The sequence below is a fragment of the Chromatiales bacterium genome (assembly GCA_014762505.1).
Classification (GTDB): Bacteria; Pseudomonadota; Gammaproteobacteria; order SpSt-1174; family SpSt-1174; genus SpSt-1174.
Window position 1 is genome coordinate 1 of record JABURS010000018.1, and the last position, 55,035, is coordinate 55,035.

The window sequence follows — 55,035 nt, forward strand, 5'->3', positions numbered from 1 at the left end:
AACTCGCGACCCCAACCTTGGCAAGGTTGTGCTCTACCAACTGAGCTATTCCCGCTGCGTCAGTGGGGCGGAATGATACTGGCCACCCCGGACTTCGTCAACACTTTTGCAACATCACTGTGCAACCCGTCGAGGCTACTTCGCCTCGAAGCTGCGGACGGCCGCGCGCAGGTAGCTCAGCATGGACCACAGCGTGAGTGCGGCGGCAACGAACAGCGCCGCCAGGCCGATCTCGTAGACCGGGATACCCCACAGCGGGTACTCGAACAGCAGCAGGGTCAGGGCGATCATCTGCGCCGTGGTCTTCACCTTGCCGATGTAGGAGACGGCCACCCGGGCCCGCTGGCCGATCTCGGCCATCCATTCACGCAGGGCCGAGATGGCGATCTCGCGCCCGATGATGATGATGGCGGCCACCGCCAGCCAGACCGACCAGTTGCCATGCACCGCGTGGCTATGCTCCGTCACCATCACCAGCACCGCCGCCACGGTGAGCTTGTCGGCCACCGGATCGAGAAAGGCGCCAAAGTGGGACTCCTGGCCGAGGCGACGGGCCAGGTAGCCATCCAGCCAGTCCGTCACCCCGCCCAGGGCGAAGATCAGCGCGCTGGCCGGACCCGACCATTCCCAGGGCAAGTAGAATACCACCACGATCAGCGGGATCAGGGCGATGCGCAGATAGGTCAGTGCATTCGGGATGTTCATGCGGGCCATGGCGGCGTGGTGTCCGGGTCAGTCCTGTGAATGAAAGGTCTCGTAGATACGTCGTGCCAGCTCATGGCTGATACCCGGCACCTTGGCCAGTTCCTCGGCGCTGGCGGCGCTCACGCCACGCTGCCCACCGAAGTGCTTGAGCAGCGTCTGGCGACGCTTCGGCCCCAGCCCCGGGATGCCTTCCAGCGGCGAGGTCGTTCGCGCCTTCGCGCGACGCTGGCGGTGGCCCGTGATGGCGAAGCGATGCGCCTCGTCGCGGATCTGCTGCACGAGATGCAGTGCCGGGGAGTTCGCCGGCAGTATAGTGGGCACCGCGGAGTCGCTCAATACGAGGGTCTCGAGACCGGGTTTGCGGCCCTCCCCCTTCGCCACGCCGATGATGCTCACGCCCGTGATCTGCAGCTCCTCCAGCACCTCCCGCGCCTGGCGCACCTGGCCCTTGCCGCCGTCGATGAAGAGGATGTCCGGCAGGGGCGCCTCCCCTTCCTTCAGACGGCGATAGCGCCGGGTGAGCGCCTGGCGCATGGCGGCATAGTCGTCGCCGGGCTCGATGCCCTCGATATTGAAGCGGCGGTAGTCCGACTTCTTCGGCCCCTCGCCATCGAACACCACGCAGGATGCCACGGTGGCCTCGCCCTGGGTGTGACTGATATCGAAACACTCCAGTCGCGACGGGATGCCATCCAGGTCCAGCTCCTCCTGCAGGGCCTCGAAGCGCTGCTGCATGCCCGCCCGCGAGGCCAGGCGCGAATCCAGGGCATGTGCGACGTTGCGCCGGGCGAGTGCCACCCAGCGCGCGCGATCACCGCGCAGGCTGTGCGAGATCGTGACCTTGCGCCCCCGGCGCAGGGCCAGCATCTCCTCCAGCACGACCCCATCCTCCGGGGCATGCGAGACCAGGATCTCGCCCGGCACCTCGCGCGTGAGGTAGTACTGGCCGATGAAGGCCGCCAGCACCTGCCCCTCGTCCAGCTCGTCCGTGGCGCTGGGGAAGAAGCTCTTGTTGCCGAGGTTGTGCCCGCCACGCACGGAAAAGGCCTGCACGCAGGCCAGCCCGCTGCGGATCTCGCAGGCCAGGATGTCGAAGTCCCCCTGCCCGCCCGATACGTACTGCTTCTCCGAGATCTGGCGCAGGGCCTCGATCTGGTCGCGATACTGCGCCGCCTGTTCATAGTCCAGGCGCGCGGCGGCCTCCTCCATGTGGCGCACCAGGTCACCAATGACCTTCTCGCTCTTGCCCTCCAGGAACTGGATGGCGTGCTCGATATCTTCGTGATACCGCGCTTCGCTGATGTAGCCGACGCAGGGCGCGGTGCAACGCTTGATCTGGTATTGCAGGCAGGGACGGGAGCGGTTGCGGAAGAAGCTGTCCTCGCACTGGCGCACGCGGAACAGCTTCTGCAGCAGGTTCAGCGTCTCGCGCACCGCCCCGGCACTGGGATAGGGACCGAAGTAGCGCCCGGGCTGGCGCCGCGCGCCACGGTGGAACCCAAGCCGCGGAAAGGCATCCTGGGTGGCCACGAAGATATAGGGATAGCTCTTGTCGTCGCGCAGCAGCACGTTGTAGCGCGGGCGATGCTCCTTGATCAGGTTGTTCTCGAGCAGCAGCGCCTCGGCCTCGGTATTGGTGACCGTGACCTCGATGTTGCAGACCTGGCGCACCATGGAGGCGATGCGCGGGCTCAGCTGGGCCGACTCGCGAAAATAGGAAGACACCCGCTTGCGCAGGTCCTTGGCCTTGCCCACGTAAAGCACCTGACCCGCCTCGCCCATCATGCGGTAGACGCCGGGGCGATGGGTCAGGTGGCGCAGAAAGGCCTGGGGATCGAAGGCGGCCGGGGCGCTCATCGGCGTGCGGGCAGTAGCTCGCGGATACGCGCAAACACAGCGTGGAACATGTCCTCGGTGAGACGCCGGGTCTGGGTGTTGTAGCGACTGCAGTGGTAGGAATCGACGAGCTGCAGACCGTTTGGCAGCACATGCTCCGCCCCATGCCCGAAGCGGTAACCGCCCTGCTTCAGCCCCAGTGCGCGCAGCACGGCATTGTGGGCGATGGTGCCCAGGGCCAGCACCACCGACCCGGTTGCCAGCGTATCCAGCTCCGCAGCGAGGTAGTCGTTGCAGCTGCGGATCTCGGCGGTGGTGGGCTTGTTCTCGGGAGGGAGGCACTTCACCGCGTTGGTGATGCGGCAATCGATGAGCCGCAGGCCGTCGTCCGCTGCGCGCGACTCGGGGGCCGAACCGAAGCCGAAGCGGTGCAGGGTGTCGTAGAGCAGGATGCCGGCGTAGTCACCGGTAAAGGGGCGGCCGGTCGCGTTGGCGCCGTGCATGCCCGGGGCCAGGCCGACGATGAGCAGGCGCGCACGCCCGTCGCCGAAGGGGGCAACCGGGGCGCAGTGGTAGTCGGGGTGCCTGGCCTGAACCTCACGCAGAAAGCCGGCGAGCCGCGGACAGCGCCGGCAGGATGGATCGAAGCTGGATGTCATGGGGCGATTCTATCCCAAGCGGGCGCGGCGCTCACCTGCGAGCGCCCGAGAAAACAGATGAGGTTTCGATTTTAACTATCTGATTAAAAAAGATCAGACATCGTGCTCGATGAGCCCGTGCTGGATGGCCAGTCGAATCATCTCGATGTCGCTCTTCACGTTGAGCTTGTCGTGCAGGCGGCTCTTGTAGGTGCTCACCGTCTTGGGGCTAAGGCAGAGCTTGTCGGAAATCACCTGCGGGCGATGCCCCTGGGTGATCATGAGCAGGATCTGCATCTCCCGCTGGGAGAGCCGGTCGAAGGGAGAATCGTCCGCCCCGGGCAGCATGGACAGGGCCAGCTGCTGGGCGATCTCGGGGCTGATGTGCTTGCCGCCACCATGGACGCTCTTGATGGCCTTGATCATCTCGTCGATGTGGCAGCCCTTGGTGAGATAGCCCGATGCCCCCGCCTCCAGCAGGCGGCGCGGAAACGGGCCCTCGGCATGGACGGTGACGACGATGATCCGCGGCGCGCCCTCGTGCAGCAGGATGCGCCGGATCGCCTCCAGCCCGCCGATGCCCGGCATGTTCACGTCCATGAGCAAGACGTCGGGCTTGAGCGCTCGCACCGCCTCGATGGCCGCCTCGCCACTGTCGGCCTCGCCGACGACCTCGATCCCGTCGGAGTCCCTGCGATCCTCCAGCAGCCGACGGATACCGGTGCGCACGAGATCATGATCGTCCACGATGAGGACGCCAATCATAACCTACTCCCTGAGACCTGCCTTTGGCGTTATGTATGAAAAACCATGTCCGCCACACGATACCACGATTCAAGCGTGGCGCCCGGCAAACCACCCGATACGGCGCAAGCCCATCGGGCCGTTCTCATTTTACATGCCGGACGGGTTTCAGGTAGCCGTCGGGAGGAAACCCGTCCACCCGGCAGCCTCCTGCACAATGCAGGCCGGCGGCATTCTCAGGACACCCGACACCCCGGGGCCTGCTCACCCGCCGACTTGAGCCAGCCCGGCAGGACGCATCAACAAAAAAGGGCGGGGTATCGGCCGATACCCCGCCCCCGTCGTGGCTGGCGACAGACGCGCTGTGGCTTACTTGCGCACGCCCTCGATCGACAGAATGATCTCGGCCTCGCGCGACTTCGGGCCCAGCTCATAGTCGATGTTGAAGTCCTTCAGCGCGATGCTGGTGTTGCCCTGGAAGCCGGTGCGATAGCCGCCCCAGGGGTCCTCGCCCTCGCCGACGTGAGTGACGTCGATGCGAACTTCGCGGGTCACGTCCTTCAGCGTCAGGTCGCCGGTCAGCACACCGGTGCCGTCGCCGTTGTCCTTGTAGGCGGTGCTGACGAAGCGCGCGGTCGGGTACTTGCTCACGTCGAAGAAGTCCTTGCCGCGCAGGTGCTTGTCGCGCTCGGCATGGTTGGAGTCGATGCTGGCCACGTCGATGGTCACGTCGATCTTCGACGCCTCGGGCCTCGAAGGGTCATAGGAGAACTCGCCCTCGAAGTCGTTGAAGCGGCCATACAGCCAGCTGTAGCCCAGGTGCTGGATACGGAACTGGATGAAGGCATGCGCGCCCTTGGTGTCGATCACGTAGTCGGCGGCCGTGGCCAGGCCCGGCACGGACACCGCGAGGGCAAGAACAGCGCCAATCAGGGATTTACGTATCATGCGTCTACTCCTTGGTGTTGTGAATGAAGCCGCTGTGAAGCTCAGGGCCGCAGCATGCGTCGCAGGGTGCGGTCCCTGTTGAAAAAGTGATGCTTGAGCGCCGCCAGGGCATGCAGCACGACCAGACCGATGAGTACCCAGGCCAGCCACAGGTGTACGACCCCCGCCACGTCCTCCTGGTTCTCGATGCCCGTGATCGTGGCCGGGACCTCGAACCAGCCAAACACCTCGATCGGCCGGCCATCGGCCGTGGAGATCAGGTAGCCCGCGAACATGATGGCGAACAGCAGGCTGTACAACGCCAGGTGCACCACGTGGGCGAGCCGGCGCTCCAGCGGCTTGCCGATCGGGGTCGGGTGGGGATTGACGAGGCGCCAGACCAGCCGCAGGAACACGGCGAGGAACAGCAGGATGCCCACCGACTTGTGGATGAAGGGCGCCGTCCGATACCAGTCGTCGTAGTAGGTCAGTTCCACCATCCACAGCCCCAGGGCGAACAGGCCGATCACGGCCAGCGCCACCAGCCAGTGCAGCAGGATGGCCACCAGGCCATAGCCGTCTGTCGAGTTGCGCCATTGCATACGGACCTCCCTTCGGGGCGACTCCCCAGTCTTCAATGGCCCCAGTATCTCTGTTGCGAATTGATATATAAATACCTAGTATTTGAAAAGTCTGTTGCTTTATAGAGAACAATTATGGATCGGCTCGAGGCGATGCGCAGCTTCGTCAAGGTGGTGGAGGCCGGCAGCGTCTCCGGGGCGGCCGACCGGCTGGGGGTGGCAAAATCCGCGGTCAGCCGGCGGCTGCGGGATCTCGAGGCCCACCTGGGGGCGGAGCTGGTCCGGCGCACCACCCGGCGACTGGCACTCACCGACAGTGGCCGCGCCTATTACGAGCGCTGCCGGCGCATCCTCGAGGACGTCAACGAGGCCGAGGAGGCCGTCTCCATCCAGCAGGGGCGTCTGGCCGGCCGGCTACGGGTCGCCGCCCCCCTCTCCTTCGGCCTGCAGCACCTGCAGCCCGCCATCATCGAGTTCATGCGCAGGCATCCGGACGTGCAGTTCGATCTCGACCTCAACGACCGCCAGGTCGACCTCATGACCGAGGGGCTGGACGTGGGGGTGCGCATCGCCGACCTGGCCGACTCCAGCCTGATGGCCCGCCGGCTGGCCCCGGTCCGCTCCCTGGTCTGCGCCAGCCCGGGCTACCTGGCCGAACGCGGCACGCCCGCCACGCCGGACGCGCTCGCCGATCACGACTGCCTGGTCTACACCAACCAGCCGGACCCCTTCCTGTGGCGTTACCAGGATGAAACGGGCAGGCCTGGCCACGTGGGCATCCATCCACGGCTGGCCGCGAACAACGGCGACCTCCTCTGCGAGGCCGCAGCAGCCGGCCAGGGCATCCTGCTCACCCCCACCTTCATCGCCTACCGCGACATCGCCGCAGGGCGCCTGCAGCCCATCCTCACCGGGCTGCGCTGGCCACGGATCAATGCCTACGCGCTCTACCCGCAGACCCGCCACCTCTCGGCACGTGTGCGCGCCTTCGTCGACTTCCTCGCCGAGCGCTTCGCGGGCGAACCCTACTGGGATACGGAAATCGGCCAGGCGGAAGATGGCCACGGGGACTAGCAGGCCTCCCGCTCGCCGCTCGGGCTAGAGGTGCGCCAGTGCCTTCTCGGCGCGCTCGTAACCGAGATCGATCATCTCGCGCGCACGATGAAAATCGAAGATGCCGCAGGCATTCACCGGGATCTCGATCAGCCCCTGCGGATCGTAGGCCGCCATGCGGAAACGGGTGATGCCGTTCTGCATGGTCTCGAGCGAGCGCGAGATGAGATCGAACATGTCATAGGACGGCTGCTGCTTGCCCTCGAAGCCGAGCTTCTGCTGAATGCCCTCGATAAACTCACCGATGGCCTTCTGGTAGGGGCCGGGCCGGGTGTCGTCCGAGAAACTGGCCGTGCTGTCCTCATCCATTCCCTCCTCCTCGCGACCGCTGAGACTGACCGCGATGGTGAGGTCGCCGCGCTCACGCAGCGTGGGCGCGATGGGCACGGGATTCACCAGGCCGCCATCGACCAGCGTGCGCCCATCGATCACCACCGGGGTGAAGACGGTGGGGATGGCCATGGAGGCGCGTATCGCATCGAACAATGACCCGCGGCTGAGCCAGACCTCCCGCCCCTTCTCCAGGTCGGTGGCAATGGCCGTGAAGGCGATCGGCAGGTCCTCGATGTTTGCCTCGCCGAGCATCTCGCGCAGCTCCTTCATCAGGCGGTCGCCGCTGAACAGGCCCGACCAGCTGAAGGCGAAGTCCAGCAGCTTGAACACGTCGCGCCGGGTCAGGGAGCAGACCCAGTCCTCGTAGAGATCGAGCTTGCCGGCCGCATAGATGCCGCCGACCACCGCCCCCATCGAACAGCCGGCGATGGAGGTGATGTCGAAGTCGCGGTTCTCCTCCAGCCAGCGGATCACGCCGATCTGCGCGAGCCCGCGGGCCCCGCCGCTGCCAAGTGCCAGGGCGACGTGTCTGGTCTTTCGCTTGCTCATGGGTTGGTCCCGCTGTCGGCACATGCCGCGCAACAGACTAGCGCAGACCCGCACACGAATAACAGGCCCGAAGGCGTCGGCTGTTTTCCGGGCAAAAAAAAGCCGAACCAGTTGGCTCGGCTTTTTGAGTATGGCGTCCCCACGGGGATGACGGGGTGCGTCCCTGCACCCCGCCCTGCGGGCTGCCGCTTCGCGGCGTGCCCGGCGGCTCCCGGCCGCCGGGTCGAACCCTGGGGTTCGCATCCCCGTGGTTCTGCTTTCTTTCGGGCAAAGAAAAAGCCGAACCAGTTGGCTCGGCTTTTTGAGTATGGCGTCCCCACGGGGATGACGGGGTGCGTCCCTGCACCCCGCCCTGCGGGCTGCCGCTTCGCGGCGTGCCCGGCGGCTCCCGGCCGCCGGGTCGAACCCTGGGGTTCGCATCCCCGTGGTTCTGCTTTCTTTCGGGCAAAGAAAAAGCCGAACCAGTTGGCTCGGCTTTTTGAGTATGGCGTCCCCACGGGGATTCGAACCCCGGTTACCGCCGTGAAAGGGCGGTGTCCTAGGCCTCTAGACGATGGGGACGCTGTCCTGCTTGTATCCCGCGCAGGCCTATTTGCGCGGTGTACCTATCAACAGTGTGGTGGTGAGCCCTGCGAAGGTCAGCAGGAACCCGACCGGGATGGTGGCGAGAAAGGGTTTTGCCAGTTCACTGGATCCGGTGAACATGAAGCCGAATCCAACGACAATACCCAGTACTGTGATGATGATTCCGGCTATCACGGCGAAACGCCCGAAGCGTAACATCATCGACCACCATCAAAACCAAAAAGTTGGTGGAGCTAGGCGGGATCGAACCGCCGACCTCTTGCATGCCATGCAAGCGCTCTCCCAGCTGAGCTATAGCCCCACACGGGAGCGCGCACTTTAAGGCAGTGCGCAGACCTTGTCAAGCACCCGACTGGCCATCCGTTACAGAATTTTTCTCAACGTATTCAATCGCCTTGGCGAGGCGCGCCAGGGTGCGTTCGCGACCCAGCAATTCCAGGGTGATGTCGATCGGCGGCGACACGCCGCCACCGCTCACCGCCACGCGCAGGGGCTGTGCAACCTTGCCCAGTTTCAGGTCGAGCTGCTCGCCGGTGGCGATCACCACCCCGTGGATCGGCTCGGCCCGCCACTCGCCCAGGGCCTCGAAACCGGCCCTGAGGGACTGCAGCACCGCCAGGGCCTCGCCCTTGAAGTTCTTCTGCGCCGCCTTCTCGTCGTAGGCATCGAAATCCGCCCAGAAGAAGCGGCTGGTCTCGGCCATCTCCACCAGGGTCTTCGAGCGTTCGGCCTGGCACTTCACCACCTCGGCCAGCGGCGGCTCACCGGCGGGGTCCACCCCCAGGTTGCCGACGTGCCAGCTGAGATGGCGGGCGACATGCTCGGGGTCGCTGTTCTTCAGATACTGCTGGTTGAGCCACAGCAGCTTTTCCGGATTGAAGGTGGAAGCCGAGCGGTTCACGTCCTTCAGATCGAAGAGCTCGATCATCTCGTCCAGCGTGAACACCTCCTGGTCGCCATGGGACCAGCCCAGACGCACCAGGTAGTTGATCAGCGCCTCGGGCAGAAAGCCCTCGTCGCGATACTGCATCACGCTCACCGCGCCATGCCGCTTGGACAGGCGCTTGCCGTCGGGGCCGAGGATCATCGGCACGTGGGCATAGTGCGGCAGCTCGGCGCCCAGGGCCTTGAGGATGTTGATCTGGCGCGGGGTGTTGTTGATGTGGTCGTCGCCGCGGATCACGTGGGTGATCTCCATGTCCCAGTCGTCGACCACCACGGTGAGGTTGTAGGTGGGCGTGCCGTCGCCGCGGGCGATGATGAGATCGTCCAGCTCCCTGTTCTGGAAGGCGATGCGCCCGCGGATCAGGTCGTCGAAGGCCACCTCCCCGTCCTGCGGGTTGCGGAAGCGCACCACCGGCTCCACGCCTTCGCGCGGCGTCTGACGGTCACGGCAGCGGCCGTCGTAGCGCGGCTTTTCCTTGCGCGCCATCTGCTCGGTGCGCATCTGCTCCAGCTCTTCCTTGCTGCAGTAGCAGTAATAGGCGTCCCCCTGGTCCAGCAGCTGCTGGATGACCTCCTTGTACCGGTCGAAGCGCTTGGTCTGGTAGAACGGACCCTCGTCGTACTCCAGGCCCATCCAGGTCATGCCCTCGAGAATGGCATTCACCGACTCCTGGGTGGAACGTTCGAGATCGGTGTCCTCGATGCGCAGGACGAAATCACCACCGTGCTTGCGGGCGAACAGCCAGGAGAACAGCGCGGTGCGGGCGCCGCCGATGTGCAGGTAGCCGGTGGGGCTGGGGGCGAAACGGGTACGTACTTTCATGGTCTCGGGATCAGGGTTTGCAGGGAAGCAGCAGTTTAGCAGAGGGGCGCACCCCGGTGCACCGCAACAGTGGCAAGCGGGGGCAGATGCTTTATCATTTCGCCATTCCCGGCGATGATGACGACATGAACTCAACCCAACGCATGGTCTGGCGCTCCTCCGCCTTCACCGACCCCGGCCGCAAACGGGCGCTCAACGAAGATGCCCTGTTCGAGAACGCCGAGCTGGGCGTCTGGGCGGTGGCCGACGGCATGGGCGGGCACAAGGCCGGCGACGTGGCCAGCCAGACCATCGTCGATTCCCTGCGCCGCTTTCGCGCCACCGACAGCCTGGCGGCACGCATCGACGCCCTGGAATCGCTGATCCTGGAGGCGAACGCCGATCTGCTGCATCACGTCGACCGCCCCTCGAGCAAGGACATCATGGGCTCCACCGTGGCCCTGCTGACCGTGTTCCCGCCACTGGGCATCCTGATGTGGGCCGGCGACAGTCGCATCTACCGCCTGCACCGGGACCGGCTGGAACGGCTCACCGAGGACCACACCATGGTCCACGAACTGGTCAAGCGCGGGCATCTCAGCGAAGAGGAGGCAGAGACACACCCCTCGGCCAATATCGTGCTGCGCGCAGTGGGGGGCGACGCCAATCTCAAGCTCGACCTGGAACAGGTGGAGATCGCCAGCGGCGACCGCTTCCTGCTGTGCTCGGACGGGCTCTACAAGGACGTCAGCGAGAAAAGGATCGAGTCACTCATGCGCATTCCGGATATCCACGAGTGCAATCACCGCCTGCGACAGGCCGCACTGGATGGCGGCGGCAGCGACAACATCACCTGCATCCTGGTCGACTTTCATCGCCGTGACGAGGCAGCCGGGGCATGAATGCGCCGCTCGTCATTCGTCGCCGGCAGACACCCCTGCGGGCGCTGGCCACCCGTTATGCCAACGAAGAAATCAGCCGGGAAGACTACCTGGTCGAGCGTCGGCGCCTGCTCAACTGCATCGAGCGCGAGCTACGCGCGTCCGCCGCTCCGGGGCGCGTCGGCCGGTCCTGCCAGCCCGAGGTCACCCCGGGCCAGGGCAACCGCTGGGTGGTGCTGCTCATCGCCGGCGTGATACTGATCTCGCTGCTACTGCTCTTGCGCTGAACGCCCTGCCCGGCTCAGGCCTCGCAGACGAATCCGATCTGCCCCTCCGGGCCCGCCTTGCGCTCACCGAGATAGACGGTGCCACTGCCCCAGAGATCCAGCTCCTGATGCTTGAGGAACACCTCCTTGCCGTTCTGGAAGCGCACGTAGCTGCCATTGCGGCTCTGATCGACCAGCACGAACTTTCCCTGGCGGTATTCGAAGCGCGCATGGAAGCGGGAGACGAGATTTCCCTCGGCGATGATGTCGGACTGGGGGCTGCGCCCGGCGATCATGGCGCTGGTCTTGGCCGAGACACGCCAGTCGCGGTCGCGATACGTCAGGCGCAACACCCCGCTGGCCAGCCCGCCCTGCTCGTGCGTATCGGCCAGGCTGCCGAAATCGTTCTGGTCGCAGACCAGCTCGTAGACCGCCTGGTCGTCCTGCGGGGACAGGCGTTCGGGCAGCTCATAGACCATCTGCCGAAAGACGGGCGACAGGTGCTCGGCCGTGTCCTCGGTGAGCAATATCTGCTTGCGACCAGCCAGCGCGGCGATCTGTGCGGCGCCGGTGAACACGGGGGCGCCAAAGGGGTCGTCCCCCAGGGGGATGACGCCAAAGTGCATCCCCATGCGGTACATCACCTGTGTCTGACCGATGCCCAGCGAGGTCTCGAACAGGCCCTGTATGTCGCAGGCGGCACGCACCGCTTCGTCCGGTGTGGGAAAACGCATCAAGAGGGTGTTGCCGCCCATGCGCAAGGGCTGACCGCCGTGGTGGCGACCGGTCTGCATCACGCGTTCCACGCAGGGGTCGTCCTGCGCGCCGACATTGGCAAGGTCCACGCCCGAATCGTTGACGCTGATCCGCTCACGCAGATCGATGGACATCACAACCCCTTCCAGCTGATCGACGGTCATGCGTTGGCCGGCTCCGGTCAGTACTTTCGTTCGAGTTCCATGACGGTATCGGACTTGCTCCAGTGCAGCCGGTCCAGGAAGGACAGCCCCAGCAGCACCTCGGAGGGGCTGCCGCCCTCGAGCACGATGGCGTCGACATTGGTCAGTTCGATGTCGCCCACCTTCACCCGGTCGAGTTTGACCTGGTAACCGGTCGTCACGCCGTTGGCCGTGGAGACACCGATCTGGCGGCCCGACTTGTAGTTCAGCCCGATGCTGCGGGCATGGCCGGAATTCATGGCCACCGAACTCGCCCCGGTGTCCACCAGGAAGTGGACCATGGTGCCGTTGATGAAGCCGTTCGTCTCGAACATGTTGCGCGTCGAACGGTAGATCTGATGTTTCTTGCCCGGTCCCGGTGCCGTGTAATTGGCACCGATATGGGTACCGAGCCGGTATTCCACCTGTTTGCCGTCGATCTCGAACACCGCCTTCTCACTGTCGGCATCGACGAGCATCACGCCCTGCGGACTGGTCTCGCCCCGGGACAGCACCATGCGCTCACCATCGATCTTGACCACGGCCTTGCCCGGGAACAGGCCCACCACCGTGATGTCGGCCGCCATCAGCGGCAGCACCAGGATCATGCCGACAAACAGGACCAACAGACGTTTCATGCCCCTCTCCTCACAGCTTCGCGCGGCATCCCGCCACCATCAGCCCGCAGCATAACTTGCCCAGCCCCAGGCGGCCAGTTGCAGGCCGGCCAGGGAGAAGAGTCCCGCGATCACGTCGTCGAGCATGATGCCGAGCCCGCCGTGCACGTGCCGGTCGAACCAGCGTATGGGCCAGGGCTTGACCGCGTCGAAGAACCGGAACAGGACAAAGCCCAGCAGCAGCCATGTCCACCCGGCCGGCGCGGCCAGCAGGGTGATCCACAGGCCGACGAACTCGTCCCAGACGATGCCCGGGTGATCGTGCACGCCCAGGCGCCGCGCCGATTCGCCGCACAACCACAACCCCAGCAGCGTCGCCAGCAACACCACCGCGAGATAGCCCCACCACGGCAGCGGCTCCATGAGCAGGTAGAGCGGGACGGCCGCGAGCGTCCCCCAGGTACCGGGGGCGGGCCGGATCAGGCCACTGCCGAAGCCGAAGGCGAGAAGATGCACCGGGTCGCGGAATATCTCGCGCGGCGTGACGGGGGGATAGCGCTTCATGGGCGGGGGTTCCCAAAGTGATCGTAACCGCGTCGCTCCGGCAGCCAGGGCTGCCCGTCGGCGCCCAGCACGCGGGTACCGGTCCCGGGCGTGATCCGGCCGATGCGGGTAATGGGGCAGCCGGCCGCGGAGGCCAGCCGCGCAATCGCCGCCTCCTGGCCGGAGGGGGCCGTGAACAGTAGCTCGTAGTCGTCGCCGGCCGCCAGGGGCAGGCGCCAGTCGGCCTGGCCGGCGGTCATGGCCGCGCGCATGGCGGACGACAGCGGCAGCTCATCGCGCTGCAGTTCGGCCCCCACCCCACTGCGTTCGAGCACGTGGCCGAGGTCGGCAAGCAGCCCGTCGGAGACATCGATGGCCGCCGTGGCAATACCCTGCAGCCCCTGCCCCACGGACAGGCGCGGCGTGGGCCGATGCAGGCGTCCGCGGCAATAGGCGGCATCGGCCGGCGGCAGCGCCAGCCCCTCGAGCTCGCAGGCAAGCCCCAGGCCGGCGTCGCCGAGGGTGCCGGTGACGTAGATCCCGTCGCCGGCGCGCGCGCCCTCCCGTCGCAGGGCCTGGCCCGCCGCCACCTCGCCGAGCAGCTGCAGGCTGAGGGTCAGCGGGCCGCGGGTGGTGTCCCCGCCCACCAGGCTCACGTCGTAGACGCTGCAGGCCTCGGCGAGCCCCCGGGCAAAGGCGGCCAGCCAGGCCTCGTCCGCCGACGGCAGGGTCAGGGCCAGGGTGGCCCAGCGCGGGGTGCCGCCCATGGCGGCGATGTCACTGAGGCTGACCGCGAGGGTCTTGTAGCCGATGTCGAGGGGGGTTGCGCTGTCGGGAAAGTGCACGCCCGCCACCAGGGTGTCCACGGTGACGAGCAGCTGGCAGCCGGGGCCGGGGTCGAGGATGGCGGTGTCGTCGCCGATGCCGAGCGAGACGCCCGCCCCCTGCCCCAGGGGGCGGAAGTAACGGTCGATGAGGTCGAATTCGGAGGCCATGACGCCGGCCCTAGCGACCGATCGAGACCTCGGTCTTGCGCAGTTCCTGGGCCAGCCGGTCGAGCACGCCGTTGACGAAGCGATGCGCCTGGTCGGCGCCGAACTTCTTGGTGAGCTCGATGGCCTCGTTGACCACCACGCGATACGGCACGTCCAGGCGATGCGCGAGCTCGTAGACGGCGATGCGCAGGATGGCCCGCTCCACCGGGTCCACCTCGGCCATGGTCTTGCGATCGATATAGGGCTCGACCGCCGCATCCAGCTCGGGCTGGCGCCCGGTGACCTCCAGCAGCAGTTCGCGGAAGTAGTCCGGATCGGCGCTTTCGATCTCCTCCTCGTCCTGGAACTGGGCGAGGATGTCCTTGGGGAGCTGGTCGGTGAGCTGCCACTGGTACAGGGCCTGCATCGCCAGGCGGCGCGACTTGCGCCGCGCGTGGATCAGCTTGTTGAGGTCCGGGTTGCTCAAGCTCAGCTACCCAGCTTCTTCAGCAGGCTGATCATCTCGATGGCGCCCATCGCACCCTCGGCGCCCTTGTTGCCGGCCTTGGTGCCGGCGCGCTCGATGGCCTGCTCGATGGTGTCGGTGGTGAGTACGGCGTTGATCACCGGGATGCCGGTGGCGAGCGCGACGGCGGACAGGCCCTTGGCGCTCTCGCCGGCGACGATGTCGAAATGCGGGGTGGCGCCGCGGATCACCGCACCCAGGGCGATGATGGCATCGTACTGGCCCTGCTTCGCCATGGCCTGCACGGCCAGCGGCAGTTCGAAGGCGCCGGGCACGCGCACCACGTCGATGGCGGTCTCATTGATGCCGTGACGCACCAGGGCATCGACGGCGCCGGCCAGCAGGCTCTCGACGATGAAACCGTTGAAGCGGGAGACGGCGATGCCGATGCGGGCCTGGCCGATGTTGAAGTCGCCTTCGATGGTCTTGTAACTGCTCATGAGCCTGTCCTGTTGGGTCTGTCCTGTTGATTCGGTTTTGGCGAGTTTACAACAACTTAGCCAAACTTATTAAGGTGATTTTCAATCAGGCCGCGTCAGTCGTGCACGTAGTCCACGATCTCCAGGCCGAAACCGCCCAGGCCGTGGAAGCGCTTGGGCGCGCTCAGGAGCCGCATCCTGCCCACGCCCAGGTCGGCGAGGATCTGCGCGCCGATGCCGTGGGTGCGCAGCTCCTGCGGCGAGCCCTCGCGCGCAGGCGCCTCCGGCTCGCGCAGCTTGCCCGCGGCCCGCAGCGCCATGTCGCGCACACGACGCACCAGCAGGCGCGGGTCGTCCTTCTGCCGCAGGATCACGGCCACGCCCTGCCCCTCCTCGCCGATGCGGCGAATGGCGTCGCGCAGCGGCCAGCCGCAGTCGCGGCTGCCGGAGGGCAGCACGTCGCACAGCGTGTTCTCCAGGTGCACGCGCACCATGGTCGGGCTGTCGTGATCGATCTGGCCCTTCACCAGGGCGAGGTGCACCAGGTGATCGATGGCGTCCTCGTAGGCCACCAGGCGGAACTCGCCGTACTCGGTGGGGAACGGGCACTCGGCTACCCGCTCCACCGTGTGCTCGTTCTCGATGCGGTAGCGGATCAGGTCCTCGATGGTACCCATCTTGAGGCCGTGTTCACGGGCGAAGACCTCCAGGTCGTCGCGCCGTGCCATGGTGCCGTCCTCGTTGAGGATCTCGACGATCACGGCGGCCGGCTCGAAGCCCGCCAGGCGCGCGAAGTCGCAGCCGGCCTCGGTATGCCCGGCGCGGGTGAGCACACCGCCCGGCTGGGCCATCAGGGGGAAGATGTGGCCGGGCTGGACCAGGTCTGCGGGGGCGGCGTCCGGGGCCACGGCGGTGCGCACGGTGTGGGCGCGGTCGTAGGCGGAGATGCCCGTGGTCACGCCCTCGGCCGCCTCGATGGAGACGGTGAAGTTGGTGCCGTGCTGGTCGGCGGTGCGCCCCACCATCAGCGGCAGGTCGAGCTGGCGGCAGCGCTCGCGGGTGAGCGTGAGGCAGATCAGGCCACGGCCGTAGCGCGCCATGAAGTTGATGTCCTCCGGGCGCACCATGGAGGCGACCATGAGCAGATCGCCCTCGTTCTCGCGATCCTCGTCATCGAGGATGATGACCATCTTGCCCTGGCGTAGGTCGTCCAGGATCTCTTCAACCGTATTGAATGGCATGTGTCACCAGTAAAGGCCGGCGCGAGCCGGCGTGTCGTCATCCGCGAGACAGGAAGCCGTGTTCGGCCAGGAGTTCCAGCGTGACCCCCTGGCCGGGCGTGGCGGCCCGCTCGCCGAGCAGCAGGCGCTCAAGGTAGCGGGCAATAATGTCCACTTCAAGGTTTACCCGGGTGCCCGTGCGGTAATGACGGAGCGTGGTCTCGGCCAGGGTATGCGGCACGATGTTGAGATCGAACACCGCCCCGTCCACCGCATTCACCGTGAGGCTCACGCCATCCACGCAGATCGAGCCCTTGGTGGCGATGTAGCGCGCCAGTGCATCCGGGGCCTGGATGCGAAAGCGCACCGAGCGGCCGTCGTCGCTGCGCTCGACCACCTGGCCGACGCCGTCGACGTGACCGCTCACCAGGTGCCCGCCAAGGCGCGTGTCGGGGGTGAGCGCCTTTTCCAGGTTCACCTCGCCGCCCACGGCCAGGTCGCCCAGCGTGGTGCGCGACAGCGTCTCGCCCGAGACGTCCGCCCAGAAGCCGTCCCCCGTCAGTTCCACGGCGGTGAGGCACACGCCATTGGTGGCGATGCTGTCGCCGATGACCACGTCACCCAGGTCCAGCTTGCCGGTACCGATGTGCATGCGCGCGTCGGTGCCGCGTGCGTCGATGCGGCGGATGGTGCCGACGGCCTCGATGATCCCCGTGAACATGTCGCCTCTCAGTCCGTCTTGAGCGTGACGCTGTAGCTCGTCATGGGCAGCGCCGTCGCGTTGTTGAACTCGGCCCCCGCCTCCACGCCGATACGGGCGATGGTCTCGGGGTCCTCGTGCTGGTCGTACCCCGCATACATGGCACCCAGCGCGAACTCCGCGCCCGAGCCGATGGCCCAGAAGCGCGTGTACTCGAAGACCTCGCGCAGGGCGAACACGCCGAACACCCCGTGCGGGTTGATCAGCAGGGCATCCATGCGCGAGGACTCGTAGGGGTCCTCATCCTCGTCCTTGGGATTGAGGTAGTACTTCTCCTTCAGCACCGGGTGCAGCTCGCGAAAGGTCTCGAAGATCGCCATACGGCTGTCGAAACGATGCGCGGTGTCGTCATCCAGCAGGCTCTGCATCACGATGTGATGCGCGGCGCTGCCTACCAGGCCGATGTGGTTGTCGGCAAAGCGGTGGATCTTGTCATAGCTCGATTCATAGCCACAGGCCTGCTTGGTGTCGCCGAAGGTCGTGAGACTGTCGGCGGCGATGCAGGCGCGGTTGCCCTTGCGGACGGCGACGATGGTGGACATCAGTATTCCCGGTTGTGCAGGTAAAAATCCCGGCCACAGGCGGCCGGTGAAAAAGGTTCAGTCTTGCGGCAGCGCCGTGATGCGCCAGTCCTCGCCCACGGCACGGACGTCGGCGATCTTCAGCCGGACGCGTTCGGCCATGCGGACAATGCCCGGCAGATGGAACAGGCCGTGGGCCTCGCTGCCCATCAGGCACGGGGCCATGTAGATGACGAGCTCGTCGACCAGGCCCGCCGCCAGCAGGGCGCCGCTGAGTACGCTGCCGGCCTCCACGTGCAGGTCGTTGACCTCGCGGCGGGCCAGCTCCGCCATCACGGCATGCAGGTCCAGCGCCACGGCATCGCCCGGCATGGCCATCACCTCCGCCCCGGCGGCCGCGAGTTCGGCCTGGCGGACGCCATCCTCGCTGGCGGTGAGGATCAGGGTCTGCCCCGCCAGCCCCAGCATGGGCAGGTCTGCCGGCGTGAGCAGCCCGGGATCGAGGATCACGCGCAGCGGCTGGCGCACGGGGCCGTCGATGCCGAGCGCCACCGTATCCAGGCGCACGTTGAGCGAGGGTCGGTCCTTCAGCACGGTACCGATGCCGGTGAGCACCGCCGAACTCGCGGCCCGCAGGCGCTGCACGTCGGCACGTGCCGCCTCGCCGGTGATCCACTGGCTCTCGCCGGAGGCCATGGCGGTGCGCCCGTCCAGGCTCATGGCGAGCTTCACCCGCACCCGGGGCCGGCCGCGCGTCATGCGCGAGACGAAGCCGGCATTGAGGGCCCGGGCCTCGGCCTCGAGCACCCCGACACGGGTCTCGATACCGGCGGCGGCGAGTCGCGCCAGACCCTGACCGGCCACCTGCGGGTTCGGGTCGGTCATGGCCGCGACCACACGGCTGACGCCCGCCGCGATCAGGGCGTCGGCGCAGGGCGGCGTGCGGCCGTGGTGACTGCAGGGTTCGAGGGTGACATAGACCGTCCCCCCGCGTGCCCGTTCGCCCGCCGCCCGCAGGGCCAGCACCTCGGCATGGGGCTCGCCGGCACGGTGGTGCCAGCCCTCGCCCACCACCTCGCCGTCGCGCACCACCACGCTGCCCACCCGCGGGTTGGGGTGCGTGGTATAGCGGCCGCGCCGGGCGAGCGCCAGCGCGCGGACCATGTATGACGTGTCGTCCAGCGGCATCATCGAGCCGTCGCGCAGCCGTCGGGGCAGGAATCGGACAGGTGGCGGCTCAAGCCGGCTCCTCACCCTCGCCGAGCAGGGGGATCTGGTTCTTGCGCATCTCGGGGGTGAGGTCCTTCTCCAGGCGCTCGATCACCTCGCGGAAGGCATCCACGTCCTCGAAGCTCAGATAGACGGAGGCGAAGCGGATATAGGCCACCTGGTCCAGGCCGCGCAGCTCCTCCATCACCCACTCGCCCACGCGGCTGGAGGGGATCTCGCGCTCGCCCGCGCCCATGAGCCGGCGCTTGATGCGGTTGATCGCGTCCTCGACGCGCTCGGTCTCCACCGGCCGCTTTTCCAGCGCGTGCATCATGCCGCCGCGCAGCTTTTCCTCGGCGAAGGGTTCGCGGCTGCCGTCACGCTTGACGATACGGGGCAGGCTGAGCTCGGCGGTCTCGTAGGTGGTGAAGCGTTCGTTGCAGCTCATGCACTCGCGCCGACGACGAATCTGGTCACCCTCGCCCGCCAGGCGCGAGTCGATCACCCGGGTATCCGGCGAACCGCAGAACGGACAGCGCATCGCGAGACCCCGGTCCGTCCGCTACTGGCCGTAGACCGGCAGACGGCGACAGACGTCCAGCACCTGCCCCTTCACGCGCTCGATCACGTCGGCCGCGCCGCGCGCATCGATCACGTCGCAGATCCAGCCGGCCAGGTCGGTGGCCTCCTGCTTGCCGAAGCCGCGGGTGGTGATGGCCGGGGTGCCGATGCGGATGCCGGAGGTGACGAAGGGCGACTGCGGGTCGTTCGGCACGGCGTTCTTGTTGACGGTGATGTTGGCGCTGCCCAGCCAGGCATCCACGTCCTTGCCGGTCAGCTCCTGACGGATGAAGCTCACCAGGAAGAGGTGGTTGTCGGTGCCACCGGAGACGACGTCGAAGCCGCGCTCGATGAACACCTGCGCCATGGCGCGGGCGTTCTCCACCACCTGCTGCTGGTAGGTCTTGAACTCGGGCTCCAGCGCCTCCTTGAAGGCGACGGCCTTGGCCGCGATCACGTGCATCAGCGGACCACCCTGGGTGCCAGGGAAGACCAGCGAGTTGAGCTTCTTCTCGATCTCGGGGTTGGCCTTGGCGAGGATGATGCCGCCGCGCGGACCGCGCAGGGTCTTGTGCGTGGTGGAGGTGGTCACGTCGGCGATGTTCACCGGGCTCGGGTAGACGCCGGCGGCGATCAGGCCGGCCACATGGGCCATGTCCACCATCAGGTAGGCGCCGACCTTGTCGGCGATGTCGCGGAAGCGCTGCCAGTCGACCACGCGCGAGTAGGCGGAGAAGCCGGCCACCACCATCTTCGGCCGGTGCTCCAGGGCCAGGCGCTCGACCTCGTCGTAGTCGATATAGCCCTGCTCGTCGATGCCGTACTGCACCGCGTTGTAGATCTTGCCGGAGAAGTTGACCTTGGCGCCGTGGGTGAGATGGCCGCCGTGGGCCAGGCTCATGCCCAGCACGGTGTCGCCCGGCTCCAGCAGGGCCATGTAGACGGCGGCGTTGGCCTGCGAACCGGAGTGCGGCTGCACGTTGGCGTAATCGGCGTCGAACAGCTGCTTCACGCGGTCGATGGCCAGCTGCTCGGCGATATCCACGTATTCGCAGCCGCCATAATAGCGCTTGCCAGGATAGCCCTCGGCGTACTTGTTGGTCAGCACCGAGCCCTGCGCCTCCATCACGCGCGGGCTGGCGTAGTTCTCCGAGGCGATCAGCTCGATGTGTTCCTCCTGACGACGCGCCTCGGATTCGATGGCGTTCCAGAGCTCGTCGTCGAAACCGGCAATGCCCATGTCTAGGATCGAAAACATCGTGCTGATTCTCCCGTGAGTGCAAGTGCGTCAAGATCGCGTAAGGCCGCGAATTATACCGGATTTGGTTGGACCCGACACGGTCGGCAACCAGATTTTGTGGCTGCGCCCCCTCCTCCTATGCATCGACCCCGTCATGGAACCGCCCCCGCTTCCCTGCGATAATCGCGACACGACCCGCAAGGAGCCCCACATGCTGCGCCCACGCCTCGCCCTGCCCCTGCTCGCCACGGTACTCGCCACCCCCGCCATGGCCGCCGGCAACGTGCGGCTCGGCATGGGGCTGGACCCGGTGATCTCGAGCTTCACGCTCTATTACGAGCGCTACGAGACCGACCTGGCCATGACCGGCAACGCCGTGGAGACCCGCATCGAGCGGCTCGGCTTCAGCTTCAGCCAGCCGCTGGGGCGTCACCTCTACGGTGATGTCGACCTCGGCTACCTCGCCACCTTCCAGGACGATCACCCGGTCATCGGCGACAACGACCTGGACGGCGGCTATCTCGGCGTCACGCTGCAGGGCAGCTACCCCCTCGGCGAGGCCTTCGCCCTGGGCAGCAGCCTCGGCTACAGCTATAACTGGGCCGACGGCGACGTGAACGGCGTGGAGACCGATATCAGCTGGGGCGAGGCGCGGGCGCGGGCCTGGACGGAGCTGCGCCTTCCGGCGGCGCGTCTGCGCGTCGGCGTCCAGGGCCAGCACCTGGACGGCGAGATGACCTACGAGACCATGCCCTCGCAGACCTTCACCTTCGACGCCGGGAACAGCACCGGCGCCTTTGCCGGCATCGACCTCTACACCAGTGGCGCGGGCCGGATCAGCCTCTACGGCCAGACGGGCGACCGCGAGGGCTTCACGCTGGGCTTTGCCGCCGACTACTGACGCGCACCCGGCCCAAAAAAAACGGCGCCCGAAGGCGCCGTCAGCTCGATCAAGATAGGACGGCCTACCAGCCCAGATAGCCCTCGATGATGTCGGCCACGTCCTCTGCGTAGAGGTCGCGGAAGAAGTGGTCGGCGCCGTCGATGACCTCGAAGCGGATGGTCTCACCATCGGCGATCGGCGCCATCTTCTCCGGCAGATCGGCCACGGTGGTGTCTTCCGAACCGGCGAACACCAGCACCGGACGCTTCATCTCTGCCAGCAGTGCCGGGGTGTCGCGATCGGTGGCGTCGTAATAGGAGACCACGGACGCCGCAGAGGCGGTGGCATCCTCGCAGTAGACGAAGCCGATGCCCTTCAGCAGCTCGTCACCCTTGCCGGCCTTGACCATGCCTTCTGCGCGTTTCACCACGGACTCCAGCGGCTTGCCATACCGCTCCTTGTAGGACTTCGCTTCCTTGTCTGCATCATGCGTCGCCGGGGCGATGAGGATCATCGGCACATCGTTCATGTCCGGATGGGCCTTGGCATACATGGCGATCTGGTTGCCGCCGCGCGAGTGGCCCAGCAGCGCCAACTGCCCGGCGCCCTCGGACTTCAGCCAGTCGACCCACAGGCCCACCTCGCGCACCGCGTCCTCGTGAAGATGGGTGTGGGTGGCGGCGCAGTCCATCATCCCCTCGCGGTTGCTGATGTCGTAGCCGAGGTTGACGGCCAGCGAGCTGTAGCCGCGCGCGGCCATCACGTTCTGCATGGCCTGCATTATCTCCATGCGGCTGTGCGCCAGCGTACCGTGCAGCATCACGATCACGCCGTCTTCCAGGGACTTGCCATCGGCCAGCTTCAGCTCCGCGGTCAGGGTGGTGTCGCCATCCTTGAGCGTGAGCTGCTCGGCCGCTGCGGCAAGCGGCAGCAGCAACAACAGACCGAGCGCCAGGCGGCGCAGCATTACGGGTAGGCTCATGTCGGTTCTCCTCCGGGGATGTTATTGTCTGTTACGCTTCTTTGTCCCTGCCTCGCTGGCAGAGGTTCACGGAATCTTAGATAATTCCACCCCTGAACTCCAACCTCTATCGGATCGACATGGCGCAATACGTCTTTACCATGAACGGCCTCGGCAAGGTCGTGCCGCCCAAGAAGGAAATCCTTCGCGACATCTCCCTCAATTTCTTCCCCGGCGCCAAGATCGGCGTGCTCGGCTACAACGGCGCCGGCAAGTCCACCCTGCTGCGCATCATGGCCGGCGTCGACACGGACTTCATCGGCGAGGCCCGCCCGCAGCCCGGCATCAACATCGGCTACCTGCCGCAGGAACCGCAGCTCGACCCGGCTAAGGACGTGCGCGGCAACGTCGAGGACGGCCTGAAGGAGGTGAAGGAGGCCCAGCAGAAGCTCGAGGCCGTCTACGCCGCCTACGCCGAGCCCGACGCCGACTTCGATGCCCTGGCCGCCGAACAGGCCCGCCTGGAGAACATCATCCAGGCCGCGGACGCCCACAATCTCGATCACAAGCTGGAAGTCGCCGCAGAGGCCCTGCGCCTGCCGCCCTGGGATGCCGACGTGACCAAGCTCTCCGGCGGCGAGCGCCGCCGCGTGGCCCTGTGCCGCCTGCTGCTGTCGGCGCCCGACATGCTGATCCTCGACGAACCCACCAACCACCTGGACGCCGAGTCCGTCGCCTGGCTGGAGCGCTTCCTGCACGACTTCCCGGGCACCGTGGTGGCCGTCACCCATGACCGCTACTTCCTCGACAACGTGGCCGGCTGGATCCTCGAACTCGACCGCGGCCACGGCATCCCCTGGGAGGGCAACTATTCCTCCTGGCTGGAGCAGAAGGAACGCCGGCTGGAGATCGAACAGAAGCAGGAGGCGGCCCGCGTCAAGGCCATGAAGCACGAGCTCGAGTGGGTGCGCACCAATCCCAAGGGACGTCACGCCAAGAGCAAGGCGCGCCTGGCGCGCTTCGAGGAGCTCTCCTCCTCCGATTACCAGAAACGCTCGGAGACCAACGAGATCTACATCCCGCCGGGCCCGCGCCTGGGCGACAAGGTCATCGAGGCCCGCGGCATCAGCAAGGCCTTCGGCGACCGCGTGCTGTACCAGGACCTGTCCTTCAGCCTGCCGCGCGGCGGCATCGTCGGCGTGATCGGCCCCAACGGCGCGGGCAAGACCACCCTGTTCCGCATGATCGTGGGGCAGGAAAACCCGGATGCCGGCGAGTTCGAGGTCGGCGAATCGGTCGAGATCGGCTATGTCGACCAGTCGCGCGACGCGCTGGATGCCAGGAAGAGCGTCTGGGAAGAGATCTCCGACGGACAGGACATCATCACCGTCGGCAACTTCGAGATGCCCTCGCGCGCCTATGTCAGCCGCTTCAACTTCAAGGGCACCGACCAGCAGAAGCGCGTCGGCGAGCTCTCGGGCGGCGAGCGCAACCGCGTGCACCTGGCCAAGCTGCTGCGCTCGGGCGGCAACCTGCTGCTGCTCGACGAGCCCACCAACGATCTGGACGTCGAGACCCTGCGCGCCCTGGAAGAGGCCCTGCTCGAGTTCCCGGGCTCGGCCGTGGTGATCTCGCATGATCGCTGGTTCCTCGACCGCATCGCCACCCACATCCTCGCCTTCGAGGACGACGGCTCGGTGACCTGGTTCGAGGGCAACTACACCGACTACGAGGAAGACCGGCGCACCCGTCTCGGCGCGGAGGCCGATCAACCGCACCGGATGAAGTACCGGAAACTGGCCGACTGATACGCGCCCCGGAGGCGCACGGGCAATGAGCGAACTCTTTGCGGGGCGGACCGAGGTCCTGGCCCGCGCGGTACTGGTCGGCGAGCGTATCGAGGTACGCGCGCTGGAGAATGCCGAGCGCCTGGCCTCCTCCCCGTCCACCGTGGCGGTGGGCACCAGCGGCTGTGCCGTGCTGTTCCGCTATGGCGTGGTGGTGTTCTTCGGGGTGGAGGCCATGGAAGAGGCCACCTTCCTCGACCAGCTGCAGCGGCTGGTCACGGCACCCTGCAGCGGGCGCGCCGAAACCGAGAGCCTGCGCCTGCACATCGCGGCCGACGGGCGCGACCAGGTCGCCAACGGCGAGCTGCGCACGGGTGACGCCCGCATCGAGCGTCTGCAGGTGATCGCCGACATCCTCGCCAAGAGCGTGGTGCTGGCCGAGTACGAGGCCCGCGTCGGCAAGGCCTTCGACGAGGCCGAGCCACAGGCCGCCGCCATGGCGCAGAAGGGCACATCGGCCCATCGCGGCCGCCAGCTCATCCGTGACATCGGCAGTGGACTGCACAGCCTGCATCGCATGGTCGGGCGCGTCGAGGTCGGCGAGAAGCCGGAGATCCTCTGGGAAAAACCCGAACTCGAACTGCTCTACGTGCGGCTGGAGGACGAATACGAACTCAAGGAGCGCCAGCTCGCACTGGAACGCAAGCTCGACGTCATCAGCCGCACGGCCGAGACCCAGCTCGAACTGCTGCAGGCCAGGCGCACGCTGCGGGTCGAGTGGTACATCACCATACTCATCGTGATCGAGATCATGCTTACGCTGTACGAGATGTTCATCCGCGGGGGGACGCACTAGCCGATGCCGGGACTGGAAGGCCTGATCGAGCGCGGCGAGCGCCTGCTGGCCCGCCTGGAGCAATGGAGCGGCACCAGCGCCGAGCCCGACTGGACGGCGCTGGCCTTCCAGTGGCAACACGCCGCCGGCCCCTGGCCGGCGGGCGGCCGCGGGCACCTGGCCCCCATCCACCACCCCCAGGCCGTGCAGCTGGATGACCTCCTGAACATCGAACGCCAGAAGCAGGCCCTGGTGCAGAACACCCGCCAGTTCCTCGCCGGGCTGCCGGCCAACAACGCCCTGCTCTCCGGCGCACGCGGTACCGGCAAGTCCTCGCTGGTCAAGGCCCTGCTCACCGCCTTCGCCGCCGAGGGGCTGCGCGTCATCGAGGTGGACAAGGCCCACCTGGTCGAGCTGCCGGCCATCGTCGCACCGCTGCGCGAGCGCCCCGAGCGCTTCCTCATCTACACCGACGACCTCTCCTTCGAGGCCGACGATGCGGCCTACAAGGCCCTCAAGGCGATACTCGACGGCTCGCTGCAGGCCCCGCCGGACAACGTGCTCATCTATGCCACCTCCAATCGCCGGCACCTGATGCCCGAATTCATGGCGGAAAACCAGGCGGCGCGGATGATCGACGGCGAGCTGCACCCGGGCGAGGCCATCGAGGAGAAGGTGTCGCTCTCCGAACGCTTCGGGCTATGGCTGTCCTTCTACCCGTTCTCGCAGGGCGATTACCTGGCCGTGGTACGGCACTGGGTCGCGAAGCTGGATGCACGCGGGGATGCGTTGAAGGGACTGGATGAAAAGGCGGCGGTGCAGTTCGCCACCCAGCGCGGCTCGCGCAGCGGCCGGGTGGCGCGACAGTTCGCCGCGGACTGGGTGGGAAGCCGGGGGCTGGCGGGGCGCTGAGGCGCTACTGCATGGTCCCGCCGGTCACGCTGTTGTAGTACTCCAGGGCCTTCTGGATGGCGAACAGCGGGGCCTCCTCCACGGACTCCGGCTCGGTGTGCAGGCGCACATCGGAGTAGTATTTGCGGAAGGCCAGCACGTGGATCGGCAGCTCCTTGGCAAAGAGCTCGTTGTGGTCGACGAAATGCTGCGCCAGGGCGATCACGGCCTGCGCCCGTTCCCGGGCCGACATCCCCGCCGAACAGGCCACCGCCACCTTCGGCATCTCCTGGGCACTGCCGGTGACCTCCACCGTCATCGCGTTGCCCGGCTGCTCCGGCTCACCCAGCTGCAGGTCCTTGTGGATGATGGTGTGACCCTTGGCACGGATGTGCTCGTAGGGCTGGTGTATCTTGCTCGACATGTTCACCGCCCAGAGATCCACGATCTCCTTGAGCTCCTCCGCGGCCACGTCGTTGCCCAGCTCGAACAGCGTCTGGGCAAGCAGCATGTCCCATACCCAGACCTGCCCGTACTCCGGCAGATCACCCTCCTGTGCCACCGCGATCACGGGGCTGTCGGACGGTTTGGCAGGCAGGGTCAGCTTGAACGTCACCACGGAATGGCCTCCTGGGTCTGAATTTGGCGTCGGGGCAGTATACCACCCGCAATCCAGGTACCGGGAAATTTGCCCATGCCCGCAGAAACTGTGAGTGCTCTCACGTTTCCCCCGGGCCCGACCCGCCACAATACCCTCCAGACAGCCACACACCTGAAACAGGGCAAACCCGTCGGAAGGCGGGGACGCAAAGCCACCGGTCCACTGGGATAGCGGGGTTGCCAGGATGAACATGACGAACCGACTCAAACAGGCACTCATCACCACCCTACTGCTCGCAGCGGCGTCCGCGTCGGTCCACGCGGCAGAGGGCACCGGGACCTTCCCGGCCATCTCCCCCGATTACCACGAGAGCCCCTCGTTCTTCAGCGACGTGGGCGGGCGTGCCCTGCAGCTGGTCGGCTCGACCGCGCAGGTCTTCAACCGCAAGCTCGCGCATTCCATCAGCACCAGCAGCTTCCGCATGACCCCGGCCGACCTGCCGGCCCCGGAGAACTGGGACTACGAATACTGGGACTACGTGAAGGAACCCAAGAGCTACGTCATGCCCACCATGGAAGGCGGGCTGATGTTCGAGGTCCAGATCAAGTACTGATCCCGGCGCGGGCGCGCGCCGCCGCGCCCCGCCGCCACCACCCCGCCAGACGCACCCCCAGCAGGACCGCCAGGATCAGCGCGTAGACCAGCGGCTCGCGCACGTCCGCCTTCACCAGCCACCAGAAGTGAAGCACGCCCAGGATCGCCACCGGGTACACCAGCCGGTGCAGCGTCTTCCAGCGCCGGCCCAGGCGCCGCTGCATGCCCCGCGTCGAGGTCAGCGCCAGCGGCACCAAGCCGAGGAAGGCCAGCATGCCCAACGTGATGAACGGCCGCTCGATCACATCCTCCACAATCCTTCCCCAGGCGAAGAACTGGTCCAGCCAGAGATAGGTGAGCAGGTGCAGGCAGGCATAAAAGAAGGCAAACAGGCCCACCATGCGCCGCAGCCGCAACGGCCAGGCCCAGCCGGATAAACGCCGCAACGGTGTCAGGGCCAGCGTTGCCAGCAGCAGCCGCAGGGTCCAGTCCCCCGTGTGGTGCGTGACCATCTCGATCGGGTTCACCCCGAGCCCACCCGTGAAGCCGTCATAGACCAGCAAGGCCAGCGGCAGCAGGCAGAGACTGAAGATGGCGGGTTTTAGTAGCGCCTTTGGCTGCATGATGGGTTTTGCGTTTTGGACGTCAGGCGAAAAGTCTGGGCGCCACCGAGGGCACAGCGTACACAGAGGCAACCCGGGCTAGTTCTTCCTCTGTGATCTCTGTGCCCTCGGCGGCTAAACCGTCTTCACGTCACACACGCGCCCCTCCTCACGCCTCTCTCTCCCCGCGCCCCACTCAGAAGTTCCTGCGCAGGTCCATCCCGGCATACAGCGACGCCACCTGCTCGCCATAGCCGTTGAACAGCAGCGTGTCGCGCTTGCGGAACTCGCCGATGCGCCGTTCGGTAGCCTGGCTCCAGCGCGGGTGATCGACCTCGGGGTTCACGTTGGAATAAAAACCGTATTCGCGCGGGGCGGCCTTCATCCAGCTGCTGACCGGCTGCTCCTCGACGAAGCGGATACTCACGATGGACTTGATGCTCTTGAAGCCGTATTTCCACGGCACCACCAGCCGCAGCGGCGCGCCGTTCTGGTTCGGGAGCACGTCGCCATAGAGCCCGACCGCCAGGATGGTGAGCGGATGCATGGCCTCGTCCATGCGCAGCCCCTCCACGTAGGGCCAGTCCAGCACCTTTACGCGCTGGCCCGGCAGCATCTTCGGGTCATGCAGGGTCGTGAATTCGACATACTTCGCACGCGAGGTCGGCCGGGCCCGACGGATCACCTCGGCCAGAGGGAAGCCCACCCAGGGGATGACCATGGACCAGCCCTCCACGCAGCGCAGGCGATAGATGCGCTCCTCCAGGGCATGCGGGCGGATGAAGTCGTCGATGTCATAGACGGCCGGTTTCTCGCACTCGCCCGCCACCGCCACCGACCAGGGACGCGGTTTCAGGTGCCCCGCAAAGCGCGCCGGGTCACGCTTGCCGGTGCCAAGCTCGTAGAAATTGTTGTAGTGCGTGACATCATGCAGTGAATTGGGCTTCTCGTCGGTGGAGAGCGGGCTGGCCGGTACGCCACCGAAGGCGGAGGCACGGGCCGTCACCACACTGCCCAACCCCGCCAGGGCCAGCCCGGCGCCCAGCGCGGACTTGAGGAAATCGCGGCGCTTCAGATACAGCGAGCGGGGCGTGATTTCGGAGGAAGGGATGTCCGTCGGGGGTCGAATCAGCATGGCTTGCCTCGTTGTCGGGTATACGGTGGTGGCAGGGTCTATTCCAGTTGGACGCAGCCACCCCGCCGTGGTTCCCCCTATCCAGCAGATGGTATTGCACGAAATCATATGCCGGAAAATCCATAAAATTTATTGCGGGCTGATAAAAATATTTTGGTGTTCGACAACCGGCAATATCGGTATATATCCGCGCAATTGAGACCCCAACACAGGCGAGGATCCTTTCATGGCCAACGTGAATGAATCGATGCTCCTGGATGACATGGACGACACCGCGAGCACGCTGGAAGCCGTCAATGACGACAAGTCGAAGGACCGGTCGCGTGCCCGCCGCTCGCTCGAGGAATACCTCGAGAAAAAGGCGCTGAAGTCCCGTCTGCGCGACACCTATCGCGATGACAACCTGGACCTGAGCGAGCTGGGCTGGTAACAGCCCCCTGAACGGCACGGAACTGCACGGCTGACAAAAAGGCCCCCGACTCGCGTCGGGGGCCTTTTTCGTATCGGCGACACATCCGGTCACTAGCCGACCCACACCCGCGCATTGCGGAACATGCGCAGCCAGGGGCCCTCCTCGCCCCAGTCCCCCGGGTGCCAGGAATACTGCACGGCGCGGAACACGCGCTCGGGGTGCGGCATCATGATCGTGAAGCGCCCGTCCTCGGTGGTGAGACCGGTGATGCCCGCCGGCGAGCCGTTGGGGTTTTCCGGATAGTGCTCGGTGGCCTGGCCGTGGTTGTCCACGTAGCGCAGCGCCACCAGCCCCGCATCCTGCGCGGCGGCCGGCGAACCGGCATCGAACACCGCGCGACCCTCGCCGTGTGCCACCGCGATGGGCAGCCGCGAGCCCTGCATGCCCTGGAGGAAGATGGAGGGGCTCTCCAGCACCTCCACCAGGCTCAGGCGCGCCTCGAACTGTTCGGAGCGGTTGCGCATGAAGCGCGGCCAGTGGCCGGCGCCCGGGATCAGCTCGCGCAGCTGGGAGAAGGCCTGGCAGCCGTTGCACACGCCCAGTCCGAAGCTGTCATCGCGCCGGAAGAAGGCCTCGAAGGCATCGCGTGCCTGCGGATTGAAGAGGATGGACTTGGCCCAGCCACCACCGGCCCCCAGCACGTCGCCGTAGGAGAAACCGCCGCAGGCCACCAGGCCCTTGTACTCGGCCAGGTCCACCGCACCGGCGATGACGTCCGACATGTGCACGTCCACCGGGGCGAAGCCCGCGCGGTGGAAGGCTGCCGCCATCTCCACCTGCCCGTTCACCCCCTGCTCGCGCAGGATCGCCACCTGGGGCCGCACACCGGTGTTGATGTATGGCGCGGCCACGTCCTCGGTGAGTTCGAAGCCGAGCACGGGGGACAGGCCCGGATCGTCCTGCGCGATGCGCTCGAACTCCTGGGCCGCACAGTCGGCGTTGTCGCGCAGGGCCTGCAGGCGGTAACTGGTCTCGCTCCAGGCCTGCTGCAGGGCAACGCGCGTGTTCTCGTAGATCACCTTTCCGCCGTGGCTGATCACCAGTGCATCCCGGCTGTTCAGACCGCCGATCACGTGGGTGTAATGCGCAAGGCCGTTCTGGTGCAGCGCCTCCAGCACGGCGTCGAGATCGGCGTGGCGCACCTGGAGCACGGCGCCCAGCTCCTCGTTGAAGAGCGCGGCCACCGGGTCGTCGCCCAGGTCGTCGAGCTGCAGGTCCACCCCCGTGTGGCCGGCAAAGGCCATCTCGCAGACCGTCGCCAGCAGGCCGCCGTCGGAGCGGTCGTGGTAGGCCAGCAGCAGGCCATCGCGATTGAGGTCCTGGATGGCGCGGAAGAAGGCACGCATGGCCTCGGGACTGTCGAGATCCGGGGCGTGGTGACCCACCTGCTTGTAGACCTGCGCCAGGGCGGAGCCCGCCATGCGCTGCGAGCCGCGACCGAGATCGATGAGGATCAGGTCGCTGTCGCCGACGTCGGTGCGCAGCTGCGGGGTGAGGGTGCGGCGCACGTCGGTCACCGGGGCAAAGGCCGAGATGATGAGCGACAGCGGTCCGGTGACGGCCCGCTGCTCGCCGCCCTCCTCCCAGACGGTCTTCATGGACAAGGAGTCCTTGCCCACCGGTATGGCCAGGCCCAGGGCCGGGCACAATTCCTCGCCGATGGTCTTCACCGTATCGAACAGGGCGGCATCCTCGCCCGGATGGCCGGCGGCGGCCATCCAGTTGGCCGACAGGCGCACGTCGGCGAGCTCGCCGATGGCGGCGGCCGCGATGTTGGTAAGCGCCTCGCCCAGAGCCATGCGCCCGGAGGCCGGGGCGTGCACCAGCGCGATCGGCGTGCGTTCGCCCATGGCCATGGCCTCACCGGCGTGCCCCTTGTAGTCGGCGCAGGTCACGGCCACGTCGGCCACCGGCACCTGCCAGGGGCCGACCATCTGGTCGCGTGTGACCATGCCGGTGACGGTGCGATCACCGATGGTGATGAGAAAGGACTTGGATGCCACCGACGGCAGGCGCAGCACGCGTTCCACCGCATCGGCGACGTCGACCTTCGAGGTATCGAACTCGGGCTTCGGGAAAGGGTGGTGATGCACGTCGCGCAGCATCTTCGGCGCCTTGCCAAGCAGCACCTCCAGCGGCAGGTTGACCGGCTCGTTCTCGAAGTGGGCGTCGCCCACCAGCAGCTCCTGCTCCTGGGTGGTCTGGCCGACCACGGCATAGGGGCAGCGCTCACGCTCGCAGAGGCGCTCGAAGGCCTCCAGGCGCTCGGGGGCAATGGCCAGCACGTAGCGTTCCTGGGCCTCGTTGCACCAGATCTCCATCGGCGACATGCCGGGCTCGTCGCAGGGCACGGTGCGCAGCTCGAAGCGCCCGCCGCGGCCGGCGTCGTTGATGATCTCGGGGATGGCGTTGGACAGGCCGCCCGCGCCCACGTCGTGGATGGACAGGATCGGGCTGTCGATACCCATGGCGGTGCAACGGTCGATCACCTCCTGGGCGCGACGCTGCATCTCCGGGTTGCCGCGCTGCACGGAGGCGAAATCGAGGTCCTCGGTGCTCTCGCCGCTGGCCATGGACGAGGCCGCCCCACCGCCCAGGCCGATCAGCATGGCCGGGCCGCCCAGCACCACGATGGGCGTACCCTCGGGCAGGCGGCGCTTCTCCACGTGTGTCCCGCGGATGTTGCCCACCCCACCGGCGAGCATGATCGGCTTGTGATAGCCGCGGATCTCCTCGCCGGTCGGACCCGGCACCTTCTCCTCGAAGGTGCGGAAATAGCCGGCGATGTTCGGCCGGCCGAACTCATTGTTGAAGGCGGCGGCCCCGATCGGACCCTCCAGCATGATCTCCAGCGCCGAGGCGATGCGCGCCGGCTTGCCGTGGTCCGTCTCCCAGGGCTGCTCGAAGCCCGGGATGCGCAGGTTGGAGACCGAGAAGCCGCACAGCCCGGCCTTGGGCTTGCTGCCCGAGCCGGTGGCGCCCTCGTCGCGGATCTCCCCGCCTGCGCCGGTGGCGGCACCCGGGAAGGGCGAGATTGCCGTCGGGTGATTGTGGGTCTCCACCTTCATCAGCATGTGGACGTCCTCGTCCACGTAGTCGTACTCGCCGGTGGCCGGGTCCGGGAAGAAGCGGCTGGCCGGCGAGCCCTTCACGATGGAGGCATTGTCCTTGTAGGCCGACAGCACACCGTTGGGCGACTTGTTGTAGGTGTTGCGGATCATCGCAAACAGCGACTTGGGCTGGCGCTCGCCGTCGATGATCCAGTCGGCATTGAAGATCTTGTGGCGGCAGTGTTCCGAGTTCGCCTGGGCGAACATCATCAGCTCCACATCGGTGGGATTGCGCCCAAGCTCCTGGTAGTTCTCCGCCAGGTAGTCGATCTCGTCGTCGGACAGTGCCAGACCCAGCTCGCGGTTGGCCGTCGCCAGTGCCACGCGGGCATCGCCCGCGATGTCCACCGTGCGCAGCGGGCGCGGCGCCTCGCGCACGAACAGGCGCTCCGCCTCGGCAAGCTCGTGGAACACCCGCTCGATCATGCGGTCGTGGATCAGGGGCCGGACCCGGGTCAGGACGGCGTCATCGAACTCGCCGGTCAGGTAGTAGGCGATACCACGCTCGATGCGATGGATCGCCGACAACCCGCAGTTATGGGCGATGTCGGTGGCCTTGCTCGCCCAGGGCGAGATGGTGCCGGGACGGGGGATCACCAGGCAGAGCCGGCCTTCCGGGGCCGCCGCCGGGGCCTCGCCATAGTCCAGCAGGCGCGCCAGCACGGTCTGCTCCTCCGCGCTCAGGGCCCGGTCGGTGTCGACGAAATGGACATAGGCCGCCGTCAGGTCCAGGACCTCCGGCGCCACGGTGCGGATGGATTCCAGCAGGCGGGTGCGGCGAAACGCCGAGAGCGCCGCGCTTCCAGTGATTACGAGCATGATTCCCCAGGTCCGGCAAGCATCGAAAAAGAGCCGAAATGATAAAGGAAACGCCCTTCCCACGCACGCCGGATGACAGGGAACCTGCCGGCAGTTACACTGTCATACGTATCAACCACGGGGGCGACACGGCTTCGACGTGGGTTACAAAACCTGAGGTGCATGCCGAGGTGACAGCGTAGCCTCGTAAATCCAACTGCTGTATGTAAATAGTTGCCAACGACGACAACTACGCTCTCGCGGCCTAATTAGCCGCTTGCCTTTGCCCGTCTGTGCCCATGCGGGTGGAACAAAGGTCATATACATGGGATCGCGGTGAGGTCTGCCTTGGAGCCGACCCGTTAAATCCAAATCCGGGCTCGCCTTGCATGTCCATGTTCGTCGGGACATGCCGGGTTAAAACAAAGACGAAACTAAGCATGTAGTACCAAGGGCAGAGGGCTCGCGGACGCGGGTTCGATTCCCGCCGCCTCCACCAAACAAAAGGCCACCCCACAAGGGTGGCCTTTTTTTGTGGGCGATTCCTGATCCATCCTGGTCGAAGTGGCCCATGGATGGCTTTTCTGTACGTCAGAATCTGACTATCGTGTACCAGATGACACCAGGCAGTCAGGACTCTCCTCCATGAATGATTGCTGCAACGACAAGGCCTGCGAGATCGAGGCGCTGCATGGCCGCCAGCGTTCGACGCTGCTGATCGTGCTGGCCATCAATGCCGTGATGTTCGCCGTGGAACTGACGGCCGGGCTGCTCGCCGGCTCGGTCTCGCTGGTGGCGGACTCGCTGGACATGCTGGGCGATGCCCTGGTGTATGGCTTCAGCCTCTACGTGATCGCGCGCGGTGCGCGGATGAAGGCCATGGCCGCCCTGGTGAAGGGCGGGATCATGGCAGCCTTCGGGCTGTTCGTGCTGGGACAGGCGGTTTACCGGATCCTGGTGCCGCAGCTGCCGGTGGTCGAGGCGATGGGGGCCATCGGCCTGCTCGCGCTGGCGGCCAACGCCCTGTGCCTGGCCCTGCTCTGGCGGCATCGGACCGACGACCTCAACATGCACTCCGTCTGGCTCTGCTCGCGCAACGACATCATCGCGAACCTGTCGGTGCTGGTGGCAGCCCTGGGCGTGTGGCTGGCCGGCTCGGGCTGGCCGGACATCCTCGTCGGCCTGGCCCTGGCCCTGCTGTTCCTGCGTTCGGCGCTGCAGGTGCTGCGCGCATCCCTCGCGGAGCTGCGCACCGCCCGCGCCTGACGGTCCCGTGGTGCGACAAAGTCGCCCGGGGACAAAAAAGTGACGGGGTTCTTTCCCTTCGCCGGTCAATATCAGCAAAATCCGGTGCTATATACCCATCAATCACCCCATGAGGATGCCCTGTCATGATGCACGCTACCCGCCTGCGCCGCGCCGTCGTCTTCCCCCTGGTCATCACCTTTCTGCTCGGTGGCCTGGTGGGCCAGACTGCGGTGGCCGGCATGATCGGCACCGATGCCGTACTCGCCGAGCGGGCCGAGCTGGACGAGCGCGCCAGGATTCAGGCCCTGCTCGATCGCGAGGACGTGCAGGAAAAGCTGGTGGAATACGGTGTCTCGCCGGAGACAGCGGCCGAGCGCGTCGCGGCGATGACCCGCGAGGAAGTGCAGAAAATGGCGCAGGACATCGACGAACTGCCCGCAGGCGGCAGCGCCGTGACCCTGCTGCTGGTGATCATCATCCTGCTCCTGCTGCTGCGCTAGGCAGGCCTACCCCCACCAGCGCCCCCGCTACGCCACCCGCCTTGCCAGTCCCCACAGGAGCTTACGCAGCTCCTCGATGACCAGCACGCTGGCGGCGATGCCGGTGGCCAGCAGCCAGTCGGCCAGGGCCAGGTCGGTAGTGCCGAAGATGGCCTGGGCCGGGGCCCAGTGCACGGCGACGACCTGCAGCAGGATCACGCCGGCCAGCGCGAGCCAGAGCTTGTGGTTGCGCAGGAACTGGCGGTTGAAGGCCGTACCCTCCTCAGCCCGGGCGTTGAAGACGTTGAAGAACTGGAACAGCACGAAGGTGGTGAAGGCGAGCGTGACGGCGTAGTCGGTGCCGTTGAGCGCCAGGGCCCGGGTGAAGACGAACAGCGTGCCCACGGTCATGATGGTACCGAAGAGCAGCAGCCGCGCGAGCCGTGCCAGGGTGAGGATCTGCGCACCGGGCCGGCGCGGGCGTTCCTCCATCAACCCGGGGCGGGCGGGCTCCACACCCAGGGTCATCGCCGGCGGACCATCCATGATGATGTTGATCCACAGCAGCTGGATGGCGGTGAACGGCATGGGCAGTGCCAGCAGCGTGGCGGTCAGCACGGTGAGGATGGCCGCGATGTTGGTGGAGAGCTGGAAGCGCACGAACTTGACGATATTGTCGTAGATGACGCGCCCCTCCTCCACCGCGTGTTCGATGGTGACGACGTTGTCGTCGGTGAGCACCAGGGTGGCAGCCTCGCGGGTGACGGCCGTACCGGTGTCGCCCATGGCCACGCCGATGTCGGCGGCCTTGAGTGCCGGTGCGTCGTTCACGCCGTCGCCGGTCATGGCCACGACGTGACCGTCGGCCTTGAGGGCGCGCACCAGCTTCACCTTGTGCTGGGGCGAGACGCGCGCGAACACGGCGATGGCATCGATGCGCCGGGCCAGCTCCGCCTCGGTCATGGCATCGAGCTCCGCACCCGTGATCACCTCGCCATCAAGCCGCAGCTCACGGGCCACGGCCGCTGCCGTCGCACGGTGGTCGCCGGTGATCATCTTCACCTGGATGCCGGCCTGCCGACAGCTGGCGATGGCGCCGGCCGCCTCGGGGCGTGGCGGGTCCATGAGCCCGACCAGGCCGAGGAAGGTCCATCCCTGTGCATAGGCCCAGAGGTCGCCCGCCGGGTCGAACCCGGCGGCCGGGATCTCCCGGCTGGCCACGGCCATCACGCGCATGGCCTGGTCGGCCAGGGCGTCGTTCTCCGCGAGCAGCGTCTCGCGCTGCGCGTCGTCCAGTGCCTGTGGGCCGGTGGCATCGGCGTAGTGGCTGGCACGCTCGAGCAACACGTCGGGCGCACCCTTCACATACATCACCACGTGGTCACCGCGATGATGGAAGGTGGCCATGAACTTGTGGGCCGAGTCGAAGGGGATCTCGGCCAGGCGCGGGTGACGTTCCTGTTCCGCCACCGGGTCCAGGCCGCCCTTTTGCGCCAGCACGTAGAGCGCGCCCTCGGTGGGGTCGCCGATGAGCCGGCCGTCGCGCACACGCGACTCGGTGCACAGCGCCATGGGCCGCAACAGCGGCGCGAGATCGAGATCGGCATCAGACGCGATCCGCCCCTCGGGCGCGTATCCCTCGCCGCTCACCGTGAAACGCTGCCCCGCATACCAGCCGGCACGTGCCGTCATCTGGTTGAGCGTGAGGGTGCCGGTCTTGTCGGTGCAGATCACGGTGGTGGCGCCCAGGGTCTCCACCGCCGAGAGGCGCTTGAGGATGGCGCGCTTGCGGGCCATGCGCCACATGCCGATGGCCAGCGTGACCGTGACCACCGCGGGCAGGCCCTCGGGCACCGCGGCCACCGCCAGCGCCACCGCCGTCATGGCCGCCTCGCTCCAGGGGATGCCGTGCCAGAGCGAGAGCGCGAAGATCGCGAGCACCACCACGGCCGCGATGGCCGCCAGACGCTTGCCGAGGACATCGAGCTGCTGCTGCAGCGGGGTCTGCCGGTCCGGCGCCTCGGCGATGAGCTCGGCGATGGCGCCCATCTCGGTGCGCATGCCCGTGGCCACCACCAGCATCTCGCCACGCCCGCGCGTGACGACGGTATTCATGTAGAGCATGTTGCAGCGCTCGGCCAGCGGAAGCGTTGCCTGGTCGAGAGCCTCGGTAAACTTGCCCACCGCCTGCGACTCGCCGGTGAGCGCCGCCTCCTGCACCTCCAGGGTGTGGGCCGCGATGAGCCGTCCATCCGCCGGGACCTGGTCGCCGGCCTCGAGCAGCACCAGGTCGCCCGGCACGAGATCGGCGGCGGCCACCTCCTGCACGTGGCCGTCGCGCCGCACGCGCGCGGTGGGCACGAGCATCTCCTTGAGGGCGGCGAGCGTGCGCTCGGCGCGGTGTTCCTGGTAGAAGCCCAGCAGGGCGTTGAGCAGCACCACCACGAGGATGACGATGGCGTCCTTGAGGTCGCCGATGGTCCAGGCGAGCACGGCGGCGAGCAGCAGCACCACGATGAGCACGCTGCGAAACTGGTCCAGCAGGCGCAGCCAGGCGGGCCGCGGCGGGGTCTCGGTGAGCCGGTTCGCGCCGACGCGTGCCCGGCGTTGCGCCACCTCGGCGGTGCCAAGGCCGGTCGCCGCGTCCGTATCCACGGCGCGCGCGGCCTCCTCCACCGTCAGGGTGTGCCAGGGCTGTTGCGAACCGTCGTCAGGCATTGCTCCCCCATGGCGGGTTTGCGTTCATCCCCAGTCGGCGCGCAGGGCCTCGCGGTTCAGGCGCAGCCACTGCAGGGCGATGATGGGTATGGCCGAATTGATGATGCCGCGATCGAGGAGCGCGAAGGCCTCCGCGGTATCGACCACGCGCACGCGGATGTCCTCGCCCTCCTCCGGCAGGCCGTGCAGGCCGCCAATACCCGTGCTATCGACCCGGCCCACGTAGAGGCTCAGCTGTTCGTCGGAGCTGCTCGGCGAGGGCAGGTAGTGATGGATGCGTTGCAGTGCCAGCAGTTCACAGCCGGCCTCCTCCAGCGCCTCGCGTCGGGCGACGTCTTCGGCAGCTTCCCCCGGCTCGATGATGCCGGCAATGATCTCGGTCAGCCAGGGACCGCCCTCGGCGGCCAGGGCGCCAATGCGAAACTGCTCGATGAGCACCACCCGGTCGCTCAGCGGGTCGTAGGGCAGAACGGCCACCGCCGGGCGCTGGCTCAGTAGTTCGCGTTCGATGGGGCCGTTCATGCCGCCATCGAAGCGTGTGTGCCGCACCCGGTAGTGCAGGAACTCGAAGAAGCCGCGGTAGAGCGGACGCCGGCTGAGGATTTCCCACTTCATACCTGTGGTAGTGATTTCCCGGTGAGCGCCTATAATCGACCGAATGGATGCGATAAGAACCAGCCTGCATGACCTGGTCGGCCGCCGGCTGGTATACGACGGCGTGGCCTGCCAGGTGATCGATGTGGTACACGACGGCCCTTACGTCGTGCTCTCCTGCGATGCCACGGTTGGCGTGATACAGGCCAACCAGTTCGGCGAGGCACGCCGCCGCGTGCCGCAGACCTACATGATCCCCCTGTGGAGCCAGGTGCGCGACGATCTGCACCCGGTGCTGCGCGAGCTGCTCAGCGTCGACGAATGCGACGCGCTCTGCGCCCTGGCCCGCTCAGCGCGCGGCCAGTAGCGCCGCCACCGTCTTAGCGTCCTCCGGCGTGTCCACGCCATGCCCCGGTGCCTCCAGGGCCTCTCCCACGTAGATCCGCTCGCCGTGATGCAGCGCTCGCAGCTGTTCGAGCTGCTCGAGCAGTTCGAGGGTGCAGGGCTCCATGGTGGTGAAGCGGCGCAGGAAACCCACGCGATAGGCGTACAGGCCGATATGACGGAAGCAGGCCTTCACCTCGGGGTGGGCCTCCACGTCGAAGGCGTCGCGCTCCCAGGGGATGGCGGCACGGGAGAAATACAGCGCGTAGTTGTTCGCGTCGCGCACCACCTTCACCACGTGCGGATCGAACAGTTGCGTGGCGGAGTGGATGGGCGTGCACAGCGTGGCAATGCTGGCATCGGGGTGTGCGGCCAGGTCGTCGGCGACCTGGCGCACGATGCGGCCCGGCGTGAGCGGCTCGTCGCCCTGCAGGTTCACCACGATGTCGTCGTCGGACCAGCCGAGCGCCTCGGCCACCTCGGCCAGCCGGTCGCTGCCCGAACGATGCGTGCTGGCCGTCATGCACACGCTGGCACCGAAGGCCTCGGCGGCCTCGCGCACGCGGTCGTCGTCGGTGGCGACCACCACGTCGCCCACGCCGCTCTCCAGGGCGCGCTCGTGGACGTGACGGATCATCGGTTTGCCGGCCAGGTCGACCAGCGGCTTGCCCGGCAGGCGCGAGGAACCGAAGCGGGCCGGAATGGCGACATGAAACCTCATTTGCGGTAGCGCTCCGCTTCCTCGTCGGTGAGCCTGCGGGCCTCTTCCTCCAGCATCACCGGGATGCCGTCGCGCACCGGGTAGGCCAGGCGCGCGGCCACCGAGATGAGTTCCTCGGCCTTCTTGTCGTAGACCAGCGGCCCCTTGGTCACGGGGCAGGCCAGGATGTCCAGCAGTCGTTTATCCATGGGTGTCTCGTCGATATTTCGCATTGGCGCCCGCGATCTCGCGCACGCGTTTCATGAGTTGTTGCGCGAAGGTCTTGTCGGGCGAGGCCGAGACGGGGACCATCCACGCATTGTCGAGATTCAGGTGGCGGCACTTCACGGCGTCCTTCTCCGTCATGAAGATGGGCAGTTCGTCGCCGAAATCGAGTTCCTCGGCGGTGAAGCCGTGGTGATCCGGGAAGGGATGCGGAATCACCTCGATGCCGTTGACGCGCAGCATATCAAAGAAGCGCTCGGGATGGCCGATGCCGGCCACGGCATGCACCTGCTGGTGACGGAAGGCATCGAGGGTATTGGCCATCTGGCTGTCGCGGATGTTCACCGCGACGTTGCCGCGCAGCCCCATGGCGAACTCGCCCTGCTTCGCCATTCCGTTGACGATGACGAAGTCGCAGTCCGCAAGCCACGAGACGGGCGCGCGCAGGGGGCCGGCGGGCAGGCAGAAACCGTTGCCGAAACGCCGACGGCTGTCGACCATGGCGATCTCGATGTCGCGCTTGAGGCGGTAATGCAGGAGGCCGTCATCGACGATGAGCACGTCGACGCCATGCTCGGCCAGCAGCGCCCGGGCCGCCTTGTTGTAGCGTGGTGCCACGTAGACGGGGGCGCCGGTGCGCGTGGCGATCAGCACCGATTCGTCGCCGACCTCGCCGGCATCGCTGGCCGGCGTGACCCGCTGCGGCCAGTCCCGGCCGCTGCCGCCCTGCCCGCTGCTGACGACACCCGCACGCAGGCCGTTGGCCCGCAGCTGGTTCACCAGCCAGACCACCAGCGGCGTCTTGCCCGTCCCGCCCACGGTGATACCGCCCACCACCACGACCACCGGCACCCTGAGCCGCGGCCAGATACGGTTGCGCTGGCGAAAAAGGCCCCGTCGCAACACCACCAGTCCGCAGTACAGTTTCGATGCCGGCCAGAGCAGGTAGGCCAGCAGCCCCTTCCTGTACCAGCTGGACTCGATCCCCATTACCAGTCAAATATCCTTTGCAGAAATTCGTCGATGGTCTTCTGCAATGTCCGACGTTCCTCCCAGAACAGTCGTCGGCAGGCATCCCCCTGCCGCCGGCCCTCTGCCGGGGCCTCGCGATACCCGGCCCAGAGGGCGAGCACCGCCGTTGTATCCTCGCATTGCTGCAGGGCTTTCGCCAGTGCCGCGTGCAGGCGGGACAGTCCCGGGCGGATGCTGATGGCCGAACCACCGGCCAGCGCCGACCACAGCGTGGTCTGCTCTGCCTGGGCCAGGTGGCCGGCATGGATGGCGCTCGCCACCGCGCCAGTCCAGCGCATGTCGTCCAGCCAGACCACGCTGCCGGCGGCAAGTGGCTGACGCTGCCAGTCGCTGATCTGCAGGTCCGCGCCGGCGTCCGCTGGTGCCGCCTGGCCGTCGGCGGAGACGAAGAGTACGCCGTTGTCGGCCAGCGCCGACTCGCGCCAGTGGCGGATGAAGTCACCGGCCTCTGCCGGCGGCCCCTGCCACCACCACAGTTCGCGCTCTTCCCCGCCGGTGACCAGGCTGCGCAGGGTGGTGTCCACCTGCGCCTCGACGAACAGGCTGTGCGGATCGGCCGGCGCGGCGACGTATCCCGCCGTGCCCGCCGCCTCCCAGGCCGCGGCCTGGGCCACGTCCACCGGGTAGGCGGCCTCGACCGGCGCCTGCCCCGGGGCGGTGTTGAAGGCGAGCAGGTGCGCCCCGGCGGCATTGGCCCGGCGCGCGAGGTGTTCGGGGAAGGCGCTGTCGACCAGGATCACGCCAAAGGGCTCGAAGCGTTGCCAGGTGCGGCGCACCGCCGCAGGCCGGTCGCAGGGGCCGAAGCCCAGGCCGATCTTGCGCATGCCGGCCACGCGCGGTTCGAGGATGTCGGCGTAGTCCTCCTCGAAGGTGAGCACCAGGCGCAGGTCGTGGCGTTTCTGCCGGATCGCGCCCATCAGCTCGACGCCCAGACGCACGGAGTCGCGGGTGCCACCGGCCTTGATCCAGACGAGCCTGCCCTCGCCAGCCGGCGGACGCAGATAACCCAGGCGCGCGTTGGCCCGGGCATGCTCGCCGCGCAGGCGGTCGCGCCAGGTCTGCAGGAACACACTGGACCAGGCGGCGCCGTAGCTCTTCGGGTTGCAGGACATGTCAGCTCAGCCGGCCACGCGGCCCGGCAGTGGCGCCACGGGGCACGGGGCTAGTCGCCCGCGCCACGCGTGGTGGCGATGGAGAGGCGCGTGAGGCCGGCCTTCTGGGCTGCGTCCATGGCCGTGACCACGGACTGGTGCGGGGTGTTGGCATCGGCGCGGATGATCACCGGCAGGTCCGTCTTGCCGGCGGCGGCCTTCTCCAGTGCGGTGCGCACCGTCTCCGCCTTGGTGTTTACCAGCTCGTTGCCGTTGAGGAAGTAGCTGCCGCTGGCGTCGATCACCAGCTCGAGCTTGTCCACCTGCTGCTCTTCCGGCGCCTGCGCGGCCTGCGGCAGGTTGATCTTGAGCTCGCTGGCGCGATCGAAGGTGGTGGTCACCATGAAGAAGATCAGCAGCAGGAACACCACGTCGATCAGCGGCGTGAGGTTGATGTCGACGCTCTCGCTGCGGCGCGGGCGGAAATTCACGCGGCCTGCTCCCGGCCCATGTCGGCCTGTTCGCGTTCACCGTGCATGACCTCGACCAGCTTGATGGCCTCCTGCTCCATCACCACCACCAGCTCGTCCACCTTGCCGCGGAAATAGCGGTGGAAGATGAGGCTGGGCACGGCCACGGAGATGCCGGTCGCGGTGGTGATGAGGGCCTCGGAGATACCCCCGGCGAGCTGGCCCGGATTACCCACGCCGACGTCGGTGATGACGCTGAATACGGTGATCATGCCGATGACGGTACCCAGCAGGCCGAGCAGCGGCGTGATGGCGGCGATGGTGCCCAGGGTGTTGAGGAACCGCTCGAGCTCGTGGGCGACGTGGCGGCCGGTCTCCTCGATGCCCTCCTTCATCACCTCGCGGCTGTGATTGCGGTTGACGAGGCCGGCGGCCAGTACGCGACCCAGCGGCGAACCGGCGCGCAGCTCACGGATACGCTCCTCGGTGAGCTGCCCCTGCTGGGCCCACTGCCAGATCTGGGCGACCAGCTGGCGGGGGATCACGCGCGAGCGCTTCAGGCTCCACAGCCGCTCGAGGACGATGGCGAGCGCCACCACGGAACATGCGATGATCGGCAGCATGAGCCAGCCGCCGGCCTTGATGATCTCGAACACGCGCGAATCCCCTGTCGGTTCCTTGAAGTGGCGCCATGATACCCGATTGCCAGCGGTGACTGAATGCCGCCCGTCACAGTCCGTCGCGCCGGTGCCAGAAGCGTCGATACTGCTCGCGATGCGCGACCACCGGACCCGGGCCGGTCGATGACAGCGTGAACTGCAGGGCACCCGAACGCGCCGTCTCATGCACCAACACGCCCCGCTCGGCATAGCGTGCCAGCACCTCGGGCTTGGGAAAGCCGAAGCGGTTGCGGTATCCCGCCGGCACCAGGGCCACCGAGGGTTGCACGGCATCGAGGAAATACGCCGTCGAGGAGGTGTTGCTGCCATGATGGGGCACCACCAGCACATCGCTGCGCAAGGCATCACCGTGTGCATGCACCAGCGCCCATTCCCCCTCCGCCTCGATGTCGGCAGCGAGCAGCACCGCCCGCCCACCGGCGCTCACCTGCAGCACACAGGAACCGTTGTTTTCCGAACCGCGATAACGGGGGGTTGGGTGCAGGATCGCGAAATCCACCCCGTCCCACTGCCAGCGCTGGCCTGCCCGGCAGGGGCGCGCAACGGGCGAGACCGCCGTCGGCACGCTGGCCAGCACCTCGCCCACCGGGATCTGCGCGAGCAGCGAGTCGGCCCCGCCGCGATGGTCGTTGTCGCCGTGGGAGATCACCAGCGTATCCACGGCGCCCTGCCCGCGATGACGCAGATAGGGCAGGACCACCGCCGCCCCGGTGTCGAAGTCCGGGCTGAAGCGCGGGCCGGTATCGAAGACGAGCAGGTGCTGCCGGGTCTCGATCACCGCCGCCAGTCCCTGGCCGACATCGAGCAGCGTGACGACCGCCTCGCCGGCAGCCGGCCGCTCCACCACCGGGAACAGCAGCGGCAGGCACAGCACCAGACCGAGCGGCCTCCCCGGCATGCCGCGTGGCAGCAGCAGCCAGGCGCTGCCCGCCACCGCCAGCAGCAGGACGAGCGGCGTGGGGGCCGGCCGGTGCCACAGCTGCAGCGGTTGCGCCGCCAGCAGCGACAGCAGCTGCCACAGGGGCTCGAAGACCGCCGATACCAGCTGCAGCAGGCACCCGGCCAGCGACGGCGACAGCGGCGCCATGAGGGTCGCGAGCAGCACCGGTGGCACCACCAGCAGGCTCACCCAGGGGACGGCGACGAGGTTGGCCAGCGGCGCACCCAGCGAGGCGCGCTGGAACCAGTAGGTGGTGAACGGCAGCAGGCCGATGGCCAGCAGGTACTGCGCCCGTATCCAGCCGCCGAGCTGTCGCCGCGCCCGTGTCGTGCGTGCGGGTACGGCCCCGGGCGGCAGCCGTCCGCGAAAGCCGAACAGCAGCAGGGCCACGGCCGTGAACGACAGCCAGAAGCCCGGTGCCAGCACGGCCGTTGGATCCAGCAGCAGCACCGCCACCAGGGCGAGCGCCAGCCCCGTCGAGGCCTGCACCATGCGCCGCAGCAGGATCGCGCCGAACAGCACCGCCAGCATGATGAGTGCGCGCTGGGTCGGAATGGAGAAGCCCGCCAGTGCGGCATAGACCAGGGCCGCGAGCAGACCGCCGACGGCGGCCCAGCAGGGTGCTGGCCAGCGCAGTGCGAGCGCGGGCCAGCGGGCGACGAGCAGCCGCAACAGCCAGAAGGCCAGCCCGCCGACCAGGCCGATGTGCAGGCCGGAGATGGCAACGAGGTGATTGGTGCCGGTGCGCAGCAGGACGTCCCAGCTCGCGGCATCGATGCGGGAACGGTCACCCAGCGCCAGGGCGAGCAGGATGCCGAAGTGCGGCAGTTCGCCGCCGGCCTCGGTCAGGCGCGCGCGCAGCCCGGCGCGCAGGCAGTCGAGCGGGTAGCCCCCCACCTCCAGGCGCCGGTTCTCGCCACGCTCGCGTACGTAGCCCGTGGCGCCGACACGCTGCTGAAACAGCCAGCCTTCATAATCGAAGCCGCCCGGGTTGTGAAACCCGTTCGGGCGCTTGAGGCGCACCGTCAATCGCCAGCGTTCGCCGGCCACCGGCATGGCCTCGCTGCGATACCAGCTCAGACGCAGACGCTGCGGCACGCCGGACGGCGCATCCACCGGCTCGAACAGGAAACGCCGGGCATCGTGGCGCAGCTCGGTGAGGCCCCGCACATGGCCCTCGAGCACCAGGTCCTGCCCCTCCAGCGCCGGGTCGAGTAGCGGGTGCAGCACGAGGTGGGCGTGGAGCCAGGACCAGAGCAGGCCGATGGCCAGGCCGGCGCCCAGACGCACGACGGGACGCAGGCGGCGCTGCAGCCGGTGACGTGGAATGACGAGCAAGGCGAGCGCCGGCGGCAGCAGCATCGCCCAGAATGGCGAGGGCAGCGTGGCCGGTTGATGGGCCAGCCAGGTGCCGATGAGCAGGCCGATGGCGAAAAGGCGCATTTTCCGATCCCTGGAAAATCATGGATAATGTGGCTGCCACACCCAGGCCCGCGTCAGTCGGGCCCTATACAACAGACGACGAGCCGGACTATCTAGCCCCAGCATGCCGAGACGATTCTTCAGACGCGTTCTGCCCGACCATGCCCGGGTTCGGGAACACAAGGCGCTGCAGTTCTTCGGCACCCTGCTCCACGACCCCAACCTCTGGCACCTCAACCGGCGTTCGGCCGCCGGGGCCTTCGCCATCGGCCTGTTCATGGCCTTCGTGCCCATCCCCTTCCAGATGGCCGCCGCCGCGGCACTGGCCATCCTCTTCCGGGTGAACCTGCCGATCGCCGTGGCGCTGGTGTGGATCACCAACCCCATCACCATGCCGCCCATCTTCTTTTCGGCCTACAAGCTGGGCGCCTGGGTGCTGGATACGCCGCCCATGCTGTTCAGCTTCGAACTGAGCTGGGACTGGCTGGTGACCGACATGCTGCATATCTGGAAGCCCTTCCTGCTCGGCTGCCTGATCATGAGCACCACCAGCGCGATTGCCGGCTATGTGGCCATCCGTGTGATCTGGCGCATCTCCATCGTGCTGCGGCTGAAGGAACGCCGCCTGGCGCGCCTGGCCCGTCATTCGCGCAACGGCGACGACGATCCCCCCTGCCCCTGATCGCGGCCCCGCGTCTCAGGCGGGGCTCAGCAGCCCGTCTTCCATCGAATACACGCGATCCATGCGTGCGGCCAGGTAGGGGTCGTGCGTCACCACCACGAGCGTGGTGCCGAGTTCCTGGTTCAGGCGCAGCATGAGCTGGAAGATCTGGTCGGCGGTCTTGCGATCCAGGTTGCCGGTGGGCTCGTCGGCCAGCACCGCGCGCGGCTCGGTGATCAGCGCCCGGGCGATGGCCGCACGCTGGCGCTCGCCGCCCGATAGTTCACCCGGCTTGTGCGTCACCCGCCCCAGCATGCCAACCCGCTCCAGCAGGGCGCGGGCCCGCTGCCGGGCCTGGGCCGAGTGTGCGCCGGCGATCATCAGCGGCATGGCGACGTTCTCCAGCGCGGTGAACTCCGGCAGCAGGTGATGGAACTGGTAGACGAAGCCCAGCGCCTCGTTGCGCAGGCGGCCGCGTGCAGCATCCGACAGCTTGCCCATGTCCTTCCCGCAGACCTCCACCGTGCCGGCGGTGGGGGTATCCAGGCCGCCGAGCAGGTGCAGCAGCGTGCTCTTGCCGCTGCCCGAGGCCCCCACGATGGCGATCTTCTCGCCGGTGCGGGCCTCGAAGTCGATGCCCTTCAGGACCTGCAGGTAGCCGTGACCCTCATCGAAGGTCTTGCTCAGGCCGCGGCAGCGGATGACGGGCTGGTCCTGGTCGAAGGCGTCGATCATGGTCACTCGTAGCGCAGGGCTTCGGCCGGCTGGGTGCGCGAGGCGCGCCACGCGGGATAGAGCGTGGCCAGCACGGTGAGGATGAAGGCCATCAGGCCGACGCGCACCACGTCGCGGATGCGCAGGTCGGAGGGGATGTCGCTGATGTAATAGACGTCGGGCGAGAGGAATTTCATGCCGATCAGACCCTCCAGCGTGGCCACGATCACCTCGACGTTGAGCGCCACCGTCACGCCGGCGATCACGCCGATGAGCGTGCCGAGAAAACCGATCAGGCTGCCCTGGATGATGAAGATCATCATCACCTTGCCCGGCGTGAGGCCGAGTGTGCGCAGGATGGCGATGTCCGACTGCTTGTCCGTGACCACCATCACCAGGGTGGACACGATGTTGAAGGCCGCGACCGCCACGATCAGGAACAGGATGATGAACATCACCGTCTTTTCCATCTTCAGCGCACGGAAGAAGTTCGCATGCTGGCGCGTCCAGTCCGTCACCCAGTAGTCGGGCCCGAGGCTGTCGTTGAGGCTGGCGGTGATGCGCGGGGCGCCGAACATGTCGTCGAGCTTGAGGCGCAGGCCGCTGGCGTTGCTGCCCATCTGGAAGAGCGGCTGGGCATCCTTCAGGTGCATGAAGGCCACGCTGCGGTCGTACTGGTGCATGCCCACCTCGAACACGCCGACCACGGTGAAACGGCGCATGCGCGGGATCACGCCGGCGGGTGTCACGCCGGCCTGGGGGGCGAACACCGTCACCTTGTCGCCCAGCCCCGCCCCCAGTGCCGCCGAGAGTTCGCTGCCGATCACCAGCCCGAATTCGCCCGGGCGCAGCAGTTCCAGGCTGCCCTGGACCATCTTGCCGTGGATGTCGGAGACCTGGCGCTCACGGGCCGGCTCGATGCCGCGGATGGCGGCGCCGGTGACCCGTGCGCGGTTGGCGAGCATGCCCTCGGCATCGATATAGGGTGCGGTGGCGGCCACGCCGGGCTGGCGGGCCAGGGCTGCCTCGAGGCGCTTCTGGTCGGCTGGAGAGAGCCGGTTGCCGAGGCCCGTGACACTGGCGTGAGAGGCCATCGACAGCGTGCGTTCGCGCAGTTCCCGCTCGAAGCCGTTCATCACCGACAGCACGACGATCAGCGCCATCACGCCCACCACGATGCCCGTGATCGAGGCCAGCGAGATGAACGAGATGAAGTGATTGCGCCGCTTGGCACGCGTATAGCGCAATCCGATGAAGAGCTCTAGGGGCTGGAACATGCGGGGATTAAATCACAGGGCGTTGATAAGTTAAACGAAAAGGACGCTTGGGACGGGCTCGGCATCTTCGTCACACGGAGACTGTACCGCCCTCGCCAGCGTGAATCCCCGGACCTTCCGGAAACCGGTATCCGGCCAAGGTTTCTGTGTGCCATAGGGTGTTAGCGTGCAGGCAGGCCTGTCGCGTGCCTCGACGGCCTGCCCCCGGTCTCGACGGCCAGCCAGTTTCGCCCTCCTGAACGGGGCAAAAAGTGCGTCTGGTCAATAATCTAGAATACTTTGATGACAAACTGAGTGATGCTATGATCCTTCGAAAACGACACTCAACGGGAGTCCCTGTCATGTCATGCACCCTCTGGATTCGCCGCACCGCCCTGCCCCTGGCCCTGCTCGGCGTTGCACTCGCTGCCCCCGTGCATGCCGACGTGCTCAAGATCGAGGATCAGGATCCGGTCGTGGTGCAGAAGGGCGAGCGCCCGACCCGGGGCATGAGCCAGCAGCGCGTCCTCGATCAGTTCGGCGAGCCCCGTTCGCGCCACGGCGCCGTCGGCGAGCCGCCGATCAGCCGCTGGGACTACGGCGACTTCTCCGTGTACTTCGAGCACAATCACGTGCTGCATGCCGTGGACTTCCGCCAGGAACAGGGCGCCCAGCCCGAGGCGGCGCCGGCACGCTAGCCACCCCTGCTCCGCCGTCCAGTCCCCGCCCCCGAGGCTCGCTCAACCCTGAGGTCCGATGAACACGATGGCCAGCCGTCGTTGCCAGTTCCTGCCCGAATGGACGCCGCAAAGCGGCGTGATGCTCACCTGGCCGCATGACGCCAGCGACTGGGCGCCGCTGCTCGATCGCGTGGAACCGGTATACCGGGAGATCGCCCGCGAGGTCCTGTATCGCGAGGGGCTGCTGATCGTGGCCCGCGACAAGGCCCACCGCCGGCACATCGAGGCCGTGCTCAGCGAGGACGACGGCATGGACCTGTCGGGCATCCGCTGGGCCTATGCCCCGAGCAACGACAGCTGGGCCCGTGACCACGGACCCATAACCGTCCGCGACGAGCATGGCCGCCTGCGGCTGCTGGACTTCCGCTTCAATGGCTGGGGCGGGAAGTACGCGCACGACCTGGACAACGCCATCAATGCCCGGCTGGCCGAGCAGAAGTGCTTTGTCCCGCCCCTGCAGGCCGTGGAGCTGGTGCTGGAAGGCGGCTCGCTGGAGGTCGACAGCCACGGCACGCTGCTCACCACCGCCCAGTGCCTGCTGATGCCACACCGCAATCCCGGCCTGTCCCGCGAGGCCATCGAGGCCGCGCTCATCGAACACCTGTGCCTGGAGCGGGTGCTGTGGCTGGAGCACGGCCACCTGGCCGGCGACGACACCGATGCCCACATCGACACGCTGGCGCGCTTTTGCAGCGATGACACCATCGCCTACATGAGCTGCGAGGATCCGGCCGACGAGCACCACGCCCCGCTCAGGGCCATGGAACAGGAACTCGCGGCCCTGCGCACCCGCGACGGTCAGCCCTACCGGCTGGTGCCGCTGCCCATGCCCGCCCCGATCCGCAATGCGGCAGGCGACCGCCTGCCGGCGAGCTATGCCAACTTCCTCATCATCAACGACGCCGTGCTGGTACCGATCTACCGAGACGACAACGACAGGCGCGTGCTCGCCGCCCTGGACGGGGCCTTCCCCAACCACGAGGTCATCGGCATCGACTGCCGGGCGCTGATCGAGCAATACGGCAGCCTGCACTGCATCACCATGCAGCTGCCGGAAGGAGTGCTGCGATGAACGACAAGACGACAAACAACAAGACCCTCACCGTCGGCCTGGTGCAGCAGAGCAACACCGCCGACTACGAACACAACCTCGCCAAGTCCGAGGCCGGCATCCGCGAGGCCGCCGGTCGCGGCGCCGAACTGGTGATGCTGCAGGAACTGCACACCGGGCTGTATTTCTGCCAGACCGAGGACACCAACGTCTTCGACCTGGCCGAGCCCATTCCGGGCCCCACCACCGAGCGCCTGGGCGCACTGGCGAAGGAACTCGGCATCGTCATCGTCGGCTCGCTGTTCGAGCGCCGCGCCACCGGGCTCTACCACAACACCGCCGTGGTGCTGGAGCGCGACGGCACGCTCGCCGGCATGTATCGGAAGATGCACATCCCGGACGATCCGGGCTATTACGAGAAGTTCTACTTCACACCGGGCGATCTCGGCTTCACCCCCATAGACACATCGGTGGGGCGGCTCGGCGTGCTGGTGTGCTGGGACCAGTGGTTCCCGGAGGGCGCGCGCCTGATGGCCCTGGCCGGCGCCGACCTGCTGCTCTACCCCACCGCCATCGGCTGGGACCCGGAGGACGATCAGGACGAGCAGGCCCGCCAGCGCGACGCCTGGATCACCATCCAGCGCGCCCACGCCGTGGCCAACAACCTGCCGGTGCTCAGCGCCAACCGCACGGGACACGAGGACGACCCCTCCGGCATCACCCCGGGCGCGCGTTTCTGGGGCTCGAGCTTCGTCGCCGGCCCGCAGGGCGAGATCCTGGCGCAGAGCCCGGTGGACGGCGACGACGTGCTGGTCGTGCCCATCGATCGCGAGCGCGTGGAACGGGTGCGCCGCATCTGGCCCTATTTCCGCGACCGCCGCATCGACGCCTACGCCGAACTCACCCGCCGCTTCCGCGACTGACGGGAGGTCCGACGTGACGACTGCCTCCACCAGCGACACGGCCTGGCTGGCGCATTTTCCCGCCCTGCGGGAGATCACCGACCCCGTTGGCCGGCGCGTGATCACCGCCGCCCAGCACCTGCGGGTGCCGCCCTGCACCACGGTGTTCCACACGGGCGATCCCTGCCGCAACTACCTGCTGGTCATCGACGGCTCCGTGCGCGTCCAGCAGACGGCGCCCAACGGCCGCGAGATCGTGCTCTACCGGGTCGGCCCGGGCGAGTCCTGCGTGCTCACCACCTCCTGCCTGCTCGCCACCAGCGGCTATGCCGCCGAGGGCATCACCGAGGACGAGGTCGAGGCCGTGGCCATCCCGGCGCCCGAGTTCCACCGGGCCGTGGCCGAGTCGCCGGGTTTTCGCCAGTTCGTCTTCGATGGCTTCGGCCAGCGCCTGGCCGAGCTGATGACGCTCATCGAGGAGGTCGCCTTCGGCCGCCTCGACGCGCGGCTGGCCCAGCGCCTGCTGCGCCTGGCCGGTGAGTCGGATCGCGTGGAGACCACGCACCAGCAGCTCGCCACCGAGATCGGCAGTGCCCGCGAGGTGGTGAGCCGCCAGCTCAAGGAATTCGAGCGTCGTGGCTGGGTGGCCCTGGGGCGCGGCCATGTCGATTTGCGCGACCGCCGGGCCCTGGCCGCCCTGGAACTGATGTAGCCCTGGAGCTGATATAGCATTGATCCGGCCGCCGGTGACTTGATTACTGAAAGTCGCCCCGTCAGCGCCTATGCTCACTGCATCACCCAACCGCAGACCACACTGGAGGTGTTTGTCATGACCATCAACATGGGCAGTATCGATCGCATCATCCGCGGCATCGTCGGCATCGTTCTGCTGGCGCTCATCGTGGTGTTCCCCGAGGCCTCCTGGCGCTGGTGGGGGCTGATCGGCATCGTGCCGCTGGCCACCGCCATCATCGGCTGGTGCCCCGCCTACACGATCATCGGCATGAACACCTGCCCCAGGCGCGACTGACGGCGCAGGCGGTGACCTGACCAGGGCGGCCCTCGGGCCGCCCTTTTTTGTGCCCTGCACCTGCAATCGCCGGCGCAATATGGGAAAATGCGCCGCTTTGCAGCCCGCGTCTCAAGGCCGATCAGGATCCCCCAGGAATGAACCGCCCCACCACACTGCTGGCCCCGAAGCTGCCCGCCACCGGTCGCGAGACCCTGCGCTGGGGGCACCTGTACGGCTGTGCGCGCGGACTGGCCATCGCCGAGGCCGCGGCCGGCGCCGGCCGCCTCACCCTGCTGGTCACGGCGGACTCGCAGTCGGCCTATCGCCTGGAGCAGGAGCTGCGCTTCTTCGGTGCGGCCGCCGACCTGCCGATCCTGAGCTTCCCGGACTGGGAGACCCTGCCCTACGACGTCTTCTCCCCGCACGAGGACATCATCTCCCAGCGCCTGGAGACGCTGCACCGGCTGCCCTCGCTGAGCCATGGCGTGCTGGTGGTCCCGGTCACCACCCTGATGCACCGCATCGCCCCGCGCGACTTCCTCAGCGCCCACACCCTGATGATGGACGTGGGCGAACGCCTGGACATCGACGCCCTGCGCCAGCGCCTGGAACAGGCCGGTTACCGGCACGTGAGCCAGGTGATGGAGCACGGCGAGTTCGCCCTGCGCGGCTCCATCGTCGATCTCTTCCCGATGGGGGCGAATCACCCCTACCGCATCGACCTCTTCGACGACGAGATCGAGAGCATCCGCGAATTCGATCCCGAGACCCAGCTCTCGCAGGAAAAGGTCGAGCGCATCCGCCTGCTGCCGGCCCACGAGTTCCCCATGCACGACGAGGCCATCAAGGGCTTCCGTCAGCGTTACCGCCAGGTCTTCGAGGGCGACCCGCAGGCCAGCAGCATCTACCGCGAGGTGAGCAACGGCAGTGCGCCGGCCGGAGTGGAGTACTACATCCCGCTGTTCTTCGAGCAGATGGCCACGCTCTTCGACTACCTGCCGGAAGACGCCCTGGTCATCACCACCGCAGACGTGGAGGCGGCCGCCTCGCGCTTTGCCGCGAGCACCGCCGACCGGTATGAGCAACGCCGTCACGACGTGCAGCGCCCGCTGCTGCCGCCGGCAGACCTCTTTCTCTCGCCGGAGGAGCTGGCCGCGGGCCTTGAGCGCGAGAGCCGCGTACTCATCGAGGGCTTCGAGATCGAGGATGGCGGCAGCGGGGTGCAGAACTTCGCCAGTCTGGCCCTGCCCAACCTGCTGCTGCAGGCGCGTGCCGAGGACCCGGCGGCCACGTTGAAGTCGTTCATCGCCTCGCGGCCCGGACGCCTGCTGTTCGTCGCCGAATCCGCCGGTCGCCGTGAACACCTGATCGAGGCCCTGCGCCAGTTCGAGATCTTCCCGCGCACCGTGGACAGCTGGCCCGAATTCGTCGCCAGCGCGCTCGACTACGCCATCACCGTGGCGCCGATGGAGAGCGGCGTGCGCCTGCCCCAGGCCGGCATCAACATCATCCCGGAGAGCGCGCTGGTCGGACAGCGCGCCCAGCAGGAGCGTCGACGCAAACGCCCCACCCGCGATGCCGATGCCGTGGTGCGCAACCTCACCGACCTCAACGTCGGCGCCCCGGTGGTACACGAGGAACACGGCGTGGGTCGCTACATCGGTCTGCAGAAGCTCGCGGTCGGAGGCAGCGAGGCGGAGTTCCTGACCCTGGAATACGCCGGCGGCGACAAGCTCTACGTGCCCGTCGCCTCGCTGCACCTGATCAGCCGTTACACCGGCACCGCGCCGGAGGATGCACCGCTACACAAGCTCGGCAGCGACCAGTGGCAGAAGGCCCGGCGCCGGGCAGCCGAGAAGATCCACGACGTGGCTGCCGAGCTGCTGGACATCAATGCGCGCCGCGCCGCGCGCCGCGGGCATGCCTTCGCCACCGACACCGACGACTACGCCGCCTTCGCCGCCTCCTTCCCCTTCGAGGAGACACCGGACCAGGAGAAGGCGATCCAGGCGGTGCTCGACGACATGGCCGCCGAGCGGCCCATGGATCGCGTGGTCTGCGGCGACGTGGGCTTCGGCAAGACCGAGGTGGCCATGCGCGCGGCCTTCGTCGCCGCCAGCGGCGGCAAGCAGGTGGCGGTACTGGTGCCCACCACCCTGCTCGCCCAGCAGCACCTGCAGAACTTCCGCGACCGTTTCGCCGACTGGCCGATACGCATCGAGGGTCTCTCGCGTTTTCGCAGCCAGAAACAACACAAGGAGACGCTCGCCGGCATCGCCGCCGGCACGGTGGACATCGTCATCGGCACGCACAAGCTGCTGCAGGGCGACGTGGCGTTCAAGGACCTCGGCCTCATCATCGTGGACGAAGAACACCGCTTCGGCGTGCGCGACAAGGAAAAGCTGAAGAACCTGCGTGCCGAGGTCGACATCCTCACGCTCACCGCCACGCCGATCCCGCGCACACTCAACATGTCGCTCTCCGGCCTGCGCGACCTGTCGATCATCGCCACGCCGCCGGTGCAGCGTCACGCCATCAAGACCTTCGTCAACGAGTGGAACGACGCCCTGCTGCAGGAAGCCGTGCTGCGCGAGGTGCGCCGCGGCGGCCAGGTGTATTTCCTGCACAACGAAGTACAAACCATCGAAAAGATGGCGCAGCGCATCGAACAGGTGGTGCCGGACATCTCGATCCGGATCGCGCACGGCCAGATGCGCGAACGCGAGCTCGAGGAGGTGATGCTGGATTTCTATCACCAGCGCTTCAACCTGCTGCTGTGCACCACCATCGTCGAGAGCGGTATCGACGTGCCCACGGCCAACACCATCATCATCAACCGCGCCGACAAGCTCGGCCTGTCGCAGCTGCACCAGCTGCGCGGTCGCGTCGGCCGCTCGCACCACCGCGCCTATGCCTATCTCGTCACGCCGCCGCGCGTGGCGATGACACCGGACGCGATAAAGCGCCTGGAGGCCATCGAGTCGCTGGAGGACCTGGGTGTGGGCTTCACCCTCGCCACGCACGACCTCGAGATCCGCGGCGCCGGCGAACTGCTGGGCGATGAACAGAGCGGCCAGATCCAGGAGATCGGCTTCACGCTCTACAACGAGCTGCTAGAGCGCGCGGTAAAGGCCCTGAAGTCGGGCAAGCGGCCGGAGCTCGACAAGCCGCTGCACAGTGGCGCCGAGATCGACCTCGGCGTTCCCGCCCTGCTCCCCGACGACTACGTGCCTGACATCCACGCCCGCCTGGTGCTCTACAAGCGCATCGCCAGCGCAGAGAACGAAGAGGCACTGCGCGAACTGCAGGTGGAGATGATCGACCGCTTCGGCCTGCTGCCGGACGCGGCCAAGGCCCTGTTCGAGGTGAACCGCGTGAAACTGAAGGCCGAGGCGCTGGGCGTGAAGAAGCTCGATGTCGGCGAACAGGGCGGACGCATCATCTTCAACGCCACGCCGAACATCGATCCGGCCAGCGTGATACGCCTGATCCAGTCCGATCCGCAGCGCTATCGCCTGGACGGCCAGGACAAGCTGCGCTTCTCCCTGTCACTGGAAAATCTGCAGAAACGCGTGGATACTGTCGAACGCCTGCTTGGCGAGCTCGCACTCAAG

General features: G+C 67.2%; 56 protein-coding genes, 2 tRNA genes, 1 other RNA gene and 1 riboswitch (1 of these 60 only partly in view). Of the genes, 20 read left to right on the forward strand and 39 right to left on the reverse strand.

Features of this window, described 5'->3' with window-relative positions:
* Positions 1–135: 135 nt before the first annotated feature.
* The 6 genes from pgsA to HUJ28_01275 all read right to left on the reverse strand — a co-directional run bounded on the left by pgsA (position 136) and on the right by HUJ28_01275 (position 5,452).
* Positions 136–714 (reverse strand): CDP-diacylglycerol--glycerol-3-phosphate 3-phosphatidyltransferase, encoded by a 579-nt coding sequence (gene pgsA / locus HUJ28_01250; GenBank protein ID MBD3618086.1) that lies wholly within the window; start codon positions 712–714, stop codon positions 136–138.
* A gap of 18 nt (positions 715–732) precedes the next feature.
* Positions 733–2,562, reverse strand: a complete 1,830-nt coding sequence (gene uvrC / locus HUJ28_01255) for an excinuclease ABC subunit UvrC (GenBank protein ID MBD3618087.1) — start codon at positions 2,560–2,562, stop codon at positions 733–735.
* On the reverse strand, positions 2,559–3,200 hold the full coding sequence (locus HUJ28_01260) for a uracil-DNA glycosylase (GenBank protein ID MBD3618088.1): 642 nt from the start codon (positions 3,198–3,200) through the stop codon (positions 2,559–2,561). Before HUJ28_01260 ends, uvrC begins: the two co-directional genes overlap by 4 nt.
* Positions 3,201–3,293: 93 nt before the next feature.
* Positions 3,294–3,944: a response regulator gene (locus HUJ28_01265; GenBank protein MBD3618089.1), complete on the reverse strand. Its 651-nt coding sequence runs from the start codon at positions 3,942–3,944 to the stop codon at positions 3,294–3,296.
* 348 nt (positions 3,945–4,292) lie between these two features.
* Entirely contained in the window at positions 4,293–4,871 is a 579-nt protein-coding gene (locus tag HUJ28_01270; GenBank protein MBD3618090.1) for a YceI family protein, read from the reverse strand.
* 41 nt (positions 4,872–4,912) lie between these two features.
* Complete coding sequence (locus tag HUJ28_01275; GenBank protein MBD3618091.1) at positions 4,913–5,452, reverse strand: cytochrome b; 540 nt, start codon at positions 5,450–5,452, stop codon at positions 4,913–4,915.
* A gap of 114 nt (positions 5,453–5,566) precedes the next feature.
* Between HUJ28_01275 and HUJ28_01280 the strand changes: the two genes are divergently transcribed.
* The gene (locus HUJ28_01280; protein ID MBD3618092.1) at positions 5,567–6,505 is read left to right on the forward strand and encodes a LysR family transcriptional regulator; all 939 of its coding nucleotides are present in this window, start codon (positions 5,567–5,569) and stop codon (positions 6,503–6,505) included.
* A gap of 24 nt (positions 6,506–6,529) precedes the next feature.
* Here the strand turns inward: HUJ28_01280 and HUJ28_01285 are convergent, their stop codons facing one another.
* The 5 genes from HUJ28_01285 to gltX form a co-directional block, all read right to left on the reverse strand.
* Positions 6,530–7,426: a patatin-like phospholipase family protein gene (locus HUJ28_01285; GenBank protein MBD3618093.1), complete on the reverse strand. Its 897-nt coding sequence runs from the start codon at positions 7,424–7,426 to the stop codon at positions 6,530–6,532.
* Between the two features lie 485 nt (positions 7,427–7,911).
* A tRNA-Glu gene (locus HUJ28_01290) sits at positions 7,912–7,987 on the reverse strand.
* Between the two features lie 27 nt (positions 7,988–8,014).
* The gene (locus HUJ28_01295; protein MBD3618094.1) at positions 8,015–8,209 is read right to left on the reverse strand and encodes a hypothetical protein; all 195 of its coding nucleotides are present in this window, start codon (positions 8,207–8,209) and stop codon (positions 8,015–8,017) included.
* Positions 8,210–8,236: 27 nt separating this feature from the next.
* Positions 8,237–8,312: transfer RNA gene (locus tag HUJ28_01300), tRNA-Ala, on the reverse strand.
* 39 nt (positions 8,313–8,351) lie between these two features.
* Complete coding sequence (gltX, locus tag HUJ28_01305) at positions 8,352–9,779, reverse strand: glutamate--tRNA ligase (GenBank protein ID MBD3618095.1); 1,428 nt, start codon at positions 9,777–9,779, stop codon at positions 8,352–8,354.
* Between the two features lie 125 nt (positions 9,780–9,904).
* On the opposite strand from gltX, the gene HUJ28_01310 reads away from it, so the two are divergent.
* Both HUJ28_01310 and HUJ28_01315 read left to right on the forward strand, forming a co-directional pair.
* Entirely contained in the window at positions 9,905–10,660 is a 756-nt protein-coding gene (locus tag HUJ28_01310) for a serine/threonine-protein phosphatase (GenBank protein MBD3618096.1), read from the forward strand.
* Positions 10,657–10,926, forward strand: a complete 270-nt coding sequence (locus HUJ28_01315; GenBank protein MBD3618097.1) for a hypothetical protein — start codon at positions 10,657–10,659, stop codon at positions 10,924–10,926. The genes HUJ28_01310 and HUJ28_01315 overlap by 4 nt, the downstream gene beginning before the upstream one ends.
* 14 nt (positions 10,927–10,940) lie before the next feature.
* Here the strand turns inward: HUJ28_01315 and HUJ28_01320 are convergent, their stop codons facing one another.
* From HUJ28_01320 to HUJ28_01375, 12 genes are all read right to left on the reverse strand, one after another.
* Positions 10,941–11,825 (reverse strand): FHA domain-containing protein, encoded by an 885-nt coding sequence (locus HUJ28_01320; protein MBD3618098.1) that lies wholly within the window; start codon positions 11,823–11,825, stop codon positions 10,941–10,943.
* A 17-nt stretch (positions 11,826–11,842) separates the two neighbouring features.
* On the reverse strand, positions 11,843–12,481 hold the full coding sequence (locus tag HUJ28_01325) for a TIGR02281 family clan AA aspartic protease (GenBank protein MBD3618099.1): 639 nt from the start codon (positions 12,479–12,481) through the stop codon (positions 11,843–11,845).
* Between the two features lie 39 nt (positions 12,482–12,520).
* Positions 12,521–13,024: a phosphatidylglycerophosphatase A gene (locus HUJ28_01330; GenBank protein ID MBD3618100.1), complete on the reverse strand. Its 504-nt coding sequence runs from the start codon at positions 13,022–13,024 to the stop codon at positions 12,521–12,523.
* A complete protein-coding gene (gene thiL / locus HUJ28_01335; GenBank protein ID MBD3618101.1) occupies positions 13,021–13,998 on the reverse strand; it encodes a thiamine-phosphate kinase in 978 nt (325 codons plus the stop codon). The genes HUJ28_01330 and thiL overlap by 4 nt, the downstream gene beginning before the upstream one ends.
* 10 nt (positions 13,999–14,008) lie before the next feature.
* Entirely contained in the window at positions 14,009–14,464 is a 456-nt protein-coding gene (nusB, locus tag HUJ28_01340) for a transcription antitermination factor NusB (protein MBD3618102.1), read from the reverse strand.
* A 2-nt stretch (positions 14,465–14,466) separates the two neighbouring features.
* Positions 14,467–14,943, reverse strand: coding sequence for a 6,7-dimethyl-8-ribityllumazine synthase (gene ribE, locus HUJ28_01345; protein MBD3618103.1), 477 nt, complete (start codon positions 14,941–14,943; stop codon positions 14,467–14,469).
* 95 nt (positions 14,944–15,038) lie between these two features.
* The gene (gene ribB, locus HUJ28_01350; GenBank protein MBD3618104.1) at positions 15,039–16,163 is read right to left on the reverse strand and encodes a 3,4-dihydroxy-2-butanone-4-phosphate synthase; all 1,125 of its coding nucleotides are present in this window, start codon (positions 16,161–16,163) and stop codon (positions 15,039–15,041) included.
* A 37-nt stretch (positions 16,164–16,200) separates the two neighbouring features.
* Complete coding sequence (locus tag HUJ28_01355; GenBank protein ID MBD3618105.1) at positions 16,201–16,863, reverse strand: riboflavin synthase; 663 nt, start codon at positions 16,861–16,863, stop codon at positions 16,201–16,203.
* Between the two features lie 8 nt (positions 16,864–16,871).
* The gene (locus tag HUJ28_01360) at positions 16,872–17,444 is read right to left on the reverse strand and encodes an MFS transporter (protein ID MBD3618106.1); all 573 of its coding nucleotides are present in this window, start codon (positions 17,442–17,444) and stop codon (positions 16,872–16,874) included.
* A 57-nt stretch (positions 17,445–17,501) separates the two neighbouring features.
* On the reverse strand, positions 17,502–18,587 hold the full coding sequence (gene ribD, locus HUJ28_01365) for a bifunctional diaminohydroxyphosphoribosylaminopyrimidine deaminase/5-amino-6-(5-phosphoribosylamino)uracil reductase RibD (protein MBD3618107.1): 1,086 nt from the start codon (positions 18,585–18,587) through the stop codon (positions 17,502–17,504).
* A gap of 73 nt (positions 18,588–18,660) precedes the next feature.
* Positions 18,661–19,173: a transcriptional repressor NrdR gene (gene nrdR / locus HUJ28_01370; GenBank protein MBD3618108.1), complete on the reverse strand. Its 513-nt coding sequence runs from the start codon at positions 19,171–19,173 to the stop codon at positions 18,661–18,663.
* 21 nt (positions 19,174–19,194) lie between these two features.
* Entirely contained in the window at positions 19,195–20,451 is a 1,257-nt protein-coding gene (locus tag HUJ28_01375) for a serine hydroxymethyltransferase (protein MBD3618109.1), read from the reverse strand.
* A 193-nt stretch (positions 20,452–20,644) separates the two neighbouring features.
* On the opposite strand from HUJ28_01375, the gene HUJ28_01380 reads away from it, so the two are divergent.
* Positions 20,645–21,334, forward strand: coding sequence for a hypothetical protein (locus HUJ28_01380; GenBank protein ID MBD3618110.1), 690 nt, complete (start codon positions 20,645–20,647; stop codon positions 21,332–21,334).
* Positions 21,335–21,398: 64 nt separating this feature from the next.
* Here HUJ28_01380 and HUJ28_01385 read toward each other — a convergent pair whose 3' ends face one another.
* Positions 21,399–22,298, reverse strand: coding sequence for an alpha/beta hydrolase (locus HUJ28_01385; GenBank protein ID MBD3618111.1), 900 nt, complete (start codon positions 22,296–22,298; stop codon positions 21,399–21,401).
* 119 nt (positions 22,299–22,417) lie between these two features.
* Between HUJ28_01385 and ettA the strand changes: the two genes are divergently transcribed.
* The 3 genes from ettA to HUJ28_01400 are packed head-to-tail and all read left to right on the forward strand — an operon-like array spanning position 22,418 to position 25,811.
* Positions 22,418–24,085 (forward strand): energy-dependent translational throttle protein EttA, encoded by a 1,668-nt coding sequence (gene ettA, locus HUJ28_01390; GenBank protein ID MBD3618112.1) that lies wholly within the window; start codon positions 22,418–22,420, stop codon positions 24,083–24,085.
* Positions 24,086–24,110: 25 nt separating this feature from the next.
* The gene (locus HUJ28_01395; GenBank protein ID MBD3618113.1) at positions 24,111–24,920 is read left to right on the forward strand and encodes an RMD1 family protein; all 810 of its coding nucleotides are present in this window, start codon (positions 24,111–24,113) and stop codon (positions 24,918–24,920) included.
* A gap of 3 nt (positions 24,921–24,923) precedes the next feature.
* Complete coding sequence (locus HUJ28_01400) at positions 24,924–25,811, forward strand: ATP-binding protein (protein ID MBD3618114.1); 888 nt, start codon at positions 24,924–24,926, stop codon at positions 25,809–25,811.
* Between the two features lie 4 nt (positions 25,812–25,815).
* Here HUJ28_01400 and HUJ28_01405 read toward each other — a convergent pair whose 3' ends face one another.
* Entirely contained in the window at positions 25,816–26,409 is a 594-nt protein-coding gene (locus HUJ28_01405) for a hypothetical protein (protein MBD3618115.1), read from the reverse strand.
* A gap of 152 nt (positions 26,410–26,561) precedes the next feature.
* A riboswitch (cyclic di-GMP riboswitch) is annotated at positions 26,562–26,635 on the forward strand.
* Positions 26,636–26,641: 6 nt separating this feature from the next.
* On the opposite strand from HUJ28_01405, the gene HUJ28_01410 reads away from it, so the two are divergent.
* Positions 26,642–27,004: a hypothetical protein gene (locus HUJ28_01410; GenBank protein ID MBD3618116.1), complete on the forward strand. Its 363-nt coding sequence runs from the start codon at positions 26,642–26,644 to the stop codon at positions 27,002–27,004.
* Here HUJ28_01410 and HUJ28_01415 read toward each other — a convergent pair.
* Both HUJ28_01415 and msrP read right to left on the reverse strand, forming a co-directional pair.
* The gene (locus tag HUJ28_01415) at positions 26,994–27,608 is read right to left on the reverse strand and encodes a sulfoxide reductase heme-binding subunit YedZ (GenBank protein MBD3618117.1); all 615 of its coding nucleotides are present in this window, start codon (positions 27,606–27,608) and stop codon (positions 26,994–26,996) included. The genes HUJ28_01410 and HUJ28_01415 overlap by 11 nt on opposite strands.
* Before the next feature lie 175 nt (positions 27,609–27,783).
* Positions 27,784–28,722, reverse strand: a complete 939-nt coding sequence (msrP, locus tag HUJ28_01420) for a protein-methionine-sulfoxide reductase catalytic subunit MsrP (GenBank protein ID MBD3618118.1) — start codon at positions 28,720–28,722, stop codon at positions 27,784–27,786.
* A 226-nt stretch (positions 28,723–28,948) separates the two neighbouring features.
* On the opposite strand from msrP, the gene HUJ28_01425 reads away from it, so the two are divergent.
* Positions 28,949–29,152, forward strand: coding sequence for a hypothetical protein (locus HUJ28_01425; protein MBD3618119.1), 204 nt, complete (start codon positions 28,949–28,951; stop codon positions 29,150–29,152).
* A gap of 92 nt (positions 29,153–29,244) precedes the next feature.
* On the opposite strand, the gene purL is transcribed toward HUJ28_01425, so the two are convergent.
* The gene (purL, locus tag HUJ28_01430; GenBank protein MBD3618120.1) at positions 29,245–33,123 is read right to left on the reverse strand and encodes a phosphoribosylformylglycinamidine synthase; all 3,879 of its coding nucleotides are present in this window, start codon (positions 33,121–33,123) and stop codon (positions 29,245–29,247) included.
* A gap of 119 nt (positions 33,124–33,242) precedes the next feature.
* Between purL and ssrA the strand changes: the two genes are divergently transcribed.
* The 3 genes from ssrA (at position 33,243) to HUJ28_01445 (ending at position 34,850) form a co-directional block, all read left to right on the forward strand.
* Positions 33,243–33,601: a transfer-messenger RNA gene (gene ssrA / locus HUJ28_01435) on the forward strand.
* A 146-nt stretch (positions 33,602–33,747) separates the two neighbouring features.
* Positions 33,748–34,368 carry a cation transporter gene (locus HUJ28_01440; protein ID MBD3618121.1) on the forward strand — a complete coding sequence of 207 codons (621 nt, stop codon included), beginning with the start codon at positions 33,748–33,750 and terminating at the stop codon, positions 34,366–34,368.
* Positions 34,369–34,493: 125 nt separating this feature from the next.
* A complete protein-coding gene (locus HUJ28_01445; GenBank protein MBD3618122.1) occupies positions 34,494–34,850 on the forward strand; it encodes a PA2779 family protein in 357 nt (118 codons plus the stop codon).
* 27 nt (positions 34,851–34,877) lie between these two features.
* On the opposite strand, the gene HUJ28_01450 is transcribed toward HUJ28_01445, so the two are convergent.
* Together HUJ28_01450 and HUJ28_01455 are read right to left on the reverse strand one after the other, a co-directional pair.
* Positions 34,878–37,547, reverse strand: coding sequence for an HAD-IC family P-type ATPase (locus HUJ28_01450; GenBank protein MBD3618123.1), 2,670 nt, complete (start codon positions 37,545–37,547; stop codon positions 34,878–34,880).
* 24 nt (positions 37,548–37,571) lie between these two features.
* The gene (locus HUJ28_01455) at positions 37,572–38,162 is read right to left on the reverse strand and encodes an NUDIX domain-containing protein (protein ID MBD3618124.1); all 591 of its coding nucleotides are present in this window, start codon (positions 38,160–38,162) and stop codon (positions 37,572–37,574) included.
* 43 nt (positions 38,163–38,205) lie between these two features.
* Between HUJ28_01455 and HUJ28_01460 the strand changes: the two genes are divergently transcribed.
* Positions 38,206–38,508, forward strand: coding sequence for a hypothetical protein (locus HUJ28_01460; GenBank protein ID MBD3618125.1), 303 nt, complete (start codon positions 38,206–38,208; stop codon positions 38,506–38,508).
* Here the strand turns inward: HUJ28_01460 and kdsB are convergent.
* From kdsB to HUJ28_01495, 7 genes are all read right to left on the reverse strand, one after another.
* Positions 38,491–39,246 (reverse strand): 3-deoxy-manno-octulosonate cytidylyltransferase, encoded by a 756-nt coding sequence (gene kdsB, locus HUJ28_01465; protein ID MBD3618126.1) that lies wholly within the window; start codon positions 39,244–39,246, stop codon positions 38,491–38,493. The two genes, HUJ28_01460 and kdsB, sit on opposite strands and share 18 nt — an antisense overlap.
* Positions 39,243–39,434, reverse strand: coding sequence for a Trm112 family protein (locus tag HUJ28_01470; protein ID MBD3618127.1), 192 nt, complete (start codon positions 39,432–39,434; stop codon positions 39,243–39,245). Before HUJ28_01470 ends, kdsB begins: the two co-directional genes overlap by 4 nt.
* The gene (locus tag HUJ28_01475) at positions 39,427–40,440 is read right to left on the reverse strand and encodes a tetraacyldisaccharide 4'-kinase (protein ID MBD3618128.1); all 1,014 of its coding nucleotides are present in this window, start codon (positions 40,438–40,440) and stop codon (positions 39,427–39,429) included. The genes HUJ28_01470 and HUJ28_01475 overlap by 8 nt, the downstream gene beginning before the upstream one ends.
* The gene (locus HUJ28_01480; protein ID MBD3618129.1) at positions 40,440–41,594 is read right to left on the reverse strand and encodes a hypothetical protein; all 1,155 of its coding nucleotides are present in this window, start codon (positions 41,592–41,594) and stop codon (positions 40,440–40,442) included. The genes HUJ28_01475 and HUJ28_01480 overlap by 1 nt, the downstream gene beginning before the upstream one ends.
* 50 nt (positions 41,595–41,644) lie before the next feature.
* Positions 41,645–42,064, reverse strand: a complete 420-nt coding sequence (locus tag HUJ28_01485) for a biopolymer transporter ExbD (GenBank protein MBD3618130.1) — start codon at positions 42,062–42,064, stop codon at positions 41,645–41,647.
* Positions 42,061–42,699 carry a MotA/TolQ/ExbB proton channel family protein gene (locus tag HUJ28_01490; protein ID MBD3618131.1) on the reverse strand — a complete coding sequence of 213 codons (639 nt, stop codon included), beginning with the start codon at positions 42,697–42,699 and terminating at the stop codon, positions 42,061–42,063. The genes HUJ28_01485 and HUJ28_01490 overlap by 4 nt, the downstream gene beginning before the upstream one ends.
* Positions 42,700–42,772: 73 nt before the next feature.
* Entirely contained in the window at positions 42,773–45,106 is a 2,334-nt protein-coding gene (locus HUJ28_01495) for a DNA internalization-related competence protein ComEC/Rec2 (protein MBD3618132.1), read from the reverse strand.
* A 103-nt stretch (positions 45,107–45,209) separates the two neighbouring features.
* Here HUJ28_01495 and HUJ28_01500 point away from each other — a divergent pair, with 103 nt between their 5' ends.
* Entirely contained in the window at positions 45,210–45,767 is a 558-nt protein-coding gene (locus HUJ28_01500) for a DUF2062 domain-containing protein (protein MBD3618133.1), read from the forward strand.
* Between the two features lie 15 nt (positions 45,768–45,782).
* Here HUJ28_01500 and lolD read toward each other — a convergent pair whose 3' ends face one another.
* On the reverse strand, positions 45,783–46,478 hold the full coding sequence (lolD, locus tag HUJ28_01505; protein MBD3618134.1) for a lipoprotein-releasing ABC transporter ATP-binding protein LolD: 696 nt from the start codon (positions 46,476–46,478) through the stop codon (positions 45,783–45,785).
* Positions 46,479–46,483: 5 nt separating this feature from the next.
* The gene (locus tag HUJ28_01510) at positions 46,484–47,737 is read right to left on the reverse strand and encodes a lipoprotein-releasing ABC transporter permease subunit (GenBank protein ID MBD3618135.1); all 1,254 of its coding nucleotides are present in this window, start codon (positions 47,735–47,737) and stop codon (positions 46,484–46,486) included.
* 341 nt (positions 47,738–48,078) lie between these two features.
* On the opposite strand from HUJ28_01510, the gene HUJ28_01515 reads away from it, so the two are divergent.
* The 6 genes from HUJ28_01515 to mfd form a co-directional block, all read left to right on the forward strand.
* Complete coding sequence (locus tag HUJ28_01515) at positions 48,079–48,414, forward strand: hypothetical protein (protein ID MBD3618136.1); 336 nt, start codon at positions 48,079–48,081, stop codon at positions 48,412–48,414.
* 58 nt (positions 48,415–48,472) lie between these two features.
* On the forward strand, positions 48,473–49,528 hold the full coding sequence (locus tag HUJ28_01520) for an agmatine deiminase family protein (protein ID MBD3618137.1): 1,056 nt from the start codon (positions 48,473–48,475) through the stop codon (positions 49,526–49,528).
* Positions 49,525–50,430 (forward strand): carbon-nitrogen hydrolase, encoded by a 906-nt coding sequence (locus tag HUJ28_01525; GenBank protein ID MBD3618138.1) that lies wholly within the window; start codon positions 49,525–49,527, stop codon positions 50,428–50,430. Before HUJ28_01520 ends, HUJ28_01525 begins: the two co-directional genes overlap by 4 nt.
* Before the next feature lie 73 nt (positions 50,431–50,503).
* Entirely contained in the window at positions 50,504–51,121 is a 618-nt protein-coding gene (locus tag HUJ28_01530; protein MBD3618139.1) for a Crp/Fnr family transcriptional regulator, read from the forward strand.
* A gap of 117 nt (positions 51,122–51,238) precedes the next feature.
* Positions 51,239–51,439, forward strand: coding sequence for a DUF2892 domain-containing protein (locus HUJ28_01535; protein ID MBD3618140.1), 201 nt, complete (start codon positions 51,239–51,241; stop codon positions 51,437–51,439).
* A gap of 137 nt (positions 51,440–51,576) precedes the next feature.
* Positions 51,577–55,035, forward strand: partial view of a transcription-repair coupling factor gene (gene mfd / locus HUJ28_01540; protein MBD3618141.1) — the 5' portion only. Its footprint extends 12 nt past the window's final position; only the first 3,459 of its 3,471 coding nucleotides appear in the window; it begins with the start codon at positions 51,577–51,579; the stop codon falls past the right edge of the window.

Bases quoted from the DNA above. Each gene is read 5' to 3' on its own strand.
- pgsA (MBD3618086.1), bottom strand. From the start codon at position 714: ATGGCCCGCATGAACATCCCGAATGCACTGACCTATCTGCGCATCGCC.
- uvrC (MBD3618087.1), bottom strand. From the start codon at position 2,562: ATGAGCGCCCCGGCCGCCTTCGATCCCCAGGCCTTTCTGCGCCACCTG.
- HUJ28_01260 (MBD3618088.1), bottom strand. From the start codon at position 3,200: ATGACATCCAGCTTCGATCCATCCTGCCGGCGCTGTCCGCGGCTCGCC.
- HUJ28_01265 (MBD3618089.1), bottom strand. From the start codon at position 3,944: ATGATTGGCGTCCTCATCGTGGACGATCATGATCTCGTGCGCACCGGT.
- HUJ28_01270 (MBD3618090.1), bottom strand. From the start codon at position 4,871: ATGATACGTAAATCCCTGATTGGCGCTGTTCTTGCCCTCGCGGTGTCC.
- HUJ28_01275 (MBD3618091.1), bottom strand. From the start codon at position 5,452: ATGCAATGGCGCAACTCGACAGACGGCTATGGCCTGGTGGCCATCCTG.
- HUJ28_01280 (MBD3618092.1), top strand. From the start codon at position 5,567: ATGGATCGGCTCGAGGCGATGCGCAGCTTCGTCAAGGTGGTGGAGGCC.
- HUJ28_01285 (MBD3618093.1), bottom strand. From the start codon at position 7,426: ATGAGCAAGCGAAAGACCAGACACGTCGCCCTGGCACTTGGCAGCGGC.
- HUJ28_01295 (MBD3618094.1), bottom strand. From the start codon at position 8,209: ATGTTACGCTTCGGGCGTTTCGCCGTGATAGCCGGAATCATCATCACA.
- gltX (MBD3618095.1), bottom strand. From the start codon at position 9,779: ATGAAAGTACGTACCCGTTTCGCCCCCAGCCCCACCGGCTACCTGCAC.
- HUJ28_01310 (MBD3618096.1), top strand. From the start codon at position 9,905: ATGAACTCAACCCAACGCATGGTCTGGCGCTCCTCCGCCTTCACCGAC.
- HUJ28_01315 (MBD3618097.1), top strand. From the start codon at position 10,657: ATGAATGCGCCGCTCGTCATTCGTCGCCGGCAGACACCCCTGCGGGCG.
- HUJ28_01320 (MBD3618098.1), bottom strand. From the start codon at position 11,825: ATGACCGTCGATCAGCTGGAAGGGGTTGTGATGTCCATCGATCTGCGT.
- HUJ28_01325 (MBD3618099.1), bottom strand. From the start codon at position 12,481: ATGAAACGTCTGTTGGTCCTGTTTGTCGGCATGATCCTGGTGCTGCCG.
- HUJ28_01330 (MBD3618100.1), bottom strand. From the start codon at position 13,024: ATGAAGCGCTATCCCCCCGTCACGCCGCGCGAGATATTCCGCGACCCG.
- thiL (MBD3618101.1), bottom strand. From the start codon at position 13,998: ATGGCCTCCGAATTCGACCTCATCGACCGTTACTTCCGCCCCCTGGGG.
- ribE (MBD3618103.1), bottom strand. From the start codon at position 14,943: ATGAGCAGTTACAAGACCATCGAAGGCGACTTCAACATCGGCCAGGCC.
- ribB (MBD3618104.1), bottom strand. From the start codon at position 16,163: ATGCCATTCAATACGGTTGAAGAGATCCTGGACGACCTACGCCAGGGC.
- HUJ28_01355 (MBD3618105.1), bottom strand. From the start codon at position 16,863: ATGTTCACGGGGATCATCGAGGCCGTCGGCACCATCCGCCGCATCGAC.
- HUJ28_01360 (MBD3618106.1), bottom strand. From the start codon at position 17,444: ATGTCCACCATCGTCGCCGTCCGCAAGGGCAACCGCGCCTGCATCGCC.
- ribD (MBD3618107.1), bottom strand. From the start codon at position 18,587: ATGGTCCGCGCGCTGGCGCTCGCCCGGCGCGGCCGCTATACCACGCAC.
- nrdR (MBD3618108.1), bottom strand. From the start codon at position 19,173: ATGCGCTGTCCGTTCTGCGGTTCGCCGGATACCCGGGTGATCGACTCG.
- HUJ28_01375 (MBD3618109.1), bottom strand. From the start codon at position 20,451: ATGTTTTCGATCCTAGACATGGGCATTGCCGGTTTCGACGACGAGCTC.
- HUJ28_01380 (MBD3618110.1), top strand. From the start codon at position 20,645: ATGCTGCGCCCACGCCTCGCCCTGCCCCTGCTCGCCACGGTACTCGCC.
- HUJ28_01385 (MBD3618111.1), bottom strand. From the start codon at position 22,298: ATGAGCCTACCCGTAATGCTGCGCCGCCTGGCGCTCGGTCTGTTGTTG.
- ettA (MBD3618112.1), top strand. From the start codon at position 22,418: ATGGCGCAATACGTCTTTACCATGAACGGCCTCGGCAAGGTCGTGCCG.
- HUJ28_01395 (MBD3618113.1), top strand. From the start codon at position 24,111: ATGAGCGAACTCTTTGCGGGGCGGACCGAGGTCCTGGCCCGCGCGGTA.
- HUJ28_01400 (MBD3618114.1), top strand. From the start codon at position 24,924: ATGCCGGGACTGGAAGGCCTGATCGAGCGCGGCGAGCGCCTGCTGGCC.
- HUJ28_01410 (MBD3618116.1), top strand. From the start codon at position 26,642: ATGACGAACCGACTCAAACAGGCACTCATCACCACCCTACTGCTCGCA.
- HUJ28_01415 (MBD3618117.1), bottom strand. From the start codon at position 27,608: ATGCAGCCAAAGGCGCTACTAAAACCCGCCATCTTCAGTCTCTGCCTG.
- msrP (MBD3618118.1), bottom strand. From the start codon at position 28,722: ATGCTGATTCGACCCCCGACGGACATCCCTTCCTCCGAAATCACGCCC.
- HUJ28_01425 (MBD3618119.1), top strand. From the start codon at position 28,949: ATGGCCAACGTGAATGAATCGATGCTCCTGGATGACATGGACGACACC.
- purL (MBD3618120.1), bottom strand. From the start codon at position 33,123: ATGCTCGTAATCACTGGAAGCGCGGCGCTCTCGGCGTTTCGCCGCACC.
- HUJ28_01440 (MBD3618121.1), top strand. From the start codon at position 33,748: ATGAATGATTGCTGCAACGACAAGGCCTGCGAGATCGAGGCGCTGCAT.
- HUJ28_01445 (MBD3618122.1), top strand. From the start codon at position 34,494: ATGATGCACGCTACCCGCCTGCGCCGCGCCGTCGTCTTCCCCCTGGTC.
- HUJ28_01450 (MBD3618123.1), bottom strand. From the start codon at position 37,547: ATGCCTGACGACGGTTCGCAACAGCCCTGGCACACCCTGACGGTGGAG.
- HUJ28_01455 (MBD3618124.1), bottom strand. From the start codon at position 38,162: ATGAAGTGGGAAATCCTCAGCCGGCGTCCGCTCTACCGCGGCTTCTTC.
- HUJ28_01460 (MBD3618125.1), top strand. From the start codon at position 38,206: ATGGATGCGATAAGAACCAGCCTGCATGACCTGGTCGGCCGCCGGCTG.
- kdsB (MBD3618126.1), bottom strand. From the start codon at position 39,246: ATGAGGTTTCATGTCGCCATTCCGGCCCGCTTCGGTTCCTCGCGCCTG.
- HUJ28_01470 (MBD3618127.1), bottom strand. From the start codon at position 39,434: ATGGATAAACGACTGCTGGACATCCTGGCCTGCCCCGTGACCAAGGGG.
- HUJ28_01475 (MBD3618128.1), bottom strand. From the start codon at position 40,440: ATGGGGATCGAGTCCAGCTGGTACAGGAAGGGGCTGCTGGCCTACCTG.
- HUJ28_01480 (MBD3618129.1), bottom strand. From the start codon at position 41,594: ATGTCCTGCAACCCGAAGAGCTACGGCGCCGCCTGGTCCAGTGTGTTC.
- HUJ28_01495 (MBD3618132.1), bottom strand. From the start codon at position 45,106: ATGCGCCTTTTCGCCATCGGCCTGCTCATCGGCACCTGGCTGGCCCAT.
- HUJ28_01500 (MBD3618133.1), top strand. From the start codon at position 45,210: ATGCCGAGACGATTCTTCAGACGCGTTCTGCCCGACCATGCCCGGGTT.
- HUJ28_01510 (MBD3618135.1), bottom strand. From the start codon at position 47,737: ATGTTCCAGCCCCTAGAGCTCTTCATCGGATTGCGCTATACGCGTGCC.
- HUJ28_01515 (MBD3618136.1), top strand. From the start codon at position 48,079: ATGTCATGCACCCTCTGGATTCGCCGCACCGCCCTGCCCCTGGCCCTG.
- HUJ28_01520 (MBD3618137.1), top strand. From the start codon at position 48,473: ATGAACACGATGGCCAGCCGTCGTTGCCAGTTCCTGCCCGAATGGACG.
- HUJ28_01525 (MBD3618138.1), top strand. From the start codon at position 49,525: ATGAACGACAAGACGACAAACAACAAGACCCTCACCGTCGGCCTGGTG.
- HUJ28_01535 (MBD3618140.1), top strand. From the start codon at position 51,239: ATGACCATCAACATGGGCAGTATCGATCGCATCATCCGCGGCATCGTC.